We start from the raw sequence: 55,003 nt of genomic DNA, 5'->3' as shown, positions 1-55,003 counted from the left end.
TGGACGATCAACAGCCGACCATGCACGGTCAGCCGGGCATTACGGTGGGACACGAGAACCTCCGAGTGCTGTGGGCCTTAGACAAGCCACACCCCACTCGGGGGTTCTCTTCACGTCAACGGCCTGAGCCTGCAACCAAGGTCATGGCCGGGTACATCTAGGCCGGAGCGCTCAGGCGGCGCCGAGCGCGTCGCGCACCGGCACGAACTTCGCCTGCGACTCGGCCAGCTCGGCCTCGGGGTCGGAGCTCGCCACGATGCCGCAGCCGGCGAAGAGCCGTACGCCGCCGTCCACCACCATCGCCGAGCGCAGCGCGATGCCCCACTCGCCGTCGCCGGAGGCGTCCATCCAGCCGACCGGGCCGGCGTAGCGGTCGCGCGGCATGCCCTCGATCTCGGTGATCAGGCGCGTCGCCGCCGCGGTCGGGGTGCCGCCCACGGCCGCCGACGGGTGCAGCGACTCGGCCAGCTGGAGCGAGGTCGCGGCGTCGTGGACGACGCCGTTGACGTCGGTGGCCAGGTGCATGACGTTGGGCAGGTGGAGCACGAACGGCGCCTCGGGCACGTTCATCGACGAGCAGTGCGGCTCGAGCGCGTCGGCCACCGAGCGCACGGCGTACTCGTGCTCCTCGAGGTCCTTCGACGACCGGGCCAGGGTGGCCGCCAGGGCGAGGTCGCGCTCGTCGTCCCCGGTGCGCCGGATCGTGCCGGCGAGCACCCGGGAGGTCACCAGGCCGCGCTCGCGGCGCACGAGCATCTCCGGGGTCGCGCCGAAGATGCCGTCGACGTGGAAGGTCCAGCACATCTCGTACTGCTCGGCGAGGCGGTGCAGCGGCCAGCGGACGTCGACCGGCTCGTCGGTGGTCGCGATCAGGTCGCGCGCCAGGACGACCTTCTCCAGGTCGCCGTCGGCGATGCGCCGCACCGCGTCGGCCACGACCGACATCCACTCCTCGCCGTTGCGGGCGCCGTCGGAGAACACCAGGCCCACCGGCGGCTGGGGGGCGGGGGCCGGAGCCAGGTCGGGCGCCTCGACGGAGACGGTGGTGAGCCAGGTGCGGTCGCCGCGGCGGCCGACGACCACCTGCGGGATCACCAGCACGGAGTCGCCCGGCTCGTCGGCGAACGCGAAGGCGCCGAAGCACACCAGTCCCGTGCCCGGCTCGGCGACGCTGTCGTCGACGTCGGCGCGCGCGACGGTCTCCGCCCACCACTTGACCGCGTCGCTGAAGCGGGTCGGGCCCGAGGTCTCCAGGCGGGCGGCGACGCCCCACCCGACCAGCCCCTCGCCACGGCGCAGCCAGCTGACCGGCTCGTCGCGCGGCAGCAGGTCGAGGAGGGGGAGGTCCGCCAGGTCCACGGGGACGGTGCGCACGACGAGCGGCGCAGCAGGTCCGGGGAAGGACGCGGGGGTCGTCACGAGGGGGGAGCCTACGCCGCCGCGCAGAGGACGAGGACGACAGATCGGGCAAACGGCGAACAGGAGAGGCGTGGGTCACCTACGTTGCCCGGGTAGCCGTCTCACCTAGGAGCCCGCAGGTGCCTGCCCACGAATCTCCTCTCGCCCGGTTGGAGCGCCACGCGCGCGGCCGCGCGCTGGAGGTCGCCGTGTCGGAGCTGCGGGACGGCGTGTGGACGTCGCTGACCTGGAACGAGCTCTACCGGCGCACCATCGACGGCGCCGCCGGCATGATCGAGGCCGGCGTCGACCCCGGCCAGGTGGTCGTGATCCGCGTGCCCACGGGGATCCGCCAGCTCGAGATCGAGCTGGCCACCCGCGTCGCCGGCGCCGTGCCGCTGCTCCTGCCCGAGCACCTCGACCCCGAGGACGTGCGGCACCTCCTCGACGGCGTCCAGGTGCGCCTGGTCGTGGTCGACGACGAGCGGCGCCTGGCCCTGCTGCGCCGCGCCCCGCTCGACGACGCCCAGCTCTTCGAGTGCGACGACCGCTCGTGGGAGAGGCTGCGCGGCATGGGGCTGGAGCGGCGCAAGCGCCAGCCCGACCTGCTGGCGTGGGTCGCCGGCGTCCGCGTCGACGAGCCGTCCGCGCCCGTGCTGGGCCTGCCCCGGGAGAAGGGCCTGCCGTGGCTCTTCCGGCCCGAGGCCTCCGGCGCGCTGTCGGGCCTGACCGGGGCCGACGTCGTGCTGCTGGTCGGCGAGGCCACCGACCGCTTCACCGCGGTCGCGCGCGACGCCCACCTGACGGCCGGGTGCGCCCTCGCGTGGGTCGAGTCGCCTGCCTGCCTCGAGGCCGCGCTCGCCCACGTCGCGCCCACCCACCTGCTGCTCGGCCACGTCGCCGCCCGGGCCCTGGAGGACCTGCTCGAGACCGCGACCGTCGACGGAGCCCCCTGGCACGCGACGCCGCGCGAGGTGCTCGACGCCGTGTCCGCCCAGGTGGCCGACGCGCGCCTGGGCTCGCGGGCCCGCAAGCTCGCCACCGAGGTGTCCGCACTCGCTCCCTGGTGGGGCGGCCGGCTGCGCGTGCTGGTGCTGGACACCCGCGTCAACCGGACGATCAGCTCGCTGGCGACGACCTCCGGCTTCCGCATCGGTCGCGTCGCGCACCACCCCTCGGTCCGGCTCGACCTCGCGACCGAGCACGCCGTGGTCGCGGCCCCGGCGGCGCCCGAGATGGAGACCGCGTCGACGGCCCTGCCGCGGCGCGGACGCGCGGGCGCGGCCATCGACCCGGCGTTCTCGCTCGCCGGCACGCCCGACCCCTGACCCCGGCCCCTGACCCCGGCCCCTGACCCGGCCCCTGACCCGGCCCAGAGCGGCCGGGCTCAGGAGCGGTAGACGATCACCTTGTCGCCGAGCCTGACCTGGTCGAACAGCCAGGCCACCGTGGCGCGGTCGCGCACGTTGACGCACCCGTGCGAGGCGCCGTTGTAGCCGTTGGCGGCGAAGTCGGGGGAGTAGTGGACGGCCTGGCCGCCGGAGAAGAACATCGCGAACGGCATGGGGGTGTGGTAGAGGCTGGAGACGTGGTCGCGCGACTTGCGGAACACCGCGAACGCCCCCTCGCGCGTGGGCAGCTCGTCGGAGCCGAAGCGCACCTCGACGCTCTTGAGGACCACCCCGTCGACGACCCAGCGCAGCGAGCGTGACGTCTTGTCGACGCACATCGCGCGGCCCGAGAGGCAGCGCGGGTCGAGGGCCGGGCCGGCGGGCACGATGTTGAAGAGCTCGGCCCGCGTCGGCGGCCGGGTCATCGCGGTCAGCCGCGAGAGGGTGCGCCGGTCGACCTCGCCGGTCACCGGGATCCGGCGCTTGGCCTGGAAGCCCTCGACCGCCTCGACGGTGGTGCGGGCGTAGCGGCCGGTCACCGGGCCGTCGTACCAGCGGATCTGCTTGAGCCGGGCCTGCACCTGGCGCACCCGCAGGCCGGTGTCGCCGCGCTGCAGCAGCGGGCGCCCGGGCGTGTAGACGTTGTGCAGCGCCTCGGAGGTGGGCTCGGTCGTGCGGGCCACGATCGCGCTCCACGTGCGCTCGTCGACCACCCCGTCGGCCCTCCAGTCGCGGCGGCGCTGGAAGGTCGCGACGCCGTCGCGCGTCTCGCGGTCGAAGCGGCTGGTCACCACCTCGGAGTGCAGGTCGAGCTGGTGCAGGCGGCTCTGCAGCACGCGCACGCGCCACCCCCGGTCGCCGAGCCGCATCGGGACGAACTCGCGGGCCGGCGAGGTGGACGGCGAGGTGGACGGCGAGATGGACTCCGCCGCGGACGCCGCGGTGGTCGGGCCCACGACGGAGAGGCCGGTGAGGGCGCAGAGCAACGCCAGCGCGAGCGCGAACGAGCGACGGCGTGACATGTGGATCCTCCCCCGGAGCCGGTGACCATCCTGATCATAGGGACGCGCCCCGACACCCCCACATTGCGCCTGCCGGGGGCGGGACGCCTACGCTCGCCGCGTGGCCCGCGCTGACCTGGACAAGCAACCGACCGACGTACGTCGCATGTTCGACACCGTGGCCAAGCGCTACGACCTCACCAACGACCTGATGACGGCCGGGATCCAGCGGTCCTGGCGCCGCTCGATGGTGGCGGCCGTGGCGCCGCAGCGCGGCGACCTCGTGCTCGACCTGGCGGCCGGCACCGGCTGCTCCAGCGAGCCGTTCGCGGCCCACGGGGCCACCGCCGTGCCGTGCGACTTCTCCGTCGGCATGCTGCAGCAGGGCAAGAAGGACCGGCCCACCCTCCCGTTCGTCGCCGGCGACGGCACCCGGCTGCCGTTCCTGGACGACACCTTCGACGCGGTGACGATCTCCTACGGCCTGCGCAACTTCGTCGACCCGGTCGCGGGGCTGAAGGAGATGCTGCGCGTGACCCGGCCCGGCGGCCGGCTCGTGGTGTGCGAGTTCAGCACCCCGACCAACGCGGCGTTCCGGGCCGCCTACCTCGACGGCTTCATGCGGGCCCTGCCGCGCATCGCCGCGCTCACCGCGAGCGCGTCCGACGCCTACGTCTACCTCGCCGAGTCGATCCTCGCCTGGCCCGACCAGGAGGGACTCGCGGCGATGCTCGCCGAGGCCGGCTGGCAGCGTCCGGAGTGGCGCAACCTCACCGGCGGCATCGTCGCGCTGCACCGCGCCACCGCCTGACCCGAGCGCACAATTTACGGCACGCTCCCGTCACCTAAATCCGCAGGTCAGGGGCGGGTTCGGTGGGGTCGACCCCGGGGTGACGCATCCCGTGCCTGAGTCCTAGACTGTGTGGCGCGCCACTCGTGAAGCCATTCACAAGGTCACGTGCCCCCGATGGGTGTGGCGCTGGTTCTCCGGAAGGGAAGCGATGGAGCTCTACACGCCGATCCTGGCGCTGGCACTCATCGCGGCGGGCTTCGCGGTGTTCTCCGTGATCATGAGCGCCGTCGTGGGTCCCAAGCGATACAACCGGGCCAAGCTCGACTCCTACGAGTGCGGCATCGAGCCGACGCCGCAGCCCGTGGGGGGCGGCAGGATCCCGGTCAAGTACTTCATCACCGCGATGCTCTTCATCGTCTTCGACATCGAGATCATCTTCCTCTACCCCTGGGCCGTCCACTTCGACCAGATGGCCCTCTTCGGCCTCGTCGAGATGGTCCTCTTCATTGGCACTGTGTTCGTGGCCTACGCCTACGTGTGGCGCCGCGGCGGACTGGATTGGGACTGACATGGGACTCGAGGAGAAGCTGCCGAGCGGCGTCCTGCTCACGACTGTCGAGGGCGTCGCCGGCTACATGCGCAAGGCGTCGTTCTGGCCGGCCACCTTCGGCCTGGCCTGCTGCGCCATCGAGATGATGACCACCGGCGGACCCAAGTACGACCTCGCCCGCTTCGGCATGGAGGTCTTCCGGGCCAGCCCGCGCCAGGCCGACCTGATGATCGTGGCCGGCCGGGTGAGCCAGAAGATGGCCCCCGTCCTGCGCCAGATCTACGACCAGATGCCCGAGCCCAAGTGGGTGCTCGCGATGGGCGTGTGCGCCTCGTCGGGCGGCATGTTCAACAACTACGCGATCGTGCAGGGCGTCGACCACGTGGTCCCCGTCGACATGTACCTGCCCGGGTGCCCCCCGCGCCCGGAGATGCTGATCGACGCGATCCTCAAGCTGCACGACCAGGTCCAGCACACCAAGCTCGGCGCCAACCGCCGCGAGGAGGTCGCCGCGCTGGAGACCGACGCCCTGCGCGCGCTGCCGACCTCGGAGATGAAGGGGCTGCTGCGATGAGCGAGAAGCCCGACGAGAAGGCGGCCGGCAAGGCCGCCGACGCGTCCGACGACAAGACCGACTCCAACGAGGAGGCGCGTCCGGCCGAGGAGCGCAACCTCGAGAAGGCCAAGTCCGAGACCGGCACCGGCAGCGGGGTCGAGCAGCGCGCGCCCGAGCAGTCGCCGGAGAACGTGCCGGCGCCCACGGGTGAGATGCACGCGGTCGGCGTGCGCCACGGCATGTTCGGCGTCACCGGCACTGGCGACACGTCCGGCTACGGCGGCCTGGTCAGCGCGATCCGGTTCCCCGAGGCGTCCCCGAGGCCCTACGGCGGCTGGTTCGACGAGGTGGCCGACGCGCTCGAGGAGCGCCTCGAGGCCGCCGGCCTCACCTCGGCCATCGAGAGCGTTGTCGTGCACCGCCGCGAGATCACCTTCCACGTGCGGCGCGAGGACCTGCCCTTCGTGGCGCAGATGCTCCGCGACGACGAGGCGCTGCGCTTCGAGTTCTGCTCCGGCGTCAGCGGCGTGCACTACCCCGAGGACACCGGGCGCGAGCTCCACGCCGTCTACCACCTGACGTCGATGACCCACAACCGGTTGATCCGGCTCGAGGTCACCGCGCCGGACAGCGACCCGCACGTGCCGAGCCTGGTGAGCATCTACCCGACGCTCGACTGGCACGAGCGCGAGACCTACGACATGTTCGGGCTGATCTTCGACGGTCACCCCGCTCTGACCCGGGTGCTCATGCCGGACGACTGGCCCGGCCACCCGCAGCGCAAGGACTACCCGCTCGGCGGCATCCCCGTCGAGTACAAGGGCGGGTCCATCCCTCCGCCCGACCAGCGCAGGAGCTACAACTGATGGCTACCGACAACGACATCTACGCCGCCCCGGGCGAGACCAGCCAGGGCCGCGTCTTCACCGTCACCGGCCAGGACTGGGACTCGATCACGCAGAGCATCGGCGACGCAGCCGACGAGCGGGTCGTGGTCAACATGGGTCCCCAGCACCCCTCGACCCACGGCGTGCTCCGCCTCATCCTCGAGCTCGAGGGGGAGACGGTCACCGAGGCCCGCTGCGGCATCGGCTACCTCCACACCGGCATCGAGAAGAACATGGAGTACCGCTCCTGGGTGCAGGGCGTGACGTTCTGCACCCGCATGGACTACCTCTCCCCGTTCTACAACGAGGCGACCTACGTCCTGGGCGTGGAGCGGCTGCTCGACATCGAGGACGAGATCCCGGAGAAGGCGCAGGTCATGCGCGTCCTCCTGATGGAGCTCAACCGCATCTCCTCCCACCTCGTGGCGATCGCCACCGGCGGCATGGAGATCGGCGCCCTGACGGTCATGACCATGGGCTTCCGCGAGCGCGAGCTGGTGCTCGACCTGTTCGAGCTGATCACCGGCCTGCGGATGAACCACGCGTTCATCCGTCCCGGCGGTGTCGCGCAGGACCTGCCGCCCGGTGCCCTCGACGAGATCCGCGACTTCATCGCGCTGATGAAGAAGCGCCTGCCCGAGTACGCCGCGCTCTGCAACGCCAACCCGATCTTCAAGGGCCGCCTGGAGGGTGTCGGGCACCTCGACCTCGCCGGCTGCCTCGCGCTCGGGATCACCGGCCCGGTGCTGCGCTCGACCGGCTACGCCTGGGACCTCCGCAAGACCCAGCCCTACTGCGGCTACGAGGACTACGACTTCGAGGTCCAGACCTGGGACACCGCCGACTCCTACGGCCGCTTCCGCATCCGGCTCAACGAGATGACGGAGTCGCTGAAGATCGTCGAGCAGTGCGCCGACCGCCTCGCCGGCCTCGAGGGCGCGCCCGTGATGGTGGGCGACAAGAAGATCGCGTGGCCCAGCCAGCTCGCCATCGGCAGCGACGGCATGGGCAACAGCCTCGACCACATCCGCCACATCATGGGCGAGTCGATGGAGGCCCTGATCCACCACTTCAAGCTGGTCACCGAGGGCTTCCGGGTCCCGGCCGGACAGGCCTACGTCCCGATCGAGTCGCCCCGCGGCGAGCTGGGCGCCCACGTCGTCTCCGACGGCGGCACGCGGCCCTTCCGCGCCCACTTCCGCGACCCGTCGTTCACCAACCTGCAGGCGACGAGCGTGATGAGCGAGGGCGGCATGGTCGCCGACGTCATCGTGGCCATCGCCTCCATCGACCCCGTGATGGGAGGAGTCGACCGATGAGCGCCGACCACAGCCTGGAGCGCCCTGGCCTCGACGAGAAGACCTGGGCCGAGCTGCGCGAGATCGCGGACCGCTACCCCGAGAAGCGCTCGGGCCTGCTGCCGATGCTGCACCTCGTGCAGTCGGTCGAGGGCCGGGTCACGCCCGAGGGCATCGAGGCCTGCGCCGAGGTGCTCGGCATCAGCGCCGCCGAGGTCAACGGCGTGGCGACCTTCTACACGATGTACAAGCGCAAGCCGGTCGGCGACTACCACGTCGGCGTCTGCACCAACACGCTCTGCGCGGTGATGGGTGGCGACCTGATCTTCGAGCGGCTCAAGGAGCACCTCGACGTCGGCAACGACGAGACCACCGAGGACGGCACCATCACCCTCGAGCACGTCGAGTGCAACGCCGCGTGCGACTACGCCCCGGTGATGATGGTCAACTGGGAGTTCATGGACAACCAGACGCCGGAGTCGGCCGTGCAGGTCGTCGACGACCTGCGTGCCGGCAAGGAGGTCCGCTCCACCCGCGGCCCGCGCCTGTGCACCTGGCGCGAGGCCGAGCGGGTGCTCGCCGGCTTCCCCGACGACCGCGCCGACGAGGGGCCGGCCGCCGGCCCCGCCTCGCTGGCCGGGCTCGCGATCGCCCGTGAGAAGGGCTGGACCGCTCCGGAGGGAGAGAGCAAGTGACGGACACACTGACCCCCGTCCTCACCGCCAACTGGGACGCCGAGCGCGCCTGGACCCTGGCGTCCTACGAGGAGCACGGTGGCTATGCCGCCGTCGACAAGGCGTTCGCCATGTCGCCCGACGACGTGATCAACGCCGTCAAGGAGTCCGGCCTCCGCGGCCGCGGTGGCGCGGGCTTCCCGACCGGCATGAAGTGGGGCTTCATCCCGCAGGACAACCCCCGGCCCAAGTACCTCGTGGTCAACGCCGACGAGTCCGAGCCGGGCACCTGCAAGGACATCCCGCTCATGATGGCCAGCCCGCACACGCTGGTCGAGGGCGTCATCATCAGCTCCTACGCGATCCGCGCCAACACCGCGTTCATCTACGTGCGCGGTGAGGTCCTCCACGTGATCCGCCGCCTCCAGCGCGCGGTGCAGGAGGCCTACCTGGCCGGCCACCTCGGCAACAACATCCACGGCTCGGGCTACGACCTCGACCTCATCGTGCACGCCGGTGCCGGCGCCTACATCTGCGGCGAGGAGACGGCGCTGCTCGAGGGCCTCGAGGGCCGTCGCGGACAGCCGCGGCTGCGCCCGCCGTTCCCGGCCGTCGCCGGCCTCTACGCCAGCCCGACGGTGATCAACAACGTCGAGTCGATCGCGTCCGTGCCGAGCATCATCGGCAACGGCGCCGCCTGGTTCGCCGGGATGGGCACCGAGAAGTCCAACGGCTTCGGCATCTTCAGCCTCTCCGGGCACATCACCAACCCCGGCCAGTACGAGGCGCCGCTCGGCATCACCCTGCGCGAGCTGATCGACCTGGCCGGCGGCATGCGCGAGGGCCACGAGCTGAAGTTCTGGACGCCGGGCGGCTCGAGCACCCCGCTGCTGACGCCCGAGCACCTCGACGTGCCCCTCGACTTCGAGGCCGTCGGTGCGGCGGGCTCCATGCTGGGCACCCGCGCCCTGCAGCTCTTCGACGAGACCACCTGCGTGGTGCGTGCGGTGCTGCGGTGGACCGAGTTCTACAAGCACGAGTCGTGCGGCAAGTGCACCCCGTGCCGCGAGGGCACGTGGTGGCTGACCCAGACGATGGCCAAGCTGGAGAACGGGCAGGGCAGCGAGTCCGACCTCGACCTGCTCCTCGACCAGTGCGACAACATCCTGGGCCGCGCGTTCTGCGCCCTCGGCGACGGTGCCACGAGCCCCATCTCGAGCTCGATCCAGCACTTCCGCGACGAGTACCTCGCGCACCTGACCCACGGCGGCTGCCCGTTCGACCCGGCCGCCTCGACCGCCTTCGCACCGGTGGGAGCACCCGCATGAGCACGACCGACAAGGCGCCGGAGAAGATCGACACCGACCTGGTCACCCTGACCATCGACGGCGTCCAGGTCAGCGTCCCCAAGGACACGCTCGTCATCCGCGCCGCCGAGCAGGTCGGCGTGCAGATCCCGCGCTTCTGCGACCACCCGCTGCTCGACCCGGTCGGCGCGTGCCGCCAGTGCCTGGTCGACATCCCCGACGCCGGCAACGGGCGGGGATTCCCCAAGCCGCAGGCCTCGTGCACGCTGCCGGTGGCCGACGGCATGGTCGTCAACACCCAGGCGACCAGCGAGGTGGCCGACAAGGCGCAGCAGGGGATCATGGAGTTCCTGCTGATCAACCACCCGCTCGACTGCCCGGTGTGCGACAAGGGCGGCGAGTGCCCCCTGCAGAACCAGGCGATGAGCAACGGCCGCGGTGAGAGCCGGTTCTCCGAGCACGGCGGCATCAAGCGCACCTTCCCCAAGCCGATCAACATCTCCGCCCAGGTGCTGCTCGACCGCGAGCGCTGCGTGCTGTGCGCGCGCTGCACCCGCTTCTCCGAGCAGATCGCCGGCGACCCGTTCATCGCCCTCGCGGAGCGCGGCGCGCTCCAGCAGGTCGCGATCTACGAGCGCGAGCCCTTCGAGAGCTACTTCTCCGGCAACGCGATCCAGATCTGCCCGGTCGGCGCGCTCACCTCGGCCGACTACCGCTTCCGCTCGCGCCCGTTCGACCTGGTCTCCACGCCCGGTGTCGCCGAGCACGACGCCTGCGGCTCCGCGATCCGCATCGACCACCGCCGCGGCAAGGTGATGCGCCGCCTGGCCGGCAACGACCCCGAGGTCAACGAGGAGTGGATCAGCGACAAGGACCGCTTCGCCTTCCGCTACACCCAGCTCCCCGACCGGATCACCTACCCACAGGTCCGCGACAACGGCGAGCTGCGGCCCGCCTCGTGGCCCGAGGCGTTCGCGGTCGCCGCGCGCGGCCTGCGTGACGCCGGCGCCGCCGCGGTGCTCACCGGTGGCCGGCTGACCGCCGAGGACGCCTACGCCTACGCCAAGTTCGCGCGGGTCTCGCTCGGCACCAACGACATCGACTTCCGGGCCCGTCCGCACAGCGCGGAGGAGGCCGCCTTCCTGGCCTCCCACGTCGCGCTGACCGGCGACGTCACCTACGCCGACCTCGAGGCCGCACCCGTCGTGGTGCTGCTCGGCCTCGAGCCCGAGGACGAGGCCGCGGCCATCTTCCTGCGGCTGCGCAAGGCGGCCAAGCGCGGGCGTACGCAGGTCGTGTCGGTCGCGCCCTACACCTCGCGCGGCCTCGCCAAGATGAACGGCCGGCTCGTGCCGGCCGCGCCCGGCACCGAGGCCGAGGTGATCGGCTCGCTCAAGGACGCCGAGCACGGCGTCACCAAGGACGCCGTGATCCTCGTCGGCGAGCGGCTGGCCCAGACCCACGGGGCCCTCGCCGCGGCGGCCGACCTCGCCGCCGGCACCGGCGCGCGGATCGCCTGGGTCCCGCGCCGTGCCGGAGACCGCGGAGCGGTCGAGGCGGGCGCCCTGCCCAACCTGCTGCCCGGCGGTCGTCCCGTCGCCGAGGCGTCCGCCCGCGTCGACGTGGGTGCCGCCTGGGGCGTGGAGGCGCTGCCCGCCAAGGCCGGACGCGACGGCAACGCGATCGTGGCGGCCCTGGCCAAGGGCGAGCTCGGCGGCCTCGTCGTCGCGGGCGTCGACCCCGACGACACGGCCGACCCGGCCGCGTTCCGCGCCGCCCTCGACGCGGCCGGCTTCGTGGTCAGCCTCGAGCTCCGCGAGACCGACGTGACCCGCGTCGCCGACGTCGTCCTGCCGGTGGCACCGGTCACCGACAAGGCAGGCACGTTCGTGACGTGGGACGGCCGCGCCCGCGCCTTCGACGCGGTCTTCGCCAACCCCGCCTCCCTCCCCGACCTGCGCGTGCTGTCCGGCATCGCCGACGAGCTCGCCGCGCTCGGCCAGGGTCGCGCCCTCGGCTTCCGCACGGTGGGCGAGGTGCGCGAGGAGATGCAGTCCCTCGGTCCGTGGGACGGCGCCCGCCCGGCGCTGGAGGCCGGCAAGGCTCCGCGTCCGGTCAAGCCGGTCCGCAAGGGCGAGACCGCGTTCTCGCTCGCGACCTGGAAGCAGCTCATCGACCTCGGCTCGCTGCAGGACGGCGAGGAGCACCTGCGTGCCACCGCTCGCAGGCCCGTGGCCCGCGTGAGCCGTGCGTCCTACGAGTCGGTGCTCGGCATGCTCGAGGCCCAGCCCGGCGGCGAGCAGCTCGTCACCGTCACCGGCGACCGCGGCAGCGTGACGCTGCCGGTCGAGGTCGCCGACCTGCCCGACGGCGTGGTCTGGGTCCCGGCCCGGTCCTTCGGCCGTGGCGTCCTCGCCGAGCTCGCCTCGCCCGGCAGCCCGGTCACCCTGAAGGGAGCCTCACGATGACGATGCTCGCTCCGCTCGCGGCGGACCTGCCGGACCCCGGCCTGGCCGCCTTCGGCCAGGACCCGTGGTGGGTGATCGCGCTCAAGGCCGTGTTCATCTTCTTGATCCTGGTGCTGCTGACGCTGTTCAACATCTGGCTCGAGCGCCGGGTCGTGGCCCGGATGCAGCACCGCGTCGGGCCCAACGTCAACGGTCCCTTCGGCCTGCTGCAGTCGCTGGCCGACGGCGTGAAGCTCGCGCTCAAGGAGGACATCATCCCCAAGGCGGCCGACAAGGTCGTCTTCCTGGTGGCCCCGATCATCGCGGTCGTGCCCGCCTTCGTGACCTGGGCGGTGATCCCGCTCGGGCCCGAGGTCAACTTCTTCGGCCACCGGACCCCGCTGCAGCTCACCGACATGCCCGTGGCGGTGCTGTTCATGCTCGCCATCGCCTCGATCGGCATCTACGGCATCGTCCTCGGCGGCTGGTCGTCCGGCTCGACCTACTCCCTGCTGGGCGGCCTGCGCTCGAGCGCGCAGATGATCTCCTACGAGGTCGCGATGGGCCTCGCGCTCGTCGCGGTGTTCCTCTACGCCGGGTCGATGTCGACCTCCGAGATCGTCGCCGCGCAGGACCGGCTCTGGTTCGGCCTGATCCTGCTGCCGTCCTTCGTCATCTACGTCATCTCGATGGTCGGCGAGACCAACCGCGCCCCCTTCGACCTCCCCGAGGCCGAGGGCGAGCTGGTCGGCGGCTTCCACACCGAGTACTCCAGCCTCAAGTTCGCGCTGTTCTTCCTGGCCGAGTACATCAACCTCGCGACCGTGTCGGCCATCGCCACCACGCTCTTCCTCGGTGGCTGGGCCGCACCGTGGGGCATCGAGAACGTGTGGGACGGCGCCAACAGCGGCTACTGGCCCCTGCTGTGGTTCTTCGGCAAGGTCTTCTGCTTCATCTTCCTTTTCGTGTGGCTGCGCGGCTCGCTGCCCCGCATGCGCTACGACCAGTTCATGGCGCTGGGCTGGAAGGTGCTCATCCCGGTCTCGCTGGCCTGGATCGTGGCCGTCGCGACCATCCGCGTCATCTCGCTCGAGGGCAACATCAACCGCACCTACCTCGTGGCCGCGATCGCCGTCCTGCTGGTCCTCACCGTCGCGCTGATGTTCGTCGGCGACAAGCAGTCCGAGGACGAGCCCGTCGAGGCCCGCGAGGAGCCGCACGACGCGTTCGCCGGCGGGTTCCCCGTGCCGCCGATGCCGGCGGGCGGTGCCGTCCGCGGCGGCGCCCAGCCCCTCACGTTCGCCCAGAGCCGCACCACCGTCACCGCCGCAGCGGAGGAGAACCATGAGTGAGTCGTCTCAGTCCGGTCAGGGCTCCAAGGGCATCAAGGAGAGCCTCTGGGACCCGATCGCCGGGTTCGGCGTCACCTTCCGGACGATGTTCAAGAAGGTCGTCACCGAGCAGTACCCGTTCGAGAAGATGCCGACCGCTCCGCGCTTCCACGGCCGCCACCAGCTCAACCGCTGGCCCGACGGCCTGGAGAAGTGCATCGGGTGCGAGCTGTGCGCCTGGGCCTGCCCGGCCGACGCGATCTACGTCGAGGGCGCGTCCAACGTCGACCTGCCCGACGGCTCCGGTCGCTTCAGCCCGGGTGAGCGCTACGGCCGCGTCTACCAGATCAACTACCTGCGCTGCATCCTGTGCGGGCTGTGCATCGAGGCGTGCCCGACCCGCGCGCTGACGATGACCAACGAGTACGAGCTCGCCGACGACAACCGGGCCGACCTCATCTACGAGAAGTCCGACCTGCTGGCCCCGCTCCTGCCGGGCATGGAGGAGCCGCCGCACGCGATGCGACTCGGCGACGACGAGGGCGACTACTACCGGGGGGCCACCCGATGAACCGCCCCACGAAGTTCTCGTCCTCCTCCGCTCCGCTCCTCCGCCCGACAACTCCGAGGGGACCCCGATGACCTTCTGGATCCTCGCCCCGATCATGGTCGCCGCCGCGCTGGGCATCCTGTTCGTCCGCAAGGCCGTGCACGCCGCGCTGCTGCTCGCCGTGGTGATGATCAGCCTGGCGTTCCTCTACGCCGTGCTCGACGCGCCGTTCCTCTTCGCGGTGCAGATCATCGTCTACACCGGCGCGATCTTGATGCTCTTCCTGTTCGTGATGATGCTCATCGGCGTCGACGCGACGGACTCGGTCGTGGAGACGATCCGCGGCCAGCGCACGATGGCGATCGTCCTGGGCCTGCTGTTCGGGATCGTGCTGGTCCTGGGCCTCAGCCAGGTCACCCTCGGCACGGTCGTTGGCCTCGACGAGGCCAACGCCGGTGGCAACGTGCCCGCGATCGCCAACATCCTGTTCTCCCGCTACGTCTTCGCCTTCGAGGCGACCAGCGCGCTGCTGATCACCGCCGCCCTCGGCGCGATGGTGCTCGCCCACCGCGAGCGCCTCACGCCCAAGGCGACGCAGGCCGACCTCGCCGCCCAGCGGCTGCGTGACTTCGCCGAGCACGGCAAGCACCTCGGCCCGCTGCCGTCGCCCGGCGTCTACGCCCGCCACAACGCGGTCGACACCCCGGCGCTGCTGCCCGACGGCACCGCGGCCGAGTCGTCGGTCTCGCGCGTGCTCGCCGCCCGCGGCACGGTGCGCTCGGCTCCGGCGTTCGCCGACGACATCGTCGACGTGCGCCGCCAGATCGGCGATCCCAGCGCGATGCCGGAGACCTCGGGCAAGGCCGGCTCGCCCGCCACGACCGAGGAGGACGTCGTCAAGCACGCCGACAGCCACGGCGCCGGTGACCCCATCGTCGGCACGGACAAGGACACGGACCAGTGACCCAGTACATCGTCCTCTCGGCGATCCTGTTCACCATCGGCTGCGTGGGCGTCCTGACGCGCCGCAACGCCATCGTGGTGTTCATGTGCGTCGAGCTGATGCTCAACGCCTGCAACCTGGCGTTCGTGGCCTTCGCCCGCCAGCACGGCAACCTCGACGGCCAGATCACCGCCTTCTTCGTGATGGTCGTGGCTGCTGCCGAGGTCGTGATCGGGCTCGCGATCATCATGACCATCTTCCGCACCCGACGCTCGGCCTCGGTCGACGACGCCAGCCTGCTGAAGTACTGAGGGAGCACTCGTGAACCTGTTGTCCCACTCGGTCCTCGCCGCAGGACTGCCGATGGCCGAGGGCGCCAACGCGCCGATCGTCGCGCCCGACACCGGTGCCGGCGGCGTCTTCGACCTGCTGTGGCTGGTCATCGCGCTCCCGCTGCTCGGCGCCGTCCTGCTGCTCGGCGTCGCGCCGTTCCTGCCCGCCTCGCTCAAGGCGATCGCCGACAAGCACGGCCACCTCCTCGGCACCGCGATGACCGCGCTGTCGTTCGTGGTCAGCCTCGTGCTGTTCATCGCGCTGCTCGGGCGCGAGGACGACGCCCGCCAGGTCGGCCAGCACCTCTGGACGTGGTTCGAGACCGGCTCGCTGACGGTCGGCATGGACCTGCTCTACGACCCGCTGTCCGCGCTGTTCCTGCTGCTCATCACCGGCGTCGGCGCGCTGATCCACGTCTACGCCATCGGCTACATGGAGCACGACCCGCGCCGCCGCCGCTTCTTCGGCTACCTCAACCTGTTCGTCGCGGCGATGCTCACGCTGATCCTCTCGGCCAACTTCGTGGGCCTGTTCCTGGGCTGGGAGGGCGTCGGCCTGGCGTCCTTCCTGCTCATCGGGTTCTGGCAGCACAAGCCGTCGGCCGCTGCCGCCGCCAAGAAGGCCTTCGTCATCAACCGCGTCGGCGACATCGGTCTGTCCCTGGCAATCGCGCTGATGTTCGCCACCTTCGGCACCACCGACTTCGGTGCCGTCAGCGAGCTCGCCGGCGAGGCCGGCCAGGGCACCCTCAACGCGCTGGGCCTGCTGCTCCTGCTCGCCGCGTGCGGCAAGTCGGCCCAGGTGCCGCTGCAGGCGTGGCTGCTCGACGCGATGGAGGGCCCGACCCCGGTCTCGGCCCTGATCCACGCCGCCACCATGGTCACCGCCGGCGTCTACCTCGTGGTGCGCTCCAACTTCATCTACGACCTCACACCGGTCGCCCAGACCGCCGTGGTCATCGTCGCCACCGTCACGCTCCTGTGGGGCGCGATCCTCGGCTGCGCCAAGGACGACATCAAGAAGGCGCTGGCCGGCTCCACGATGAGCCAGATCGGCTACATGATGCTCGCCGCCGGCCTCGGCCCGGTGGGCTACCCGTTCGCGATCTTCCACCTGCTCACGCACGGCTTCTTCAAGGCCAACATGTTCCTCGGCGCGGGCTCGGTCATGCACGGGATGAACGACGACGTCGACATGCGCCACTACGGCGCGCTCAACAAGGCGATGCCGATCACCTTCGTGACGTTCGCGATGGGCTACCTCGCGATCATCGGGTTCCCCGGGTTCTCGGGCTTCTGGTCCAAGGACAAGATCATCGAGTCGGCGCTGGCCGACAACCTCGTCATCGGTCTGCTCGCGCTGCTCGGCGCCGGCATCACGGCCTTCTACATGACCCGCCTGATGCTGATGACCTTCTTCACCAGCAAGCGCTGGGCGCCCGACGTGCACCCGCACGAGTCGCCCAAGGTGATGACGGTGCCGCTGGTCGTGCTGGCCGCGCTCTCGGTCCTCGGCGGCGTCCTGCTGTTCGGCGACTGGATCGTCACCTGGCTCGAGCCGGTCACCGGGCACGCGGAGCACCACGAGCCCCCGCTGCCGGCCATCGTGATCACGCTGATCATCACCGCCGTCGTCGCGCTCGGCGTGGCCGCGGCCTGGTTCCTGGTGGGCAAGCGCGAGGTCCCGCGCGAGGCGCCGCAGGACGTGTCGTTCGCGACGCGTGCGGCCCGCGCGGACCTCTACGGCGACGCCATCAACGACGCGGTCGTCGTGCGTCCCGGTGCCGAGCTCGTCGGCGGCCTGGCGACGTTCGACCGCGTGGGCGTCGACGGGGTGATCGAGGGTGGCTCGGCGGCCGTCGGCGGCGTGTCCAGGACGCTGCGACGGGTCCAGAACGGGTTCGTCCGCTCCTACGCCCTGTCGGTCCTCGGCGGTGCCCTCCTGGTCGTCCTCGCCCTCCTGGTGGTGAACCTCGGATGAGCACCCTCCAGAGCCCCCCGCCATCCCCGCTCAGCTCCTCCGTCGAACACCCCTGCGAGGACCCCGCATGACTCTCACGATCCTGATCCTGCTGCCGCTCGTCGGCGCGCTCGTCACGGCCTTCGTGCCGCACGCGCTCGCCCGGCTGGTCGGCCTCGGCTTCGCCGCGGCGACCCTGGTCGCTGCCGTCGTCGCCGCGACGCAGTACGACGTGGGCGGCGGCATGCAGCTCACCGAGACCCACACGTGGATCGAGTCGCTCGGCGTCCACTACGCGCTCGGCCTCGACGGACTCGGGCTGCTGATGGTCCTGCTCACGGTCGCGCTCGTGCCGATCGTGCTGCTGGCCGGCTGGAACGAGTCGGACGAGGCGGGCAACAGCGGCGCGAGGTCCTTCTTCGCCTGGACCCTCGCCCTCGAGGCCATGTCGCTGGCGGTCTTCACCGCCACCGACGTGCTGCTGTTCTACGTCGTGTTCGAGGCGACGCTGATCCCGGCCTACTTCCTGATCGGCGGCTTCGGCCGGGCCGGTCGCGGACGCGCCGCGACCAAGTTCCTCATCTACCAGCTCGGCGGCGGGCTCATCATGCTCGCCTCGGTGATCGGGCTCTACGTCGTCTCGGCCGACGCCGGCAACCCGAGCTTCCTGATCAGCGACCTGGCCGCCCTCGACATCGACGAGACCACCCAGCGCTGGCTGTTCGCCGGCTTCTTCATCGCCTTCGCGATCAAGGCGCCGATGTTCCCGGTGCACACCTGGCTCGCCGACACCACCGAGAAGGCGACCACCGGCACCTCCGTGCTGCTGGTCTGCATCCTCGACAAGATCGGCACCTTCGGGATGCTGCGGTTCTGCCTGGGGCTGCTGCCGGAGGCCTCGCAGTGGGCCACGCCGGCCGTCGTGGTCCTGGCGCTGATCTCGATCATCTACGGCGCGCTCGTCGCCATCGGCCAGGACGACGTCCTGCGCCTGATCGGCCTCACCTCGCTGTCGCACTTCGGCTTCATCGTGCTGGGAATCTTCGTCTTCAGCCCGACCGGTGGCTCCGGCGCGATCCTCTACATGGTCAACCACGGCATCGCGACGGCACTGATGTTCCTCGCCGCCGGGTTCCTGATCCGTCGCACCGGCACCGCGTCGATCCGCGAGATGGGCGGGGTGGAGAAGGCCGCCCCTGTGCTGGCCGGCTTCTTCCTCGTCGGCGGCCTCGCCGCGGCCGGCCTCCCCGGCCTGTCGCCGTTCGTCTCCGAGATGCTCGTCATCATCGCCGCGTTCGACTACCACTGGGTGGTCGGTGCGGTCGCGGTGCTCGCCATCGTCCTGGCCGCGTTCTACGCGCTCTGGATGTACCAGCGCACGATGACGGGCCCCGGCCGCGTCGACGCGGCCCCGGTGGCCGACCTCGACCGGCGTGAGACCGGCATCCTCGCCCCGCTGCTGCTCGCACTCGTGCTGTTCGGCTTCTACCCGATGCCGCTGCTCGACGTCATCAACCCGTTCGTCGACGACTCGCTCGCGAGCGTCGGCATCGGCCAGGAGGGTGGTCCCCAGTGACCGAGTTCGTGAAGCCCGTCGTCGACTACTTCGAGCTCTGGCCCCTGCTGGCCGTCTTCGGCGTGGCCTGCCTCGGCGTCGTCGTGGAGGCGTTCCTGCCGCGCGGGGTCCGCTACCCCGCCCAGGTCGTGCTCGCCCTCGGCGGCCTCGTGCTCGCCCTCGTCGGCGTCGTGCTGGTCGCCCAGGACGTCCCGACCTACGACGACGGCGAGGCGCGCGGCGTGCTCGCCATGGGCGGGACCATCGCGGTCGACGGACCGAGCCTCTTCATCTGGGGCCTGGTCCTCGCGCTGGCGATCGCCGGTGTGCTGCTCTTCGCCGAGCGGCACCTCGACGGCGGGGTGTCGGCGTTCGCCGGCCAGGCCGCCGCGGTGCCGGGCACCGACGCCGAGACGGCCTCGATCGCGGCCCACCGCGAGCACACCGAGGTCTACCCGCTGATGATGTTCGCGGTGTTCGGCATGATGCTGTTCCCCGCGGCCAACGACCTGCTGACGATGTTCGTCGGCCTCGAGGTCCTCTCGCTGCCGCTCTACCTGCTGAGCGGCCTGGCACGCAGGCGTCGCCTGCTCAGCCAGGAGGCCGCGCTCAAGTACTTCCTGCTCGGCGCGTTCTCCTCCGGCTTCTTCCTCTACGGCGCGGCGCTGCTCTACGGCTTCGCCGGCTCGCTCGACTTCGCCGCCATCAACGAGGCCGTCCGCAACGACGTCGGCAACCAGAGCCTGCTGCTCATCGGCACCGGCCTGCTCGCGGTGGGCCTGCTGTTCAAGGTCGGTGCCGTGCCGTTCCAGGCGTGGACGCCCGACGTCTACCAGGGCGCGCCGACCCCGGTCACCGCCTTCATGGCGGCCGGCACCAAGGTCGCCGCGTTCGGCGCGCTGATGCGGCTGTTCTACGTCGCCCTGGGCGCCGACCGCTGGTCGTGGCAGCCGATGCTGTGGATCATCGCCGTGCTCTCCATGTTCGTGGGCGCCGCGCTGGCCATCACCCAGAGCGACATCAAGCGACTGCTGGCCTACTCCTCCATCGCGCACACCGGCTTCATCCTCACCGGCGTCGTGGGGCTGCAGGCCACCGACCAGCTGGCCCCGGGCGAGATCACCTCGCTCCAGGCCGTGCTGTTCTACCTCGCGACCTACGGCTTCGCCACGATCGGCGCCTTCGCCGTCGTGAGCCTGGTCCGCGACAGCGGCGGCGAGACCACCGCGATCGACCGTTGGGCCGGCCTGGGCAAGGAGTCCCCGATCGTGGCCGCGGTGTTCGCGTTCTTCCTGCTGGCGATGGCGGGCATCCCGCTCACCTCCGGCTTCGTGGGCAAGCTCGCGGTCTTCTCCGCGGCGCTCGCCGCCGGTGCGTGGCCGGTGGTCATCGCGGCCGTGGTCGCGAGCATCATCGCCGCGTTCCTCTACGTCCGGGTCATCAAGGTCATGTACTTCGACAAGCCCGTCGGCGACGGTCCGAGCGTGGCCTACCCGTCGGTGCTCACCGCGACGACGATCGCCGTCGGGGCCGCGGTGACCCTCGTCCTCGGCGTGCTGCCGGGGCCGGTGCTCGACCTGGCGGCGGTTGCGGGAGAATTCATCAGGTGACCGACACGTCCCTCGCCATGCCCGTCGTCGACGCCGCTCTCGAGCAGCGGCTGGTCGAGCGGATGGCGCGCATCGAGGGGATGCTCGCCGACCACTGCCGCGGGCGTGCCCAGTTCGTCTCGGAGGCGGCGACGCACCTGATGATGGCCGGTGGCAAGCGCTTCCGTCCGCTGCTGGTGCTGCTGGCCGCCGAGGCCGGGCCCGACCCCGACGCCGACGCCGTCTACACGGCCGCGTGCGTGGTCGAGCTGACCCACGTGGCCTCGCTCTACCACGACGACGTGATGGACGAGGCGGCGTTGCGCCGCGGCGCACGCACTGCCAACGCGCGCTGGGACAACAACGTCGCGATCCTCACCGGCGACTTCCTGTTCGGCCGCTCCTCCGAGCTCACCGCCGAGCTCGGCCCGGAGGCGGTGCTCATCCAGGCGCGTACGTTCACCCGCCTCGTCGAGGGCCAGATCATGGAGACCGTGCCGCCGGGGCCGGGGGAGGACCCGCTCGCGCACTACCTCGACGTCGTGGCCGGCAAGACCGGCTCCCTCATCGCCACGTCCGCGCGCTACGGCGCGATGTTCAGCGGGGCGCGTCCGGAGGTCGTGGAGGCGCTCAGCTCCTACGGCGAGATCGTCGGCTCGGCGTTCCAGCTCACCGACGACATCCTCGACATCGCCTCGGAGTCCGACACGTCGGGCAAGACGCCGGGCACCGACCTGCGCGAGGGCGTGCCCACCCTCCCCGTGCTGATGGCCCAGGCCTCGACCGACCCGGCCGACGCCCGCCTGCTCAGCCTGCTCGGCCGCCCGCTCACCGACGACGCCGAGCACGCCGAGGCCCTCGAGCTGATGCGCCGCCACCCGGCGATGCAGCAGGCGCGCGACCACGTCCTCAGCGAGGCCGCCCGGGCGAAGAAGCTCCTCGAGGCCCTCGATCCCGGCCCGGTCCGCACCGCCCTGGAGTCGTTCGCCGACATCGTCGCCACGCGTACGTCCTGACCCGCGGTCGACCCGGCTGATCCTGCCGCGGATGCGCGCGGCCCTATCCTGCGAGCATGTCGCCGGGTGACGTTCGTGGAGTGCTGCTGCCGGTGAGCCTGGTCGTGCTGATCTGGGCGCAGGTGCTGGAGTCCCGTGATCGGGACCGTCGCGAGCGTGAGTCGCGCACGCGCCCTCAGCCGCTGCAGCGCACGCGGCTGTCGCGGGTGCTCCTCGGGCTGGCAGGCGTCGGCCTGGCCGTCTCGACGATCACCATCTTCTTGTGACCGGCCCGCGTGGCGCCGCGGCGTCACGTCCAGGCGAGCGCGGCTCGGACCAGCGAGGCGTTGTCGGGGGCCGGCGTACCGTCGGGAAGGGTCAGGGTGTCCTCGAGCCCGATCCGGGTGTCGAGCCCGAGGTGGCGTGCGTGCTCCAGCACCGGCCACGCGCTCCGGTCCTCGCCGTGGAGCAGGACGGGGACGGCGTTCGCGCCGTCGCCGAGGAGGGCGAGCATGCGATCGGCCAGGTCGCAGCACCGTGCCGTGTCGGGCTCGTCCGGAAGCTCCAGCAGCACGCGCACGCACCGCTCCCGCAACGGCGACGCCAGCCAGGCCCGCAGCGCGTCCTCGGTCCACAGCCCCGCCTCGACCGCGACCCCTCGCTGGAGGAGCGCGTCGGCGATCTGCTCCGCGCCGTCCTCGTGCCAGTTGACGGAGGCGAAGTCAGGAAGCACGGTCCACGAGCGGATGGCGGAGAGGCGGTCCTCGACGGCCGGCGCGGCCCAGGCCCCCGTGGTGATGCCGACCGGCGTGCCGGGCGACGCGGCGCGGATCGCCTCGAGCGTCTCGGCGACCGCGTCCGAGCGGAACGTGTCCCTACCGGACGCGTCCTTCTGGTGCACGTGCACCATCGCCGCGCCCGCTCCTGTCGCTGCGACGACGTCGGCTGCGAGCTGGGCGGGAGTCACCGGGAGCGCGGGGTGCTCGGCAGGCAGGCGGGGACCGTTGAGACAGGCCTTCAGCATGACGGCAGGGTAGCGGCGTGGGCGGCGATCGAGGCACGCCTCGAGCCGATCGAAGCATGCCGCCGCGGCCGTCCCGGGTCACCCGCCGCCGGCACCGCCGTCGCCGCCGGCTCCGCCGTCACCGGCCTGGCTGCCGGTCCTGGTCGCCTTCAGGGGGCCGCGGCGAGCGTTCTCGACCACCAGGCCGATGAGCACGACGAGGAGAACGACGACGAGGTAGATCATCGCGCTCGCCGCCTCGGTCGCGACGGGTCGCGCGGCGTCAGCATCACTGGCATGGGACCCCCAAGGCGTCGAGACACCGCAGTCTGCCACCGCTGCGGCTTCAGCACGAGGGTGCAGGCGCCCCGCAGCGGATCGTCGCCTCGGGCGCCAGTGCGCGCTGGCTGCCGGGCGGGACGCGTGCGTGCCGGTGGCCCCGCTATCGAGTGGGACGCGTGCGTGCCGGTGGCCCCGATATCGAGTGGGACGCGTGCGTGCCGGTGGCCCCGATATCGAGTGGGACGCGTGCGCGCCGGTGGCCCCGCTTCCGGGTGGGACGCGTGCGCGCCGGTGGCCCCGCTACCGGGTGTGGGGCGGGGTCCGGGGACGGCTGGTGGCCCGCGCGCCACCCGTGGCGCCGTTGCCGGTTTATCAAGGGATGCAGACGAACCGGCACTTCCCATGGCGAGCTGACCATGGGAAGTGCTGGTCCGACGACATACCTTGATGAAGCGGGGGCCTGATCGGCGAAGGCGTGGGATTCCGGGTGGCCGGGTGGGCTGGGTGGGCCGGGTGGGACCGGCACAGAGCAGCAAGGTTGTCGGTCTGGGTCGGGTCGGGCTGCGGTCTGCCGTCTGTGGCGGCGTCGTGGTCGAAGGGGATGACGTGGTCGATGTCGCAGCCGCGGGCGGGGCGGGTGCAATTACTCATCACAACTCTTCAAGACAGGTGTTGCGTCACCACCTAGAACTCACCTGCGGTCCCGGAGGGCGATCTGGTCGCGGAGCTTGTCGGGGATCTCGTAGGCGTCGGTGTGGAGCTGGGTGTTGAGGTCGATGACCGGCTTGATGGTGACCTTGGTGCGCGAGTCGGTGCACCGGCCGCGGAGGTGGTCGAGCAGCACGAGCCGTTGCCCCGCCTCCGCCCGAGCAGGGCCGCTAGGACAGTCTCGTCCCCGCTGGGACACCCGGATCCGGGTGGTTGAGCGGGGTCGTGACCGCTTGAGGACGCCCGGTCGGCCCGATGCGCCCGGCGACGGCGGCGACCTGCGCCACCCGCTCGTGGCCAGCGCCCCGAGCATGCGCTCGATTCCACCGTCGACACCGACAACCACCTGCGCGCGCTTGATCCGTCGATACACCGAGCTCGCTCCTGGGAAGCGCAGGCCCTCGGTCAGGCGGCGCTGGCCTGCGCGACGAGGCGCAGCTGACGGCGACGGTGGTTGAGCGCCTCGACGGTGAAGATCGCGAGGGCCACCCACACGAGCCCGAAGCCGATCCAGCGACTGGCGGGCATGTCCTCGTGGAAGACGAGGATGCCCAGGGCGAACTGGAGGATGGGGGCGAGGTACTGCAGCAGCCCCAGCGACACCATCGAGACCCGGTTGGCCGCCGCCCCGAACAGCATGAGGGGGATGGCGGTGATCACTCCGGTGGTGGTGAAGAGCAGCGCGTGCCCGACCCCGTGGCCGCCGAAGCCGGACTGGCCGGCCGCCACGAGCCAGACGAGGTACCCCGCCGCGAACGGCGCGATGACCAGGGTCTCCAGCGTGATGCTCTCCACGGCGCCGGCGCCTGCCGTCTTCTTGAGCAGGCCGTAGGTGGCGAAGGAGAACGCGAGCAGCAGGGCCACCCAGGGTGGCTGGCCGTAGTCGACGGTGAGCACGACGACGGCGAGGAGGGCGAGCGCCATGGCGATCCACTGCAGCCGCCGGAGGTGCTCGCCGAGGAGCAGCACGCCCATCAGCACGGTGACGAGCGGGTTGATGAAGTAGCCCAGGGAGGTCTCGACGACGCGGTCGTTGTTGACGCCCCAGATGTAGCCGCCCCAGTTGACGGTGATGATGAGCGCCGCGCAGACGAGGAGCAGCAGCCGGCGCCGGTCGCGCAGCAGCGCCCGGAAGTGCCCGACGCGTTGCGACAGCACGAGGATGACGACCATCGTCAGCACCGACCACACGATGCGGTGGGCGAGGATCTCGATGGCACCGGCCGGCTGGAGCAGCGTCCAGTAGAGGGGAAAGGTGCCCCAGAGCGTGTAGGCGAGCGCGCCGAAGATCAGTCCGCGACGGCTATCTGGCACTCCGGGAGTCTAGGGGGACACCGTCACCTACGATGGGCGCCGTCGGGGTCCGGGGGACCTCGACGATCAGACAGTCACACCACTCGAGGGGGAACTCACCATGCGGATCGTCCGCACCGTCCTGGCGGCGCTGATCGCCGCCCTGCTCGTCGCCGGCGTGCTCAGCACGGGCGCGAACGCCGGGTCGCAGCCCAAGCGGATCATCGAGGAGGTCCCGCCGCGCACCAAGCAGGTCTCCTACAACGCCTTCAAGCTCAAGGGCACGGTGAGCGAGCCGCAGGCCGACGGCACCGTGCTGCCCTACGCCAACCAGAAGGTGAAGATCCTCAAGAAGAAGTGCGGCTCCTGCAAGTGGAAGACCGTGAAGAAGGTCAAGACCAACGACAAGGGCGTCTTCAAGACCCGCATCTACGCCCCGGAGCGGGGCCGCTGGAAGTGGCGCTCCAAGGTCGACCACTCCAACGGCTTCGGCAACACCAAGGGCAAGGTCTGGACGCTCTACTTCGACTGAGCGCCGCTCACCAGCCGACCACCACCCGGACGATCAGATGATCGTCCAGGTGTCGCCACCGCCGATCAGCCCCGCCAGACGAGCGGAGCGGTCGGCGGTGTCGTCGTTGGTGGCCTCCTCGACGGCGGCGGTGACCTGCGCGCGGGCCTGGTCGTCGTAGGTCGGGCGCTGCACCTGGCGGAAGATCCCGATCGGCGCCTGGTGGAGGTAGTCGGCGGCGGTCAGCCGGCTGATGGCGAACGCCGTCGACGGGTCGGGGCTGTGGGCGTCGTGCACGAGCACGGCGTCCTCGCCGACGTCGGCGACCAGGGCGACCTTGACGCCACCGGTCTCGGGGTCGCGTACGACGCCCTTGGCTCCGCGGCCGTCCTCGAGCGGGGCGCCGAAGCGGATCGGCTCCCCGTGCACGAGCGGGATGATCGCGTCGGCCTTGGTGTCGGGCGACTTGATGGCGTCGAACGCGCCGTCGTTGAAGATCGGGCAGTTCTGGTAGATCTCGACCAGCGACGTGCCGCGGTGGGCTGCGGCCGCGGCCAGCACCGAGGTGAGGTGCTTGCGGTCGGAGTCGATCGTGCGTGCCACGAACGTCGCCTCGGCGCCGAGTGCCAGCGACACCGGGTTGAACGGGTGGTCGACCGAGCCCATCGGCGTCGACTTGGTGACCTTGCCGGCCTCCGAGGTGGGGGAGTACTGGCCCTTGGTGAGGCCGTAGATCCGGTTGTTGAACAGCAGGATCGTCATGTTGACGTTGCGGCGCAGGGCGTGGATCAGGTGGTTGCCGCCGATCGACAGCGCGTCGCCGTCACCGGTGACGACCCACACCGACAGGTCCTCGCGCGCGGTGGCGATGCCGGTCGCGATCGACGGCGCCCGGCCGTGGATCGAGTGCATGCCGTAGGTGTCGAGGTAGTAGGGGAAGCGCGACGAGCAGCCGATGCCGGAGACGAAGACGATGTTCTCGCGGCGCAGGCCGAGGTCGGGCAGGAACGACTGGACGGCCTTGAGCACGGCGTAGTCGCCGCAGCCGGGGCACCAGCGCACCTCCTGGTCGGAGGTGAAGTCCTTGCCGGTCTGCGGGGCCTCGCTCGCCGGCACCGACTCGGTGCCGGAGCGGAAGGCGGGCAGGCCCAGGTCGGTCTGGCTGGTCATCGGATGTGCTCCTTCTGGGTCGGCTCGCCCCACACGCCGAGGTCGATCTCGATGCCCTCGGCCTGGCCGACGAGCTCGCCGATGGCGTGGGCGAGCTCGGTGGCCTTGAGCGGCAGGCCGCGGACGTGGTTGTAGCCGACCGCGTCGACGAGGTACTTCGCGCGCAGCAGCAGCGAGAGCTGGCCGAGGTTCATCTCGGGCACCAGCACCTTGTCGTAGCCCTTGAGGACCTCGCCGAGGTTGCTGGGGAAGGGGTTGAGGTGGCGCAGGTGGACCTGCGCGACGTGGTAGCCGGCCTTGCGGACGCGGCGTACGCCGGCGCCGATGGGGCCGTAGGTCGAGCCCCACCCGAGGACGAGCACCTTGGCCTCGCCCGAGGGGTCGTCGACCTCGACGAGCGGGATGGAGTCGGCGATCCGGTCGACCTTGGCCTGGCGGGTGCGGACCATGAAGTCGTGGTTGGCCGGGTCGTAGGAGATGTTGCCGTGCCCGTCGCCCTTCTCGAGGCCGCCGATGCGGTGCTCGAGCCCGGGGGTGCCGGGGATCGCCCACGGGCGGGCCAGGGTGGCCTCGTCGCGCAGGTAGGGCCAGAACTCGGAGGTGACCGTGTCGTCGTCGTTGGTGACCGTGTAGTTCTTCTCGGTCGCGAAGTCGGGGTCGATCACGGGCAGCTCGTCGACGGCCGGGACCCGCCACGGCTCGGAGCCGTTGGCGAGGTAGCCGTCGGAGAGCAGCAGCACCGGGGTGCGGTAGGTGACGGCGATCCGGGTGGCCTCGACGGCCGCGGCGAAGCAGTCGCCGGGTGACTGGGGGGCCACGATCGGCACCGGGGCCTCGCCGTTGCGCCCGAACATCGCCTGCAGCAGGTCGGCCTGCTCGGTCTTGGTCGGCAGGCCGGTCGAGGGCCCGCCGCGCTGGACGTCGACGACGACGAGCGGCAGCTCGGTCATCACGGCGAGGCCGATGGCCTCCGACTTCAGCGCGACACCGGGGCCGGAGGTGGACGTCACGCCCAGGTGGCCGGCGTACGACGCACCGATGGCCGCGCCGACGCCGGCGATCTCGTCCTCGGCCTGGAAGGTCGTGACGCCGAACGACTTGTGCTTGCTCAGCTCGTGGAGGATGTCGGAGGCCGGCGTGATCGGGTAGGTGCCGAGGAACAGCGGGAGCCCGGACTGCACGCCGCCCGCGACCAGGCCGTAGGCCAGCGCGAGGTTGCCGGTGATGTTGCGGTAGGTGCCGGGCGGCATGGTGGCCGGCTTGATCTCGTACTGCACGGCGAAGGTCTCGGTGGTCTCACCGAAGTTCCACCCGGCCTTGAACGCCGCGAGGTTGGCGTCGCGGATGGCGGGCACCTTGGCGAAGCGCTTGGTCAGGAACGCCGTCGTCGGGTCGGTGGGGCGTCCGTACATCCACGACAGCAGGCCGAGGGCGAACATGTTCTTGGCGCGCGAGGCGTCCTTGCGCGAGAGGCCGAAGTCCTTGACCGCCTCGACCGTCATCCCGGTGAGGTCGACGGGGTGCACGGCGTAGGCGTCGAGGCTGTCGCCGTCGAGCGGGTTGGCGGTGTAGCCGGCCTTGGTGAGGTTGCGCGCGGTGAAGTCGTGCGTGTCGACGATGATCGTCGCGCCCTTGTGGAGGTCGCCGAGGTTGGCGCGCAGCGCGGCCGGGTTCATCGCGACCAGCACGTCGGGCGCATCGCCGGCGGTGAGGATGTCGTGGTCGGCGAAGTGCACCTGGAACGACGAGACGCCCGGCAGGGTGCCCTGGGGTGCCCGGATCTCGGCCGGGAAGTTGGGCAGCGTCACCAGGTCGTTGCCGAAGGCGGCGGTCTCCTGCGTGAACCGGTCGCCGGTCAGCTGCATGCCGTCACCGGAGTCGCCTGCGAACCGGATGATGACGCGGTCGAGCTGCTTGACCTGCTTGTCGGTGTGGGTCACCTCTTGCCCTGCTTCCTACGTGTCGCGAGAGTCCTCTCCCAACTGCCCACAGTAGTCGCGGCCCGGTCGACATCCGGCCCCTCCCCACGTGATGGACGCCTCGTTCCCAGTGCCCGCCGACGAGAGCGGACGACCGCGGGACTCGCCCGATCCGTGAGCAATGTCAGTCACGTCAATAAAGTCATGTATGTTTCTCGACATTGCACACCCGATCGAGAAAGTCGAGCATCCCCCATGCAGATCCGTTCACGTACCGCTCTCGCGGCCGCAGTCGTCGGGGCCACCCTCTCCGCGCTGGCCCTGTCCGCCTGCGCCCCCGGTGGCGCCAGCAGCTCCGACGAGGATGCCGCCGAGACCATCCACATCGTCGGGTTCGCGGTCCCCGAGGCCGCCAACAAGGCCATCGCCGAGGAGTTCGCCAAGACGCCTGACGGCGAGGGCGTGAAGTTCCAGACCTCCTACGGTCCTTCGGGGGACCAGAGCCGCGCGGTCGCCGCCGGTCTCAAGGCCGACTACGTCCACATGTCGGTGCCCACCGACGTCACCCGCCTGGTCGACGAGGGCCTCGTGGCCGACGACTGGGACGCGGGCGACAACAAGGGCGTCGTGTCCACCTCGGTCGTCGTCTTCGGCGTCCGCGACGGCAACCCCAAGAACATCAAGACGTGGGCCGACCTGGTCAAGCCGGGCGTCGAGATCGTGACCGCGAACCCCGCCTCGTCGGGCGCCGCGCGCTGGAACGCCCTCGCCGCCTACGGCCAGGTCATCAGCGACGGCGGCACCGACAAGGAGGCCACTGACTACGTCAACAAGTTCTTCAAGAACGTCGTCTCGCTCCCCGGCAGCGGTCGCGACGCCACCACGGCGTTCCTCGGCGGCACCGGCGACGTGCTCATGGCCTACGAGAACGAGGCCATCCTCGCCGCGCAGAACGACGAGGCCTTCGAGTACATCATCCCGGAGACCACGCTGAAGATCGAGAACGCCGGGGCCATCCTCGAGGACGCCTCCGAGCCGTCGCAGGCATGGCTCGACTTCGTCCTCTCCGACGAGGGCCAGAGGCAGTTCGCCCTGACCGGGTTCCGCCCGCTCCGCGACGACGTCGACTACGGCGGCACCGTCGAGGGTGCGACGGACCCGTCCAACCCGTTCCCCGAGGTGCCCACCCTGCTGACGGTCGACGAGGACTTCGGTGGCTGGGACGAGGTGTCGACGAAGTTCTTCGACGAGGAGAACGGCATCATCTTCGAGGCCATCCTCAACGCCGGCCTCTCGCTCGAGTGACACCCCGGTCACCCCATCACCTCCACCATGACCTCTCCTGAGATCGCAGCGGTCCGACCGGCGAGGGCTCCTCGCCGGTCGGGTCCGCGCTCCACGCTCACGCGGTCGTCGGGTCTCGGGCTCGGCATCGCCATGATCTGGTTCAGCGCGCTGGTCCTGATCCCCCTGGCGGCGGTCGTCGTCACCGCCGTCGACGGCGGCTGGGACGTCTTCTGGGCGACCATCACCAACGGCCAGACCGCCGCCGCCATCAAGCTCACCGTCTTCACCGCGCTCGGCGTCACGGCCGTCAACGTCGTGATGGGCCCGCTCATCGCCTGGGTGCTCGTCCGCGACCGGTTCTGGGGCAAGTCGGTGCTCGAGGTGATGATCGACATCCCCTTCGCGCTGCCGACCATCGTCGCCGGCCTGGTGCTGCTCTCGCTCTACGGCACCGACAGCCCACTCGGCATCGACATCGCCAACCAGCGTCCGGCCGTCTTCCTCGCGTTCTTGTTCGTCACGCTGCCGTTCGTCGTGCGGATGGTGCAGCCGGTGCTCGAGGAGCTCGACCTCGACGTCGAGGAGGCTGCCGCCTCGCTCGGCGCGAGCCGGTTCACCACGTTCCGCCGCATCATCCTGCCCAGCCTGACGCCGGCCATCACCGCCGGCGCCGCCCTGTCCTTCGCCCGCGGCGTCAGCGAGTACGGCTCGCTGGTGCTGCTGTCGGGCAACCTCCCGTTCAAGACCGAGGTCACCTCCGTGCGCATCCTCAGCAGCATCGAGAACGACAACGTCCCGGCGGCCGCGGCCGTCGCCACGGTGCTGCTGGCGATCTCGCTCGCGGTGATCGTGCTCCTGGACCTGATCCAGAGGCGGGTGGCCGCACGTGGCTGACACCCTCGTCCACGACCTCGATGCGGCGGTGCCGCCCGTCGAGGAGCGCCGCCGTCCCCCGCGCGTGCGCAGGACCCCGACGACCTACGTGCTGCGGCTCATCGTCACCGCCTACCTGTTCCTCCTGGTCGCCTGGCCGGTGTCGCTGGTCGTGACCCACACCTTCGCGAACGGGTGGGAGTCGATCGCCTCGCTGCTCTCCGACCCCGACATGGTGGTGGCGCTCCAGCTGAGCGCGTACGTCGCCGTGTGGTCGGTCGTGATCAACACGCTCTTCGGCGTGGGGATCTCGCTGCTGCTCGTGCGCCAGGAGTTCCCCGGCAAGCGACTGCTCAACTCGCTGCTCGACATCCCCCTGTCGGTGTCACCGATCGTCGTGGGCCTCGCGCTGGTGCTGGTCTACGGCAGCCGCAACGGCTGGCTCGGGCCGACGCTCGCCGACTGGGGCTTCCAGGTCATCTTCTCGACGCCCGGCATCATCATGGCGACGACCTTCGTCGCGCTGCCGCTGATGATCCGCGAGCTCGTCCCCGTGCTCGAGGAGATCGGCACCGACCAGGAGCAGGCCGCCGAGAGCCTGGGGGCCAACTCCCTCCAGCGGTTCTGGCGGATCACGCTGCCGTCCATCAAGTGGGGCATCGTCTACGGCGTCGTGCTGACCCTGGCCCGCTCGCTCGGCGAGTTCGGCGCGGTCAAGGTCGTCTCCGGCAACGTCCTCGGGCAGACCCGCACGGCCACCCTCGCGGTCGAGGAGAAGTACCTCAACTTCGACCAGCAGGGCGCCTACGCGACCGCCTTCCTGCTCGCGATGGTGTCGGTGGCCTGCATCGTCGTCGTCGCGATCATCCGTCCCAAGAACCGTCACTGACCGACCCGGCGACCACCTCCCGGCCATCCCCGAGCCACCAGACCCGAGCCCCAGAAAGGCATCACCCATGAGCATCGAAGTGTCAGGGCTGAACAAGAAGTTCGGCGACTTCGTCGCGCTCGACGACGTCAGCGTCACCATCCCGACCGGCCAGCTCACGGCGCTCCTCGGCCCCAGCGGCGGCGGCAAGTCGACGCTGCTGCGCATCATCGCCGGCCTGGAGAAGGCCGACACCGGCACGGTCAGGATCGAGGGCGTCGAGGCGACCCACCTGCCCGCGCAGAAGCGCAACGTCGGCTTCGTCTTCCAGCACTACGCGGTCTTCAAGCACATGACCGTGGCCAAGAACGTCGCCTTCGGCCTCGAGATCCGCAAGCGGCCCAAGGACGAGATCGAGCACCGGGTGCGCGAGCTGCTCGACCTGGTGCACCTCTCGCAGTTCTCCCACCGCCTCCCCTCGCAGCTCTCCGGCGGGCAGCGCCAGCGCATGGCCCTGGCCCGCGCGCTCGCTGTGGAGCCCTCGGTGCTGCTGCTCGACGAGCCGTTCGGCGCGCTCGACGCCAAGGTCCGCAAGGAGCTGCGCGACTGGCTGCGCCGCCTCCACGACGACGTGCACGTCACGACCGTCTTCGTCACCCACGACCAGGAGGAGGCGCTCGAGGTCGCCGACGAGATCGTGGTGATCAACGAGGGGCGCGTCGAGCAGGTCGGCACCCCCGACCAGCTCTACGACGAGCCGGCCAACGACTTCGTGATGTCGTTCCTCGGCGAGGTCACCCACCTCGGCGGCCTCTCGCTCCGACCCCACGACATCGAGCTGGAGCGCAACCCGTCCCTGGCCGGCAGCGTGGAGGGGACGATCCACCGCCTGGTCCGCATCGGCTTCGAGGTGCGGCTGACCGTGCTCACCGTCGACGGCGACGAGGTGTCGGTCGTCGTGACCCGCGCCCACGCCCGCGCCCACGGCCTCGAGGAGGGGAGCACCGTCTGGCTCACCCCTGCGGCGGGCGCGACCGTGGTGCCGAGGATGGTGGCGGCCGTCTGAGCGTGCGCCGCGACGTCCGGAAAGGCGCGTGCGCGCGCAGGGGCGGCTAGCGTGCGCGTGTGGACCTCACGACGACCTCGGGCGAGCTGTGGTCGGCCGTCGAGACTTTCGACGCCGAGGCGGCGGAGCTCGCGATCGCCCGGCTGCTCCGGGACGTGCCGCTCTCGGGCGCGGTGACCGGCGTCGTGCTCCCGTTCCTCCAGGAGGTCGGCGACCGGTGGGAGGCGGGCACCCTGTCGGTGGCCCACGAGCACTTCGTCAGCGACATGCTGCGGCGAACGCTCACCGCGCTCGCCGCCGCGCCCCCGACGCCGGTGCTCCAGGACGCCTCCGCGACCGCGCCGGTCGTCCTGCTCGCCTGCCCGCCCGGCGAGCGTCACGACATGGTGCTGCTGTGCGTGGCGCTGATGCTGCGCGAGCGGGGCGTACGGGCCAGGTTCCTCGGGGCCGACACGCCCGTGCCCGCCCTCCGCGCCGCAGCCCGCGCCGCGGGTGCCGACGCGATCGTCCTCGCGGCACGGCGCCCGACGATGTTCACCGCCCAGGCGTCCGCGCTGCGCAGGCTCGCCGCCGACCACCCCGTCTACGCCGCCGGTCGCGGGGCGGACGAGCAGACCCTCGGCGAGATCGGCGCGCGCCCCCTCCCCGCGGATCCGGTGCGCGCGGTCGTGGTGCTCGTCGGCGAGCTGGCCGAGATCAGCGGTAGTTGGTGAACTGCACCGCGAAGTCGTAGTCCTGCGCCTTCACCAGCTGCTGGACGGCCTGGAGGTCGTCGCGCTTCTTCGACGAGACGCGCAGCTCCTCGCCCTGCACCTGCGCCTTGACGCCCTTGGGGCCCTCGTCGCGGATCAGCTTGGAGATCTTCTTGGCGTCCTCGGAGGTGATGCCCTCCTTGAGCGCGATGTCGATCTTGGAGACCTGCCCCGACTGGCGCGGCTCGGAGGCGTCGAGGATCTTCAGGCTCTGGTTGCGCTTGATCAGCTTGTCCTGGAAGACGCTGAGCACGGCACTGGCCCGCTCGTCGGCGGAGGCGGTGATCTCGATGGCCTTCTCGCCCTTCCACTCGATGGAGGCTCCGGTGCCCTTGAAGTCGAACCGGGTGGCGATCTCGCGGGCCGCCTGGCTGAGCGCGTTGTCGACCTCCTGGCGGTCCAGCTTGCTCACGATGTCGAAGCTCGAGTCGGCCATTGAGTGCCTCCTTGGGGGGCTCGCGCCGGGTGCCCCGGCGATTCGTTGTCATGTCCGTGCCTTGCTATTGTTCCGCACGCCCCGGCAGGTTGCCCGAGCGGCCAAAGGGAGCTGACTGTAAATCAGCCGGCATTGCCTACAGAGGTTCGAATCCTCTACCTGCCACCGGAACGGTCCGATCCGGTCGCGAGACCCCCGCACCACGTGCGGGGGTCTCGTGCGTTCCGGGCCGCCCGCTGCTTGACTGCCCGGATGAGCACCCCGCCCGACGACGCCTGGCTCGACGCCGAGTGTCGCCGCCTCCTGGCCTTCGGCCGCCGCGCCGTGCACCCCGGCGGGGGAGCCACGTGGCTCGACGATGCCGGGGCGCCCGACCTCGAGCGGCCGGTGCACACCTGGATCACCGCCCGCACCGTCCACGTCCAGGGCCTCGGCACGCTGCTCGGCGTCGAGGGCGCGGACGCCGTGGCGTCCGGTGCCCTCGCCGGGCTGAACGGCGTGCTGCGCGACACCGACCACGGTGGCTGGCACGCCGCGGTCGGCCCCGACCGCACGCCCGACGGCACGGGCAAGTCCTGCTACGCCCATGCGTTCGTGATGCTCGCCGCGTCGACCGCCGTCGTCGCGGGGTTGCCCGGGGCGGAGCGGCTGCTCGACGAGGCGACCGGCGTCTTCGAGGAGCGCTTCTGGGACGACGACCTGGGCCGCGTGGTCGACGAGTGGGACCGCGCGTGGACCACCGCCGCGCCCTACCGCGGCCTCAACTCCACGATGCACTCGGTCGAGGCGATGCTCGCGGTCGGCGACGTCACCGGTGACGACGTGTGGCACCGGCGGGCGGCCCGGCTGGCCGGCCTCGTGCTCGACCTGGCGCCGGCGTACGACGGCCGGCTCCCCGAGCACTTCGGCCCCGACTGGTCGGTGGACCTCGAGCTCAACCGCGAGCGGCCCGACGACCCGTTCAAGCCCTACGGCGCGACCGTGGGGCACGGCCTCGAGTGGTCGCGGCTGCTGCTCCACCTCGAGGCCACCCTGGGCGCCTCGGCGCCGGCGGCCCTGCTCGACACGTCGCGGCTGCTCTTCGACCGGGCGGTCGCCGACGGCTGGCACGCCGACGGCGGGCCCGGCTTCGTCTACACCACCGACTGGGACGGGCGCCCGGTGGTGCGCGAGCGGATGCACTGGGTGGCGGCCGAGGCCGTGGCGGCCGCCGCGGCGCTGCACCGGCGCACGGGGGAGGACGCCTACGCGCGGCGGTACGCCGAGTGGTGGGACTACGTCGTCGAGCACGTCCGCGACGTCGATCGGGGCTCGTGGCACCACGAGCTCGACGCCGCCAACCGTCCCCAGGCCAGCGTCTGGCCCGGCAAGCCCGACCTCTACCACGCGGTCCAGGCGACGCTCCTGCCCCGGCTGCCGCTCGCGCCCAGCCTCGCCAGCGCCCTCGCCAGCGCCTCGCGGCGGCATCGGGCCCCACGGGCGAGGCAGGACCGGGCGCCCGGGCATGATGGGTGCATGACCGAGGTCCAGCCCCGCATCCTGGTCGTCGGCGAGGCACTCGTCGACGTGGTGCCCGGTCCCGACGGGACGACCCGCGACCACCCCGGCGGCAGCCCCGCCAACGTGGCGCTCGCCCTCGGCCGGCTCGGGCGCGACGTACGCCTGGTGACGCTGCTGGGCGACGACGCGCGCGGCGCGGCGGTGCGGGCCTGGCTGGAGGCCGGCGGCGTCGAGGTCCTCGCGGCGCCCACCGGCTCGGGCCGCACGTCGAGCGCGGCGGTCACCCTGGACGACTCCGGCGCCGCGACCTACGACTTCGACCTCGACTGGGACCTCCGCGCGGTGCCCGACGTGCCCTGCGACGTGCTGCACGTCGGGTCGATCGCGACCGTCCTCGCGCCGGGTGCCGACACCGTGCTGGAGGCGTTCCGCGCGCGGCGCGGCCAAGCCCTGCTCTCGCTCGACCCCAACGCCCGCCCCGCGATCACCCCCGACCGCGCAGGGCCTGCGGCCCGGGTCGAGGAGCTCGTCGCCCTCGCCGACGTGGTCAAGGTGAGCGACGAGGACCTCGCGTGGCTCCAGCCTGGCGACGGTCCGGTCGCGACCGCCACCCGTTGGGCGGCGGCCGGCCCGGGGCTCGTCGTGGTCACCCGCGGCGGCGCCGGCGCGGTCGCCGTGCGCCCCGACGGGACGACGCTCGAGGTGCCCGGCGTGCCCGTCGCGGTGGCCGACACGGTCGGAGCCGGCGACACCTTCAGCGGGGTGCTGCTCGACGCGCTGGTCGCCCTCGGGGTGCACGGGCCCGGAGCCGGCGACGCGCTGCGCGCCCTGACCGACCGCGACCTCCTCGACGTCGTCACCACCGCGGCCGTCGGCGCCGCCATCAACGTCTCCCGGCCCGGTGCCGACCCGCCGACGCGGGCGGAGCTGTCCGCCGCGATGGGCACCGACCGCGGAGCCGGGCGGGCGTGAGCGCGGAGCAGATCCACGACATCGGGAGACGACGGGCCTGGGTGATCTGGCTGGTCGCGCTCGCCGTCTACGTGCTGGCGGTGTTCCACCGCAGCTCGCTCGGTGTCGCGGGGATCATCGCGGCCGACCGGTTCGACATCACCGCCACCAGCCTGGCCACCTTCACGGTGCTGCAGCTCGTGGTCTACGCCGGGATGCAGGTGCCGGTGGGGGTCTTCCTCGACCGCTACGGCTCGCGCACGATGCTGCTGGCCGGGCTCGCGCTGATGACGGCCGGCCAGCTCGCGTTCGCGTTCTCGACCTCGTTCGCCGGGGCGGTGGCCGCGCGCGCGGTCGTGGGCGCGGGCGACGCGATGGTCTTCGTGAGCGTGATCCGCCTGGTCACGATCTGGTTCCTGGTGCGGCAGGCGCCGATGGTCACCCAGGTCACCGGCCTGACCGGGCAGCTGGGCGCGATCGCGGCCGCCGGCCCGCTGTCCTTTTTGCTCGACGAGCTCGGCTGGACCCGCACGTTCGCGCTCACCTCCAGCGTCGGCGTGGTGCTGCTGGTCGCGGTGCTCGCGCTCGTCAAGGACTCGCCCTACCGGCGCAACGAGGTCGTCGTCATCAAGCTGCGAGCGCTGGCGCAGTCGGTCCGCACGGTCTGGGGCAACCCCGGCACCCGGCTGGGGATGTGGTCGCACTTCACCTCGCAGTTCTCCGCCACCGTCTTCACGCTGCTGTGGGGCTTCCCGTTCCTGGTGCAGGGACTCGGCTGGACCTCGCGCGCCGCGAGCACCCTGCTGATGGCGATGACCGCGTGGGCGGTCGTCAGCGGCCTGGTGCTCGCCCGGCTGGTGGGCCGGCTGCCCTACTACCGCTCGTGGATCGTGGTCGGCGTCGTGCTGGCGATGGTGGTCCCGTGGACGGCCGTGCTGCTGTGGCCGGGGGCGGCGCCGACGTGGCTGGTGGTCGTGATGGCCTTCGCCACCGCGAGCGGTGGACCGGCGGCGATGGTGGGCTTCGACCTCGCCCGCTCGTTCACCCCGGCGCACGAGACCGGGCGCGCCAACGGGCTGGTCAACATCGGCGGCTTCACGGCCTCGCTGCTGACGATGGCCCTCATCGGTCTGGTGCTCGACCTGTCGGCCTCGGGCGGGATGGGCTCGTACACGCTCGGCGACTTCAAGCTGGCGATGGCCGTGCAGTACGCGTTCTGGACCCTGGGCGTCGTGCAGACGCTGCGCTACCGCCGGCGCGGGCTCGACCACCTCGCGCGGGTGCACCCCGGCTCGGTCGAGCAGCTGCGGGCCGGCAAGCCGTTCGTGCACCCCGGCATCGGCACCGAGGGCGTCTAGCGCGGCTGGTCGCTCAGCCGATCTCGCCGTCCCCGTCGGAGTCGAGGTCGCCGGTCGGGTCCTCGGCCGTCGGGTCCTCGAGGAAGTCGCCGCCCACGGGGTGGCCCTGCCACGACACCAGCTCCCAGCCGGTGCGGGGGTCGCCGTCGAGCACGATCAGCGCGGTGTTGTGCAGCGGCTGGTGGGCCGGCGGGGCCTGCGGGCTGGGCGCCATCCGGCTCGAGGCCCAGGTGCGCAGCGCGGCACCGTGGCTGACGACGAGCGCGGCCTCGTGGCCCGCCTCGGCGATGGTGCGCACCGCCGCGTCGTAGCGGGCCAGGAACTCCTCGCCCGTCTCGCCGCCGGGCATCCGGTGGCCGAGGTCGCCCTCGAGCCACGCCGCGACGGCACCGATGTAGCCGGCGACGGCGTCGTGGTCGTTGCGCATCTCGAAGTCGCCCGCGGAGACCTCCTCCAGTCCGTCGAGCTGCACCGGGTCGAGGCCGCGCTCCTGCGCGGTGGGCGCGGCGGTCTGGTGGGTGCGCACCCGGCTGGAGACGTAGATCGCGTCGAGCCGCTCATCGGCGAGGGCCTTCGCGGCCGCCACGGCCTGGGCACGGCCGAGGTCGGTGAGGTCGAGCCCGGGGTGGGCGGTGTCGAGCTCGCCGGAGACGTTGGCGTGCGTCTGGCCGTGGCGCATGAGCAGGAGTCGCAAGGTCGAGGGTCCTCGGGAGGCTAGGAGTTGAACGGGGACGTCTTGCTGGAGGCGAGCTCGCGCGCCTGCTCCACGGGCACGTCCTCGAGCGCGGCCTCGATGTCGGAGCCGATGTGGCTCACCTCGGTGCCGCGCTCGATCAGCACCTGGGTGTGCACGAGGCGGTCGTCGTAGGCGTGCACCATCGTGAAGCCCTGGCCGGTGTCGACGCCCGAGACGAAGCGGTCGACGGGTGCCGGGTCGAGGGTGTAGCAGCTGGCGGCCGTCACCGAGACCGGCACCCCGGCGAACGTCGACCACGTGGGCAGGTGCAGGTGGCCGGCGAGGATGCCGCGCACGTCGGTGCCGGTGATCACGTCGGCGAGCGCCTGCTGGTCGTGCAGCTCGATCAGCTCGGCGGCGCGGACCATCGGCAGGGGCAGCGGCGGGTGGTGCATCGCCAGCAGCGTCCCGTGCTCGGCCGGGGTGGCGAGCACGTCGGAGAGCCACGCCAGCTGCTCGGGCAGCAGCTCGCCGTGGTGGTGGCCGGGCACGCTGGTGTCGAGGGCGACGATGCGCAGCCCGTCGACGTCGTGCACCCGGTCCTGGCACCCGGCGTCGTCGGAGTCGAACATGGCCTTGGCGAAGGGCGCGCGCTCGTCGTGGTTGCCCATCGTCCACACCACCGTCGCGCCGATCCCGGCCGCGAAGGGCTCCACGATCGAGCGGAGGGTGGCGTACGCGTCGGGCTCGGCGCGGTCGGCGAGGTCGCCGGTGAACACCAGCGCCCGGGGCGCGGGCCGCACCGCCGCGAGCCGGTCGAGCGCGCGGCGCAGGTTGGCGGCGTTGTCGATGACGCCGTAGTGGAGGGCGCCGCCGCCGATCAGGTGCGGGTCGCTCAGGTGCGCGACGACGTGCCGCGGGGCGGCGTACTGACCGAGCTGCTTCACACCGAGCAGCCTAGGTCCGGGCCGGGAGGATGCGCCCGGTCACCTCGCTGAGGGTGATCCGCCCGCCCCCCGTGCCCGGCGCGGTGTAGCGCAGGGTCACCTCGTCGCCGTCCTCGAGGAAGGTGCGCTCGCGTCCGCCGGCGGTGAACGGCTCGGTGCCGCCCCAGCTCAGCTCGAGCAGCGACCCGCGTTGGCCGGGCTCGGCGCCCGAGACCGTGCCCGACCCCCACAGGTCGCCGGTGCGCACGGTGGCGCCGTTGACCGTGGTGTGGGCGAGCATCTGGGCCGGCGACCAGTACATCGTGCGGTAGGGCGGACGCGAGACCACCTCGCCGTCGAGCACCACCTCCACCTCGATGTCGAGGCCCGCGCGGCCCTCGACGCGGAGGTAGTCGAGCACCTCCGGGTCGTCCTGGCCGGGCAGGTCGGTCCAGGCGGCGTCGAGCGCCGCGAGCGGGGTCACCCACGCGCTGATCGAGGTCGCGAACGACTTGCCGAGGAACGGCCCGAGCGGGACGTACTCCCACGCCTGGATGTCGCGCGCCGACCAGTCGTTGAGGCCGACGACGCCGAAGGTGTGCCGCGCGAAGTCGGCCGTGGCGACCCGGTCGCCCAGCGCTGACGGCACCCCGACGACGAAGCCGAGCTCGGCCTCGATGTCGAGGCGACGGGACGGGCCGAAGCTCGGCCGCTCCTCCGCCGGCGCCTTGCGCTGCCCGTGCGGGCGTACGACGTCGGTGCCCGAGACCACGACCGTTCCCGAGCGGCCGTGGTAGCCGACGGGGAGGTGCTTCCAGTTGGGCAGCAGCGGCTCCTGGTCGGGACGGAAGATCCGGCCGACGTTGGAGGCGTGGTGCTCGGAGGCGTAGAAGTCGACGTAGTCGCCGACCGTGAACGGCAGCAGCATCGTCACCGAGTCGACCGGCGCCAGGGCCGGCTCGACGAGGTCGCGCTCCGTCTGGTCGGTCAGCAGGCCGGTCACCCACGCGCGGGTCGACTCCCAGACTGCGGGACCGGCCGCCATGAACGGGTTGAGCGTGGGCTGGTCGAACAGCTCGTGGGTGTCGACCATGTCGGCGGCCGCCACCACGCTGAGGTCGAGCACCTGGTCGCCGATGCGCACCGCGACCCGCGGGCGCTCGCCGGAGCGCGCGAAGACGCCGTAGGGGAGGTGGTCGACGTCGAACCCGGAGCCGGCGGCTCCCTCGACCCAGCTGTTGCGGCTCATCCGTTGTCCTCCACCAGTCCGAGGGCGATCAGGTCGTCGAGCGGCTCGGTGACCGAGCACGAGCCGAACGAGGTGAACCAGCGCCGGGCCGACGCCACCCCGCCCCCGGCGAGCGCCGCGGTGAGCGCGGCGCCGTCGCGCTCCTCCAGGACGGCCGTCGCGTCCTCGACGGTGCCGCCGTCCCACAGCGTCCTCGTCGCCGCCATCAGGTTGAGGAAGCCGTGCGCGCCGCCGCCCTCCGGGTCGTGGCGCACCGCCCGGTGCAGCCCGGCGGTGGCCTTGAACGGGGTCTCGCGGTCGAGCGCCGCGTCGAGCCATCCGGCGACGGTCGCGGACCCGGGGACGAGGTCGTGGTCGACGTTGCCCAGGCGGAGCTTGAGGCGGTGCCCGCAGGCAGCGACCTCGTCGGCGGCGGCCAGCCAACCGGCGGTCACCGGCCCGGGCAGCTCGACGAAGAGCGGGACGTCGTCGGCCCCGGCGGCACGCAACGCGGCGTCGATGCGGCGCACGTTGCCCACCGGGTCGTCGACGTCGCGCACGGCGATCTCCACGGCTGCGACGTGCAGCCCGAGGCGGGCGGCCGCGCCGAGCGGGCCGGCGAGCTGGCCGGCGCCCCCGGTCACCACGACCGACAGCGGGCCGCCGAAGCCGCGGACGAGCGGCAGGTCGGTGTCGCGGAGCACGAGGCTGCCGACCAGGTCGGCCCACCACTCCTCGCGGCGCGCGGTGTGGGCCGTGGTCGCCTCGTGGAGCGGCACGTCGCCGGGCGGGAAGATCGCGGCGTCGTCGACGAGGCCGCGCCACTCCTCGGGCCAGGCAGCTCTGCGGGCGGGATCGGGGGATGCAGGAGGGGGGACCACGGGGCTACTCTAGCCACCAGATAACGGACGCAAACGTCCGGTAATCGGATGAACGGAGCGCACTGATGGCCCACTACCGAGCACTCGGTCGGCTGCCCCGCCAGCGGCACACCCAGCTGCGCGACGACGACGGCCACCTCTTCCGCGAGGAGCTGATGGGCGAGGAGGGGTTCTCCTCCGACTCCTCGCTGCTCTACCGCCGGGGCGTGCCGAGCGCGATCACCGACAGCCGGGTGTGGGACCTCGCCGACCAGTCGCGCACCCCCAACCACCCGCTCAAGCCGCGGCACCTCCGGCTGCACGACCTGCAGACCGGGTCCTGCCCGGTCGAGGGCCGGCGGCTGGTGCTGGGCAACAACGACGTCCGGATCGCCTACGTGCTGACGGGCACCGACCCGTCCCCGCTCTACCGCAACGCCATCGGCGACGAGTGCGTCTACGTCGAGTCCGGCAGCGGCACCGTCGAGACCGTCTTCGGGGTCGTGCCCTACCGCACCGGCGACTACGTCGTCATCCCGCGCGCGACCGACCACCGGTGGGTGCCGGGCGAGCCGTCGCGGCTCTACGCGGTGGAGGCCAACAGCCACATCCACCCGCCCAAGCGCTACCTGTCGCGCTTCGGCCAGCTGCTCGAGCACGCGCCCTACTGCGAGCGCGACCTCCACGGCCCGGCCGAGACCTTCGAGGTCGAGGGCACGGACGTCGAGGTGCTGGTCAAGCACCGCACCAGCGCCGGCATCGTCGGCACCCGGCTGACCTACGCCACGCACCCCTTCGACGTGGTGGGCTGGGACGGGTGCCTCTACCCCTACACGTTCAACGTCGAGGACTACATGCCGATCACCGGCAAGGTCCACCAGCCGCCGCCGGTGCACCAGGTCTTCGAGGGCTGGAACTTCGTGATCTGCAACTTCCTGCCCCGCAAGGTCGACTACCACGACCTCGCGATCCCGGTGCCCTACTACCACTCCAACGTCGACTCCGACGAGGTGATGTTCTACGTCGGCGGCGACTACGAGGCCCGCAAGGGCTCGGGCATCGGCATCGGCTCGATCAGCCTGCACCCCGGCGGCCACGCGCACGGCCCGCAGCCCAGCGCGATCGAGGCCTCGCTGGGGGTGCAGTACTTCGAGGAGTCGGCCGTCATGGTCGACACCTTCGCCCCGCTCGAGCTCGGCGAGGGCGGCCTCGCCGTCGAGGACCCGGCCTACGCCTGGACCTGGGCGGGCCGCGGGCCCAGTCCCTCGGGCGGTGCGGCCGGGGACGACGGCGGACCGGCGGTCTACAGCAACACGTGACGCGTCGCGCGAGGGCCCACTCCTTCGGGTGATCGTTAGCGTGGCGGGCATGACGACCGCTGCTCGAGCGACCTCCGGCGACACCGACCTCCCGCCCTGCGTCTTCGTCCTCTTCGGTGCCCGCGGCGACCTCGCGTCGCGCAAGCTGTTCCCTGGCCTCTACCGCCTCGCGGCGGCCGGCCGCCTGCCCCGGGAGTACGCCGTGATCGGCAGCGGGCGCCACTCGCCCGGCTCGGACGACGAGTTCCGCGACGAGGTGCTGGAGGGGCTGCGCGACACGGTCGACGACCTCGACGACGACCTGGTGCGCGTCCTCCTCGACCGCCTCTCGTTCCAGGTCTCCGACGCCGACCTCGCCGCGCGCGTGCGCGAGGTGGAGGAGGGGCTCGGCGACGACGTGCTGCGCCTGGTCTACCTCTCGGTCCCGCCCGCGGCGATGGGCGGCATGGTCGCGATGCTGGGACGCGAGGGGCTGGCCGAGGGCGCCCGGCTGGTGATCGAGAAGCCCTTCGGCCTCGACCTGGCGTCGTTCGAGGAGCTGGACCGCGACGTGCACGACGTCTTCGACGAGGACCAGGTCTTCCGCATCGACCACTTCCTCGGCAAGGAGGCGGTGCAGAACCTGCTCGCGCTGCGCTTCGCCAACGCCCTCTTCGAGCCGGCGTGGAGCCGCGAGAGCATCGCCTCGGTGCAGGTCGACGTGCCCGAGACCTTGGCGATGGAGGGCCGCGGCTCGTTCTACGAGTCCACCGGCGCGCTGCGCGACATGGTCTCCACGCACCTGTTCCAGATCCTCGGCGCGGTCGCCCTGGAGGACCCGGGGGAGTGGTCGGCCGCCGCCGTCCGACGCGCCCGCGCCGCGGTGCTCGCCGACGTACGACCGCTCGACCCGGGGCGGGTCGTGCTCGGGCAGTACGACGGCTACCGCGACGAGGACGACGTCGCGGACGACTCCGACGTCGAGACCTTCGTGGCGCTGGAAGTCTGGGTCGACAACGACCGCTGGCGCGGCGTCCCGTTCTTCCTGCGCACCGGCAAGGCGATGGCCGAGACGGCCCGCACGGTGACGCTCCGCTTCCGAGCGCCCGACTCGACGGTGTTCGGCGACGGACTTGCCCCCGACGAGCTCGTCCTCGAGCTCTCCGACGAGGCGCAGGTCCACGTCGACCTGCTCGGCAAGCGCCCCGGCCCCGAGATGGAGCTCGCCCCGGCGACCATGCGTCTCGACCTGGGGGAGGAGCTCCCGAACGACGAGCCGCTCGAGGCCTACGAGCGGCTGCTCCTCGACGTGCTCCACGGCGACCACACCCTCTTCTCGCACGCCGACGAGACCCGGCGGCTGTGGCAGGTGTGCCAGCCGGTGCTCGACGACCGGCCGGCGCCCCTGCCGTACGAGCAGGGCTCCTGGGGGCCGGACGCGGCGCTCGCCCTCCCCGAGGACGGCTGGCGCCTGGGCCGTGACGCCGATGGGCAGTGATGCCCGGGGTCCCGGCGGACCGGCCGCGCCCATCGCCGACCACGGCCTGATCGGCGACCTCCGCACGGCGGCCCTCGTCGCGACCGACGGCACCATCGACTGGTTCTGCCCGGGCCGGTTCGACGCGCCGAGCGTCTTCGCCTCGCTGCTCGACCCCGACGGCGGGTCGTGGCGGCTGGCGCCCGACGACCCCGATGCGCGCAGCCAGCAGTACTACCACCCGGAGACCAACATCCTCGTCACCCGCTTCATGACCGAGGACGGAGTGGTGGAGGTCCAGGACTTCATGCCGGTGCTGCGCGCCCACGACCCCGACCACCGGCAGCGGCTGGTGCGCCGCGTGGTCGGGCTGCGCGGCTCGGTCGAGCTCACCATGGAGATGACGCCCCGCCCCGACTACGCCCGCACGGACCCCGACCTGGACGTCGAGGACGGCGTGGTGCGCTTCGCCGACGGCGACGTCCACCTGGCGCTGTCGAGCACCGTCGACCTCGACGTCGAGGCGCGTGCCGCGTCGGCCGGGGTGGCGCTCGCGACCGGCGAGTCCGCGCTGTTCGTGCTCGAGGTGCTGGCCCCCGACGAGCCCGCCCGCGGCTGCACGCCCGCCGACGTGTCGGAGCTCTTCGAGGCCACCGCCGCCTACTGGCGCGAGTGGCTCTCGCAGGCGACCTACACCGGGCGGTGGCGCGAGTGGGTGGATCGCTCGGCGCTCACCCTCAAGCTGCTGTGCCACGAGCCCACGGGCGGGATCATCGCCGCGCCGACCACCAGCCTCCCGGAGAGCATCGGCGGCTCGCGCAACTGGGACTACCGCTACGTGTGGATCCGCGACGCCGCGTTCAGCGTCTACGCCCTCCTGCGCCTCGGCTTCACCGAGGAGGCGGGGGCGTTCGTGCGCTTCCTCTCCGAGCGGCTCGGGGAGGCCGCCGACGACGGCGTCGACGAGGAGCTCGGACCGCTGCGGGTGGTCTACGACCTCGACGGCGACCTGCCCCACGAGCGCGAGCTCGACCACCTCGCCGGCTACCGCGACTCCCGGCCGGTGCGCGTCGGCAACGCCGCGGTCGACCAGCTGCAGCTCGACGTCTACGGCGAGCTGATCGACTCGGTCTACCTCTTCGACAAGCACGGGCGCGGCATCAGCCACGACGCCTGGGGCGACCTGCGCCGGATCGTCTCGTGGCTGATGGACAACTGGGCGCGCCCCGACGCGGGGATGTGGGAGATCAGGTCGCAGCCGCGCACCCACACCAGCTCGCTGGTGATGAGCTGGGTCGCCGTCGAGCGGATGATGCGCGTGGCCCGCCGCCGCGGCCTGCCCGGCGACCTCACCCGCCTGGCCGCGACGCGCGACGAGATCTACGAGCGCGTGATGACCGAGTGCTGGAACGACGACATCGGCGCGTTCACCGCCTTCGCCGGCAGCGACGTGCTCGACGCGGGCGCGCTGCTGATGCCGATGGTGAAGATGCTGGCACCCGACGACCCGCGCTTCCTCTCCACGCTGTCGGCCATCGAGGAGCGGCTGGTCTCCGACAGCCTGGTGCTGCGCTACGAGCCCGAGGCCTTCGGTGACGGCGTCTCCGCCGCCGACGGCACCCTCGACGGGGAGGGCACGTTCTCGCTGTGCTCCTTCTGGTACGTCGAGGCGCTGACCCGCGCCGGTCGCCTCGCCGAGGCCCGCCTGGCGCTGGAGAAGATGTTCACCTACGCCAACCACCTCGGCCAGTACGCCGAGCAGGTCGCGCTCAACGGCGAGCAGCTGGGCAACTTCCCGCAGGGCTTCACCCACCTCAGCCTGATCAGCGCCGTGATCAACCTCGACCGCAGCCTCGACGGCTGAGTGCGGGGCTCAGGAGGTCCAGGCGCGCCACAGGGCGGCGTACTCCCCGTCGAGCTCGATCAGCTCGTCGTGGCTGCCGAGCTCGACGATGCGCCCGTCGAGGACCACCGCGATGCGGTCGGCGTCGTGGGCGGTGTGCAGGCGGTGCGCGATCGCCACGACCGTACGGCCCTCGAGGAGGCTGTTCATCGACCCCTCGAGCGTGCGCGCGGTGCGCGGGTCGATGAGCGACGTGGCCTCGTCGAGCACGAGGGTGTGCGGGTCGGCGATGATCAGCCGGGCCAGGGCGACCTGCTGCGCCTGGGCCGGGGTCAGCGCGAAGCGCCCGGAGCCGATCATCGTGTCGAGGCCCTCCGGCAGCCGCTCGACCCACGACAGGCCACCGACGGCGGCCAGCGCCCGGCGCACGTCGTCGTCGGAGGAGTCCTCGCGCGCCAGCACGACGTTGTCGCGCACGGAGCCGATGAAGACGTGGTGCTCCTGGGTGACGAGCGCGACCTCCGTGCGCAGCACCTCGAGCGGCAGGTCGACCAGGTCGACCCCGCCCACCCGCGCCGAGCCGGTGCGGGGGCGGTTGATCCCCGACAGCAGCCGTCCGAGGGTCGACTTGCCCGACCCGCTGGGGCCGACGACCGCCAGGCGTTCGCCCGTGCGCAGGCGCAGGTCGACGCCGTGGAGCACGTCGTGGCCCTCGCGGTAGGCGAAGCGGAGGTCCGACCCGACGAGCTCGGCGCCCTCGGGCAGCTTGTCGCCGGGCTCGCGGTCGGGCGGCACCTCGGCGATGCCGAGCAGCCGGCTCGTCGACGCCGCGCCCACCTGGAGGCGGTCGACCTCGCCGATGACCGCGTCGAGCGGCTCGGCCAGCGCGACGACGTAGAGCAGCGCGGCGGTGATCTGCCCGAGGTCGACCCAGCCGCGGCTGTAGCCGTAGGCGCCGACGACCAGCGTGACGACCTGCGGCACCTGGAATGCGGCGTTGAGGGCCGCGAACAGCACGTTGCGCAGCGTCATGCCGTAGCGCTCGGCCTGCCCCGACACCGCGATGTCGTCGGAGCCCGCCGCCACGCGAGCCCGCGAGAGCCCCAGTGCCTCGACGGTCCGCGACCCCTCGACGGTCTCGGTGAGCGTGGTGTTGATGCGCGAATAGGTGGCGCCCTCGGTGATGTACGCCTTGGGCGCGCGACGCAGGTAGGTGCGCACGGCGGGGGTGCAGAGCGCGAAGACCACCAGCGCGGGCACCGCCAGCAGCAGCGAGTTGAGCAGCATCGCCACGATCGAGAGCACGACCGTCATCAGCGAGATCAGCAGGCGCGGCACGCCCCACTGCACCGAGCGGGCCATCGTGCCGACGTCGCGGGTGACGCGGGTGACCAGGTCGCCGGTGCTGGCTCCCTCGACGCGGCCCACTGGCAGGCGCAGGATCGTGCGGACGACGTGCTCGCGGGCCGAGGCGAGCAGGTCCTGGCCGAAGTAGGTCGACGTGCGCTGCGCGCCGAAGGTGAGCAGCGCCTGGAGGACGACGACGCCGACGACCGCCAGGGCGATCGTGTCGAGGCCGCTCGCGCCCGTGCCCTGGGTGTCCACCCGGTTGACGAGGGAGCCGAGCAGGCGCGGCACGACGAGGGCGGAGCCCGCGGCCAGGGCGTTGAGCACGACCAGCAGCACGAAGGTCCGCTTGCGGCTGCGCACCAGGTCGACGAGGAACGCCAGCACCGCGCGGTTGCCCGACACCGGCCAGCCGCGCACCGGGTTGCGCGAGGCGTCGTAGACGTCCTCGGCCCGCTGGCGCCGCAGGTCGTGGCGCTGCCACAGGGCGCGGTTGCGCTCACGCAGGCCGGCGTGCTCGGGCGGCAGCAGCTCGTCGGGGATCGCGGGCGGGTCGTCGGCCCGGTCGCGCCAGGTCTCGGCCGAGGTGGCGAGCAGGTCGGTGCTCATCGGACCGTCTCCTCGCTGTCCATCTCGCTGTCCATCGCGTCGTCCATCTCGCGGGCCACCACGCGCCGGTAGCCGTCGTGGTCGGCCAGCAGGTCGGCGTGGCGGCCCTCGGCGACGACGGTGCCGTCGTGCAGCAGCACGACGCGGTCGGCGTGGTGCAGCCACAGGGGCGAGACCGTGGTGACCACCGTCGTGCGGCCGCGCCGGGTCTCCGCGACCCGCTCGGCGATGCGTGCCTCGGTGTGGGCGTCGACGGCGGAGGTCGGCTCCACCAGCACCAGGATCGGCGCGTCGGTCGCGATCGCTCGCGCCAGCACCACCCGCTGGCGCTGCCCGCCGGACAGGCCACGGCCGCGCTCGTCGAGCTGGCCCTGCCAGCCCTCGGGGAGTGCGTCGTAGACGTCCTCGGCGTTGGCGACGCGCAGCGCGTGCTCGGCCTGCTCCCGGGTGAGCCGGGCGTGGGGGTCGACGGCGTCCTGGAGGGTGCCGGCGAAGAGCTGGCTGGACGTGTCGCTGACCAGCACCTGGCGGCGTACGTCGTCGAGCGTGGCCCGGGACAGGTCGACGCCGCCGAGGGTGACGCCCCACTCGCGGGTCGCCCGCTCCTCGTCGCGCGCCGCGATCCGGGCCCGCTCGCGCGCTCGCTCGGCCCGCGAGCGCCGCGCGGCGCGGCCCTTGGTGCCGTCGTCCTCCACGGCGGGGACGGGCTCGGTGTCGGCGGGCAGGTAGCGGCCAAGCCGGTCGGCGAGCGCCGCGCTCTGCTCGGGCACCGCACTCACGACGACCGTCAGGACGCCCGGCTCCACCGTCAGACCGCTCGCCGCGTCGTGGAGCGTGGCGCTGCCGTCGAGCGCGACCGGCTCGGCCGGCTCGCGCCACGGGGGCCGCTGGTCGAAGATCGCGGTGGCCTTGCGTGCGCTGACCAGGGACCGCACGCCCTTCTGGGCGAACTCGAAGAAGGTCCGGATGGGCCCGACCATGAAGAGGCCGTAGCCGAGGAAGGTGATGAGCTCGCCGACGCTCAGCTCGCCGGCCTGGACCTGCCGGGTGCCGAGCCACACCAGCGCGACGAGGAAGATGCCCGAGAGCAGGACGCCCACGGCCTCGACGACGGCCTGCCAGATGCCGGCGGCGACGCCGGCCTGCCGGGCCGACTGCGACTGGCGGTCGTAGTTGGCCCCGAAGGTCTGCTCTCCGCCGATGCCGCGGAGGATCCGCAGGCCGGCCACGATGTCGGTGGCCAGCGAGGTCAGGTCGGAGGTGCGGGAGCGCTCGAGCTGCTGGCGGCGGTGCAGCGGGCGCAGCAGTGGGAGCGCCGCGCCGACGAGGAGGGGCGCCGCCACCAGGGTGAGCAGGCCCAGCTCCCACGACATCGTGAGCACGATGAACGCGACGGTGAGGTAGGACGCGAGCTGGCCCAGGGTGCGCGCCACGATCTCGGTGAGCGCACCGAACTCGTCGGAGTCGCTCGACGCGACGCTCAGCACCTCGCCGGTCGGCGCCCGCCGGGGCAGCACGTGCCCCATCTGGGCCACCTTGCGGGTGACCATCTCGAGCGTCCCGTAGAGCGCGACGAGCCAGCTGCGCACGACCAGGGTGTGGGAGACGATGCCGAAGACGCCGCCCACCACGACGACGGCGAGCAGCAGGCCCGCCCAGCCGAGGAGCGCCGCCTCCGAGCCGCCGACGATGCCCTGGTCGACCGCGCGGCCGAAGATCCACGGCCCGAGCGTCATCGGCAGGAACCACAGCGCGTAGCACAGCGACGAGAGCGCGATCAGCGCCTTCTGCTGGCCCAGGACCCATCGCAGGAACGCCAGCGGTGACCGGGTCTCGGGGTCCGGCGTGGGTGCGTCGTCGGAGCCGGTGTAGAACGTCGCGATCCGGGGTGGGTGGTCCTGCATGTCGTGCTGACCCTAGGCGCCGGAGGGGCTCGGCGACGAACCCTTAAACAGTGACGGTGCCCACGCGTGCGGCGGCCTCACGCGGCGCCGTACGCCGGGTAGTCGGTGTAGCCCTCGGCGTCGCCGCCGTAGAACGTCTCGGGACGCGGAGGGTTGAGCGGCAGCCCCTCGGAGAGCCGGCGCGGCAGGTCGGGGTTGGCGATGAAGGAACGCCCGAACGCGGCGGCGTCGATGAGGCCCGCGCCGACGAGCCGCTCGGCCTTGGCGAGGTCGTAGCTGCCGGCGCCGACGATCGGGCCGGGGTGCGCCGCCCGCAGGGCGCGGCGGTAGTCGTCGTCGAGCGCGGGGCCGCCCGTCCAGTCCGGCTCGGACAGGTGGAGGAACGCCAGGCCGCGGCGGCCGAGCTCGGCCGCGACGTGGAGGCCCGCCTCGGCACCCTCGGGGTCCTCGGTGCCGTTGAACGAGCCGATCGGCGAGATCCGGACGCCGACCCGGTCCGCGGACCAGGCGTCGGCGACGGCGTCGGTCACCTCGAGCAGGAGCCGGGCGCGGCGGGCCAGCGGACCGCCGTACGCGTCGGTGCGCCGGTTGCTGTCGGCGGCGACGAACTGGTGCAGCAGGTAGCCGTGCGCGGCGTGGATCTCGACGAGGTCGAAGCCCGCCTCGCGGGCGTGGCGCGTCGCCCGGCGGTAGTCCTCGACCAGCCGGGGGATCTCCTCGAGGCGCAGCGGGCGGGGGACCGGGCAGGCCACGCGGGTGGGGCGACCGTCCGCGCCGCGCACGGTGGTGCGGTTGCGGTAGGGCCCGTCGCTCGCCGAGACCGGCAGGTCGCCGTCGTGGAACGACTCGTGCGAGACCCGGCCGACGTGCCACAGCTGGGCGGCGATGAGCCCGCCGGCCTCGTGCACCGCGTCGGTGACCCGGCGCGAGCCCGCGACCTGCTCGGCGTTGTGGATGCCGGGGGTGTCCATGTAGCCCTTGCCCTCCGGGCTGATCTGCGTGCCCTCCGAGATCAGCAGGCCGCCTCCCGCGCGCTGGACGTAGTAGTCGCGCATCAGGTCGTTGGGCACGTCGCCGGGCACCGTCGCACGCATCCGGGTCAGCGGTGCCATCAGGACGCGGTTGTCGGCGCGGACGGCACCGAGCGACAGGGGCTCGAAGAGGGAGGGCACGACTGGCGGCAACGGGCACCACGGCCCTCCTATTCCGCCGGACGGAGCCCGGCCGGGCCCGCTCGCGCTCCGGACGCGGGCCGAGTCCGGAGACCGGCTGCGCGGGGTTCACCCCTACGGGTACCGTGGCGCACGATGACCGATGTCGAGGTGCTCGCACCGCGTGAGGTCCCGCTGGGAGGTCCCCGGGCCATGCGCGTACGTCGCACGCTGCCGCAGCGCCAGCGTTCGCTGATCGGCGCCTGGTGCTTCGTCGACCACTACGGTCCCGACGAGGTCGACGAGACCGGCGGGATGGTGCTCCCGGCCCACCCGCACACCGGCCTGCAGACCGCGAGCTGGCTCTTCGACGGCGAGCTGGAGCACCGCGACTCCGTCGGCAGCCGGGCCACCGTGCGACCCGGCGAGCTCAACCTGATGACCGCCGGCCGCGGGATCAGCCACACGGAGGTGTCGACCCCCGGCACGACCACGCTCCACGGCGCCCAGCTGTGGATCGCGCTGCCCGACGGCAGCCGCCACGTCGAGCCCCGCTTCGAGCACTTCGCGCCCCAGCCCGTCCGCGGGCCCGGCTGGGAGGCTCGGGTGTTCATCGGCTCGCTCCTCGGCGCGAGCTCGCCGGTGGAGGTGCACACCCCGCTCCTCGGCGCCGAGGTCATGCTCGCCCCCGGCAGGTCGTTGGAGATCGAGGTCGACCCCTCCTTCGAGCACGGCGTGCTGCTCGACGTGGGCTCGATCGACGTCGACGGCCAGGAGCTGGCCCCGAGCGACCTGGGGCACGTCCCGGCCGGGCGCTCCAGCATCACCCTCACCGCCTCCGACGAGGCGCGCCTGCTCCTCCTCGGCGGCCCGCCGTTCGGCGAGTCGATCGTCATGTGGTGGAACTTCATCGGCCGCACCCACGACGAGGTCGCCGGCTACCGCCAGGAGTGGCAGGACCAGGTCGTCGTCGGCGACGGCGTGGTGGCCGACGGTCGCGACGTGGCCCCGGGCCGGTTCGGCGTGGTCGACCTCGACCTGCAGCCCATCCCCGCGCCGCCGCTGCCCAACGTCAGGCTCAAGCAACGCGGCTGAGCCCGGCTGGGGCCCGGTTGTCCCCGGCGTGCGCGAGGATGCCCGCATGGAGAGCGGAGTCGGTCCCGTGGTCGGCGCCGACGGGGTCCCGCGCTGCCCCTGGGGTGCCGGCGACCCGGTCAACCGCGACTACCACGACACCGAGTGGGGCCTGCGCGTCGACGGCGAGGCCGCACACCTCGAGCGGCTCACCCTCGAGGCGTTCCAGTCGGGCCTGTCGTGGCGCACCATCCTCGACAAGCGCGAGCGCTTCCGCGCCGCGTTCGCCGGCTTCGACGCCGACACCGTCGCGGCCTTCGACGAGCGCGACGTGGAGCGGCTGATGGCCGACGCCGGCATCGTGCGCAACCGTCGCAAGGTCGAGGCGGCCGTCACCAACGCCCGCGCCACCGTCGCCCTGCGCGAGCACGGCGGGCTGGAGGCGTTCATCTGGTCCTTCCGGCCCGAGCCCGGCCCGGCGCCCCGCACCACCGCCGACGTCCCCACCACCTCGCCCGAGTCGGTCGCGCTGTCCGCGGCGCTGAAGAAGGCCGGCTTCGCCTTCGTCGGGCCGACGACGATGTACGCCCTGATGGAGGCGATCGGGCTCGTCGACGACCACCTCGCCGGGTGCCACCGGCGGGGGTGTGCCGGCTGACCGGCGGCGCGCGGGTTGCGTCATGCGAAGGCGTGGTGGTGGGTGCGGGTTCGGATGACGTCCGGGCGGCGCGCGGGGGAGCCGAGAGCCTGTCGCCCGCGGGGCGCGCTGGCTAGTCTCACGCGCATGACAGCAGCCGGACGCGTGCACGCGTTCACCCCCGACGACGCCCTCGCCGACCTCGACGCGACCGGCCTGGTCGAGGCGCTGCGCGCCGGCTCGGTCTCGGTGCCCGAGGTGGTCGAGGCCGCCATCGCCCGCACCGAGCAGGTCGACGCCGCGCTCGGCGCCGTGGCGTACGCCGCCTACGACCGGGCGCGCGAGGAGGCACGCCACCCCCGCGGCGGCTGGTTCGCGGGCGTGCCCACCTTCGTCAAGGACAACGCCGACGTGGCCGGCATGCCGACCCAGCACGGGTCCGACGCGTTCACCGCCCAGCCGCAGGCCGTGGACGGCGACTTCGCCCGGATGTACCTTGCGACCGGGCTGATCCCGCTCGGCAAGACCCAGCTCTCGGAGTTCGGGTTCTCCGGCGCCGCCGACCACGTGCGGCTCGGCCCGGTGCGCTCGCCGTGGGGCACCGACCACTACGCCGGCGCCTCGTCCGCCGGCTCCGCCGCCCTCGTCGCGGCCGGGGCGGTGCCGATCGCGCACGCCAACGACGGGGGCGGGTCGATCCGGATCCCGGCCGCGGTCAACGGGCTGGTCGGCCTCAAGCCCACCCGCGGCCGCCTGGCCCAGGACCGGATGATGCGCGCGATGCCGGTGCGGATCGTCTCCGACGGCGTGCTGACCCGCAGCGTCCGCGACACCGCCGCGTTCTACCGCGAGGCCGAGAAGGTCTGGCGCAACCCGCTCCTCCCGCCCGTGGGCGACGTCACCCGTCCCAGCCGCGCCCGGCTGCGGGTCGCCGTCGTCACCGAGGGCATCGGGCGCTCGTGCAGCCCCGAGGTCCGCGAGCTGACCCTCCGCACGGCCGAGCTGCTCGAGCAGCTCGGCCACCACGTCGAGGAGGTCGACAACCCGGTGCCGGCGAGCTTCCCCGACCACTTCGTGCGCTTCTGGGCGATGCTGGCGCTGGTCATCGTGCGACGGGGCACGAAGGACTTCGGGCCCACCTGGGACCCGTCCCGGCTCGACAACCTCACCCTCGGCCTGGCCCGCCACGCCGCCCGCAACCTGCACAAGCAGCCGTTCTCGATCGCGGTGCTGCGCGGCTCGCAACGCCTCGCCGCCCGGCACCGGGCGTCGTACGACATCACCCTGACGCCGACCCTGGCCACCGAGACGCCCCGGGTCGGGCACCTGCGACCCGACCAGGACTACGAGGAGATCATGGCCCGGCTGATGGACTGGGTGGCCTTCACGCCGCTGCAGAACGCCACCGGCGAGCCGGCGATCTCGCTCCCCCTCGCCACGACCGCCGCCGGGCTCCCGCAGGGGATGATGCTGGGCGCCGGAGCCGGGCGGGAGGCACGCCTGCTCGCGCTGTCCTACGAGCTCGAGGAGGCCGTCGGCTGGCCCCGGATCCAGGCCGCCTGACACCCCGCCCGACACCCCTCCCGAAGGGGGTCCGGACAGGCCCGGGAAGGCTCCGCGGGAGCCGATTTCTCATCGTGGCGGGGCGTGTGTATCGTTCTCCGTCGTTGCCCCTTTAGCTCAGTCGGCAGAGCGTCTCCATGGTAAGGAGAAGGTCTACGGTTCGATTCCGTAAAGGGGCTCTGGGTCGGACCTCCCTCGGGAGACCGGCCTCCGCGGCGGGGTAGCTCAGGTGGTTAGAGCACACGGCTCATAATCGTGGTGTCGCGGGTTCGAGTCCCGCCCCCGCTACCACCAGTGTCCTGCAGCTCCGCCCCGCACCACCCGCAACCCAAGGATCTCCCATGGCCAGCAAGTCTTCTGACGTTCGCCCCAAGATCACGCTCGCGTGCACCGAGTGCAAGGAGCGCAACTACATCACGAAGAAGAACCGTCGCAACGACCCCGACCGCATCGAGCTCAAGAAGTTCTGCCCGCGCTGCCGGCAGCACACCGCTCACCGCGAGACCCGCTGAGGCCGTTCGCCGACGAGCGTCTCCCGTCGCACCCCGACCCGTCCGAGCACTCGGACGGGTCGCTGTGCGTCCGGGCCCGGACGACGCGCCGGCGGGGTGTCCTAGGCTCGGGCCATGCCTGTCGACCCCTCGCTGGTGGGGCGTGAGTTCCCCGCGCCGGCACCCCTGACCGTGACCTCCGAGAGGGTCGCCGCGTTCGCCGCCGCCGTCGGCCACCCCGGCGGGGCCGGTGAGCAGGTGCCGCCGACCTTCCCGATCGTGCTCGCCTTCGACGCCATGCAGGCCTTCCTCGACGCCGAGCGCATCGACCTGCACCGCATCGTCCACGGCGAGCAGCGCTTCGCCTACGTACGCCCCCTCGCGG

The 55,003-nt window shown here is 72.1% G+C and carries 49 protein-coding genes, 3 tRNA genes and 1 pseudogene (1 of these 53 only partly in view); 37 read left to right on the top strand and 16 right to left on the bottom strand.

Annotation, left to right across the window (positions count from 1 at the left end):
• Positions 1-171: 171 nt before the first annotated feature.
• Positions 172-1,419 carry an isochorismate synthase gene (locus tag AC4H2S_RS14475; RefSeq protein WP_491497667.1) on the bottom strand — a complete coding sequence of 416 codons (1,248 nt, stop codon included), beginning with the start codon at positions 1,417-1,419 and terminating at the stop codon, positions 172-174.
• Between the two features lie 119 nt (positions 1,420-1,538).
• Between AC4H2S_RS14475 and AC4H2S_RS14470 the strand changes: the two genes are divergently transcribed.
• Positions 1,539-2,726, top strand: a complete 1,188-nt coding sequence (locus AC4H2S_RS14470) for an AMP-binding protein (protein ID WP_491497666.1) — start codon at positions 1,539-1,541, stop codon at positions 2,724-2,726.
• A 59-nt stretch (positions 2,727-2,785) separates the two neighbouring features.
• Here the strand turns inward: AC4H2S_RS14470 and AC4H2S_RS14465 are convergent, their stop codons facing one another.
• Positions 2,786-3,811 carry a L,D-transpeptidase family protein gene (locus tag AC4H2S_RS14465; RefSeq protein WP_491497665.1) on the bottom strand — a complete coding sequence of 342 codons (1,026 nt, stop codon included), beginning with the start codon at positions 3,809-3,811 and terminating at the stop codon, positions 2,786-2,788.
• Positions 3,812-3,911: 100 nt separating this feature from the next.
• On the opposite strand from AC4H2S_RS14465, the gene AC4H2S_RS14460 reads away from it, so the two are divergent.
• The 17 genes and pseudogenes from AC4H2S_RS14460 to AC4H2S_RS14380 all read left to right on the top strand — a co-directional run bounded on the left by AC4H2S_RS14460 (position 3,912) and on the right by AC4H2S_RS14380 (position 21,844).
• Positions 3,912-4,601, top strand: coding sequence for a demethylmenaquinone methyltransferase (locus tag AC4H2S_RS14460; RefSeq protein ID WP_491497664.1), 690 nt, complete (start codon positions 3,912-3,914; stop codon positions 4,599-4,601).
• Positions 4,602-4,791: 190 nt separating this feature from the next.
• On the top strand, positions 4,792-5,151 hold the full coding sequence (locus AC4H2S_RS14455) for an NADH-quinone oxidoreductase subunit A (protein WP_186340169.1): 360 nt from the start codon (positions 4,792-4,794) through the stop codon (positions 5,149-5,151).
• A 1-nt stretch (position 5,152) separates the two neighbouring features.
• Positions 5,153-5,707 (top strand): NuoB/complex I 20 kDa subunit family protein, encoded by a 555-nt coding sequence (locus AC4H2S_RS14450; protein ID WP_186340170.1) that lies wholly within the window; start codon positions 5,153-5,155, stop codon positions 5,705-5,707.
• On the top strand, positions 5,704-6,555 hold the full coding sequence (locus AC4H2S_RS14445; protein ID WP_491497663.1) for an NADH-quinone oxidoreductase subunit C: 852 nt from the start codon (positions 5,704-5,706) through the stop codon (positions 6,553-6,555). Before AC4H2S_RS14450 ends, AC4H2S_RS14445 begins: the two co-directional genes overlap by 4 nt.
• The gene (locus AC4H2S_RS14440; protein ID WP_491497662.1) at positions 6,555-7,895 is read left to right on the top strand and encodes an NADH-quinone oxidoreductase subunit D; all 1,341 of its coding nucleotides are present in this window, start codon (positions 6,555-6,557) and stop codon (positions 7,893-7,895) included. The genes AC4H2S_RS14445 and AC4H2S_RS14440 overlap by 1 nt, the downstream gene beginning before the upstream one ends.
• Positions 7,892-8,569, top strand: a complete 678-nt coding sequence (nuoE, locus tag AC4H2S_RS14435) for an NADH-quinone oxidoreductase subunit NuoE (RefSeq protein WP_491497661.1) — start codon at positions 7,892-7,894, stop codon at positions 8,567-8,569. Before AC4H2S_RS14440 ends, nuoE begins: the two co-directional genes overlap by 4 nt.
• The gene (gene nuoF / locus AC4H2S_RS14430) at positions 8,566-9,876 is read left to right on the top strand and encodes an NADH-quinone oxidoreductase subunit NuoF (RefSeq protein ID WP_491497660.1); all 1,311 of its coding nucleotides are present in this window, start codon (positions 8,566-8,568) and stop codon (positions 9,874-9,876) included. Before nuoE ends, nuoF begins: the two co-directional genes overlap by 4 nt.
• Complete coding sequence (locus AC4H2S_RS14425; RefSeq protein ID WP_491497659.1) at positions 9,873-12,323, top strand: NADH-quinone oxidoreductase subunit G; 2,451 nt, start codon at positions 9,873-9,875, stop codon at positions 12,321-12,323. Before nuoF ends, AC4H2S_RS14425 begins: the two co-directional genes overlap by 4 nt.
• 2 nt (positions 12,324-12,325) lie before the next feature.
• Positions 12,326-13,654 (top strand): NADH-quinone oxidoreductase subunit NuoH, encoded by a 1,329-nt coding sequence (gene nuoH / locus AC4H2S_RS14420; protein ID WP_491497671.1) that lies wholly within the window; start codon positions 12,326-12,328, stop codon positions 13,652-13,654.
• The gene (gene nuoI, locus AC4H2S_RS14415; RefSeq protein WP_491497658.1) at positions 13,647-14,204 is read left to right on the top strand and encodes an NADH-quinone oxidoreductase subunit NuoI; all 558 of its coding nucleotides are present in this window, start codon (positions 13,647-13,649) and stop codon (positions 14,202-14,204) included. The genes nuoH and nuoI overlap by 8 nt, the downstream gene beginning before the upstream one ends.
• A gap of 61 nt (positions 14,205-14,265) precedes the next feature.
• Positions 14,266-15,147: pseudogene (locus AC4H2S_RS14410) on the top strand (NADH-quinone oxidoreductase subunit J); the annotation flags it as partial.
• Complete coding sequence (gene nuoK, locus AC4H2S_RS14405) at positions 15,144-15,437, top strand: NADH-quinone oxidoreductase subunit NuoK (RefSeq protein ID WP_129456153.1); 294 nt, start codon at positions 15,144-15,146, stop codon at positions 15,435-15,437. The pseudogene AC4H2S_RS14410 and the gene nuoK, both read left to right, overlap by 4 nt.
• A 52-nt stretch (positions 15,438-15,489) precedes the next feature.
• The gene (nuoL, locus tag AC4H2S_RS14400) at positions 15,490-17,439 is read left to right on the top strand and encodes an NADH-quinone oxidoreductase subunit L (RefSeq protein WP_491497670.1); all 1,950 of its coding nucleotides are present in this window, start codon (positions 15,490-15,492) and stop codon (positions 17,437-17,439) included.
• Between the two features lie 67 nt (positions 17,440-17,506).
• Positions 17,507-18,994: an NADH-quinone oxidoreductase subunit M gene (locus AC4H2S_RS14395; protein ID WP_491497657.1), complete on the top strand. Its 1,488-nt coding sequence runs from the start codon at positions 17,507-17,509 to the stop codon at positions 18,992-18,994.
• Positions 18,991-20,583, top strand: a complete 1,593-nt coding sequence (nuoN, locus tag AC4H2S_RS14390) for an NADH-quinone oxidoreductase subunit NuoN (RefSeq protein WP_491497656.1) — start codon at positions 18,991-18,993, stop codon at positions 20,581-20,583. The genes AC4H2S_RS14395 and nuoN overlap by 4 nt, the downstream gene beginning before the upstream one ends.
• A gap of 17 nt (positions 20,584-20,600) precedes the next feature.
• Positions 20,601-21,578: a polyprenyl synthetase family protein gene (locus AC4H2S_RS14385; RefSeq protein ID WP_491497669.1), complete on the top strand. Its 978-nt coding sequence runs from the start codon at positions 20,601-20,603 to the stop codon at positions 21,576-21,578.
• A gap of 56 nt (positions 21,579-21,634) precedes the next feature.
• Positions 21,635-21,844 carry a hypothetical protein gene (locus tag AC4H2S_RS14380; protein WP_491497655.1) on the top strand — a complete coding sequence of 70 codons (210 nt, stop codon included), beginning with the start codon at positions 21,635-21,637 and terminating at the stop codon, positions 21,842-21,844.
• Positions 21,845-21,867: 23 nt separating this feature from the next.
• Here AC4H2S_RS14380 and AC4H2S_RS14375 read toward each other — a convergent pair whose 3' ends face one another.
• The 4 genes from AC4H2S_RS14375 to rarD all read right to left on the bottom strand — a co-directional run bounded on the left by AC4H2S_RS14375 (position 21,868) and on the right by rarD (position 24,864).
• Positions 21,868-22,581, bottom strand: coding sequence for a 3-keto-5-aminohexanoate cleavage protein (locus tag AC4H2S_RS14375; RefSeq protein WP_491497654.1), 714 nt, complete (start codon positions 22,579-22,581; stop codon positions 21,868-21,870).
• A gap of 78 nt (positions 22,582-22,659) precedes the next feature.
• Positions 22,660-22,806, bottom strand: coding sequence for a hypothetical protein (locus tag AC4H2S_RS14370; RefSeq protein ID WP_491497653.1), 147 nt, complete (start codon positions 22,804-22,806; stop codon positions 22,660-22,662).
• Positions 22,807-23,533: 727 nt separating this feature from the next.
• The gene (locus AC4H2S_RS14365; protein WP_491497652.1) at positions 23,534-23,686 is read right to left on the bottom strand and encodes a hypothetical protein; all 153 of its coding nucleotides are present in this window, start codon (positions 23,684-23,686) and stop codon (positions 23,534-23,536) included.
• Positions 23,687-23,955: 269 nt separating this feature from the next.
• Positions 23,956-24,864 carry an EamA family transporter RarD gene (gene rarD, locus AC4H2S_RS14360; protein ID WP_491497651.1) on the bottom strand — a complete coding sequence of 303 codons (909 nt, stop codon included), beginning with the start codon at positions 24,862-24,864 and terminating at the stop codon, positions 23,956-23,958.
• A gap of 100 nt (positions 24,865-24,964) precedes the next feature.
• Here rarD and AC4H2S_RS14355 point away from each other — a divergent pair, with 100 nt between their 5' ends.
• Positions 24,965-25,375 carry a hypothetical protein gene (locus AC4H2S_RS14355; protein WP_491497650.1) on the top strand — a complete coding sequence of 137 codons (411 nt, stop codon included), beginning with the start codon at positions 24,965-24,967 and terminating at the stop codon, positions 25,373-25,375.
• A gap of 33 nt (positions 25,376-25,408) precedes the next feature.
• Here the strand turns inward: AC4H2S_RS14355 and AC4H2S_RS14350 are convergent, their stop codons facing one another.
• A complete protein-coding gene (locus AC4H2S_RS14350; protein ID WP_491497649.1) occupies positions 25,409-26,524 on the bottom strand; it encodes a 2-oxoacid:ferredoxin oxidoreductase subunit beta in 1,116 nt (371 codons plus the stop codon).
• A complete protein-coding gene (locus AC4H2S_RS14345; protein ID WP_491497648.1) occupies positions 26,521-28,464 on the bottom strand; it encodes a 2-oxoacid:acceptor oxidoreductase subunit alpha in 1,944 nt (647 codons plus the stop codon). Before AC4H2S_RS14345 ends, AC4H2S_RS14350 begins: the two co-directional genes overlap by 4 nt.
• A 234-nt stretch (positions 28,465-28,698) precedes the next feature.
• Between AC4H2S_RS14345 and AC4H2S_RS14340 the strand changes: the two genes are divergently transcribed.
• The 5 genes from AC4H2S_RS14340 to AC4H2S_RS14320 all read left to right on the top strand — a co-directional run bounded on the left by AC4H2S_RS14340 (position 28,699) and on the right by AC4H2S_RS14320 (position 33,250).
• A complete protein-coding gene (locus tag AC4H2S_RS14340) occupies positions 28,699-29,748 on the top strand; it encodes a sulfate ABC transporter substrate-binding protein (RefSeq protein WP_491497647.1) in 1,050 nt (349 codons plus the stop codon).
• A 27-nt stretch (positions 29,749-29,775) separates the two neighbouring features.
• Entirely contained in the window at positions 29,776-30,624 is an 849-nt protein-coding gene (gene cysT, locus AC4H2S_RS14335) for a sulfate ABC transporter permease subunit CysT (RefSeq protein ID WP_186340187.1), read from the top strand.
• Positions 30,617-31,492: a sulfate ABC transporter permease gene (locus AC4H2S_RS14330; protein WP_491497646.1), complete on the top strand. Its 876-nt coding sequence runs from the start codon at positions 30,617-30,619 to the stop codon at positions 31,490-31,492. Before cysT ends, AC4H2S_RS14330 begins: the two co-directional genes overlap by 8 nt.
• 67 nt (positions 31,493-31,559) lie before the next feature.
• The gene (locus AC4H2S_RS14325) at positions 31,560-32,537 is read left to right on the top strand and encodes a sulfate/molybdate ABC transporter ATP-binding protein (RefSeq protein WP_491497645.1); all 978 of its coding nucleotides are present in this window, start codon (positions 31,560-31,562) and stop codon (positions 32,535-32,537) included.
• Positions 32,538-32,596: 59 nt separating this feature from the next.
• Positions 32,597-33,250: a cobalamin B12-binding domain-containing protein gene (locus AC4H2S_RS14320; RefSeq protein WP_491497644.1), complete on the top strand. Its 654-nt coding sequence runs from the start codon at positions 32,597-32,599 to the stop codon at positions 33,248-33,250.
• Here the strand turns inward: AC4H2S_RS14320 and AC4H2S_RS14315 are convergent.
• Positions 33,234-33,725, bottom strand: a complete 492-nt coding sequence (locus tag AC4H2S_RS14315; RefSeq protein WP_491497643.1) for a YajQ family cyclic di-GMP-binding protein — start codon at positions 33,723-33,725, stop codon at positions 33,234-33,236. The genes AC4H2S_RS14320 and AC4H2S_RS14315 overlap by 17 nt on opposite strands.
• Before the next feature lie 83 nt (positions 33,726-33,808).
• Here AC4H2S_RS14315 and AC4H2S_RS14310 point away from each other — a divergent pair.
• The 3 genes from AC4H2S_RS14310 to AC4H2S_RS14300 all read left to right on the top strand — a co-directional run bounded on the left by AC4H2S_RS14310 (position 33,809) and on the right by AC4H2S_RS14300 (position 37,534).
• Positions 33,809-33,890, top strand: a tRNA-Tyr gene (locus AC4H2S_RS14310).
• A gap of 87 nt (positions 33,891-33,977) precedes the next feature.
• Positions 33,978-36,197: a PfkB family carbohydrate kinase gene (locus AC4H2S_RS14305; RefSeq protein ID WP_491497642.1), complete on the top strand. Its 2,220-nt coding sequence runs from the start codon at positions 33,978-33,980 to the stop codon at positions 36,195-36,197.
• Positions 36,194-37,534 (top strand): MFS transporter, encoded by a 1,341-nt coding sequence (locus AC4H2S_RS14300; protein WP_491497641.1) that lies wholly within the window; start codon positions 36,194-36,196, stop codon positions 37,532-37,534. The genes AC4H2S_RS14305 and AC4H2S_RS14300 overlap by 4 nt, the downstream gene beginning before the upstream one ends.
• Positions 37,535-37,547: 13 nt before the next feature.
• Here AC4H2S_RS14300 and AC4H2S_RS14295 read toward each other — a convergent pair whose 3' ends face one another.
• Genes AC4H2S_RS14295 through AC4H2S_RS14280 form a run of 4 tightly spaced genes read right to left on the bottom strand, consistent with a single transcriptional unit; the run spans position 37,548 to position 41,245 of the window.
• The gene (locus tag AC4H2S_RS14295; RefSeq protein ID WP_491497640.1) at positions 37,548-38,228 is read right to left on the bottom strand and encodes a histidine phosphatase family protein; all 681 of its coding nucleotides are present in this window, start codon (positions 38,226-38,228) and stop codon (positions 37,548-37,550) included.
• A gap of 20 nt (positions 38,229-38,248) precedes the next feature.
• Positions 38,249-39,157, bottom strand: a complete 909-nt coding sequence (locus tag AC4H2S_RS14290; protein WP_491497639.1) for a phosphodiesterase — start codon at positions 39,155-39,157, stop codon at positions 38,249-38,251.
• 10 nt (positions 39,158-39,167) lie between these two features.
• Positions 39,168-40,385 carry a fumarylacetoacetase gene (fahA, locus tag AC4H2S_RS14285; protein ID WP_491497638.1) on the bottom strand — a complete coding sequence of 406 codons (1,218 nt, stop codon included), beginning with the start codon at positions 40,383-40,385 and terminating at the stop codon, positions 39,168-39,170.
• Positions 40,382-41,245 (bottom strand): hypothetical protein, encoded by an 864-nt coding sequence (locus AC4H2S_RS14280; protein WP_491497637.1) that lies wholly within the window; start codon positions 41,243-41,245, stop codon positions 40,382-40,384. Before AC4H2S_RS14280 ends, fahA begins: the two co-directional genes overlap by 4 nt.
• Before the next feature lie 65 nt (positions 41,246-41,310).
• Here AC4H2S_RS14280 and AC4H2S_RS14275 point away from each other — a divergent pair, with 65 nt between their 5' ends.
• From AC4H2S_RS14275 to AC4H2S_RS14265, 3 genes are read left to right on the top strand one after another with little or no spacing between them, the layout of a single operon-like run.
• A complete protein-coding gene (locus AC4H2S_RS14275) occupies positions 41,311-42,543 on the top strand; it encodes a homogentisate 1,2-dioxygenase (RefSeq protein WP_491497636.1) in 1,233 nt (410 codons plus the stop codon).
• Between the two features lie 49 nt (positions 42,544-42,592).
• Positions 42,593-44,020: a glucose-6-phosphate dehydrogenase gene (gene zwf, locus AC4H2S_RS14270; RefSeq protein WP_491497635.1), complete on the top strand. Its 1,428-nt coding sequence runs from the start codon at positions 42,593-42,595 to the stop codon at positions 44,018-44,020.
• Positions 44,010-45,863 carry a glycoside hydrolase family 15 protein gene (locus tag AC4H2S_RS14265; protein ID WP_491497634.1) on the top strand — a complete coding sequence of 618 codons (1,854 nt, stop codon included), beginning with the start codon at positions 44,010-44,012 and terminating at the stop codon, positions 45,861-45,863. The genes zwf and AC4H2S_RS14265 overlap by 11 nt, the downstream gene beginning before the upstream one ends.
• A gap of 9 nt (positions 45,864-45,872) precedes the next feature.
• Here the strand turns inward: AC4H2S_RS14265 and AC4H2S_RS14260 are convergent, their stop codons facing one another.
• The 3 genes from AC4H2S_RS14260 to nemA all read right to left on the bottom strand — a co-directional run bounded on the left by AC4H2S_RS14260 (position 45,873) and on the right by nemA (position 50,874).
• On the bottom strand, positions 45,873-47,798 hold the full coding sequence (locus AC4H2S_RS14260) for an ABC transporter ATP-binding protein (protein WP_491497633.1): 1,926 nt from the start codon (positions 47,796-47,798) through the stop codon (positions 45,873-45,875).
• Complete coding sequence (locus AC4H2S_RS14255; protein WP_491497632.1) at positions 47,795-49,702, bottom strand: ABC transporter ATP-binding protein; 1,908 nt, start codon at positions 49,700-49,702, stop codon at positions 47,795-47,797. The genes AC4H2S_RS14260 and AC4H2S_RS14255 overlap by 4 nt, the downstream gene beginning before the upstream one ends.
• Positions 49,703-49,779: 77 nt before the next feature.
• Positions 49,780-50,874 (bottom strand): N-ethylmaleimide reductase, encoded by a 1,095-nt coding sequence (nemA, locus tag AC4H2S_RS14250; RefSeq protein ID WP_491497631.1) that lies wholly within the window; start codon positions 50,872-50,874, stop codon positions 49,780-49,782.
• A gap of 135 nt (positions 50,875-51,009) precedes the next feature.
• On the opposite strand from nemA, the gene AC4H2S_RS14245 reads away from it, so the two are divergent.
• The 7 genes from AC4H2S_RS14245 to AC4H2S_RS14215 form a co-directional block, all read left to right on the top strand.
• Positions 51,010-51,948 (top strand): pirin family protein, encoded by a 939-nt coding sequence (locus AC4H2S_RS14245; protein WP_491497630.1) that lies wholly within the window; start codon positions 51,010-51,012, stop codon positions 51,946-51,948.
• Positions 51,949-51,994: 46 nt separating this feature from the next.
• Positions 51,995-52,585 carry a DNA-3-methyladenine glycosylase I gene (locus tag AC4H2S_RS14240; RefSeq protein WP_491497629.1) on the top strand — a complete coding sequence of 197 codons (591 nt, stop codon included), beginning with the start codon at positions 51,995-51,997 and terminating at the stop codon, positions 52,583-52,585.
• A 126-nt stretch (positions 52,586-52,711) separates the two neighbouring features.
• Positions 52,712-54,127, top strand: coding sequence for an amidase (locus AC4H2S_RS14235; RefSeq protein WP_491497628.1), 1,416 nt, complete (start codon positions 52,712-52,714; stop codon positions 54,125-54,127).
• A 106-nt stretch (positions 54,128-54,233) separates the two neighbouring features.
• A tRNA-Thr gene (locus tag AC4H2S_RS14230) sits at positions 54,234-54,306 on the top strand.
• A gap of 35 nt (positions 54,307-54,341) precedes the next feature.
• Positions 54,342-54,418 (top strand) — tRNA-Met (locus tag AC4H2S_RS14225).
• A 50-nt stretch (positions 54,419-54,468) separates the two neighbouring features.
• Positions 54,469-54,639, top strand: a complete 171-nt coding sequence (gene rpmG / locus AC4H2S_RS14220; RefSeq protein WP_186340208.1) for a 50S ribosomal protein L33 — start codon at positions 54,469-54,471, stop codon at positions 54,637-54,639.
• A gap of 114 nt (positions 54,640-54,753) precedes the next feature.
• Positions 54,754-55,003, top strand: partial view of an FAS1-like dehydratase domain-containing protein gene (locus AC4H2S_RS14215; RefSeq protein WP_491497627.1) — the 5' portion only. 164 nt of this gene lie beyond the right edge of the window; 250 of the gene's 414 nt are visible here — the first part of the coding sequence; the start codon lies at positions 54,754-54,756; its stop codon lies beyond the right edge, outside the window.

The sequence above is a fragment of the Nocardioides sp. Z13_37 genome, assembly GCF_058355585.1.
Note: the sequence above shows the minus strand (reverse complement) of the source record. Positions and strands in the feature narration are given on the sequence as shown.

Bases quoted from the DNA above. Each gene is read 5' to 3' on its own strand.
- AC4H2S_RS14255 (WP_491497632.1), bottom strand. From the start codon at position 49,702: ATGCAGGACCACCCACCCCGGATCGCGACGTTCTACACCGGCTCCGAC.
- fahA (WP_491497638.1), bottom strand. From the start codon at position 40,385: ATGAGCCGCAACAGCTGGGTCGAGGGAGCCGCCGGCTCCGGGTTCGAC.
- AC4H2S_RS14440 (WP_491497662.1), top strand. From the start codon at position 6,555: ATGGCTACCGACAACGACATCTACGCCGCCCCGGGCGAGACCAGCCAG.
- AC4H2S_RS14370 (WP_491497653.1), bottom strand. From the start codon at position 22,806: ATGATCTACCTCGTCGTCGTTCTCCTCGTCGTGCTCATCGGCCTGGTG.
- AC4H2S_RS14305 (WP_491497642.1), top strand. From the start codon at position 33,978: ATGAGCACCCCGCCCGACGACGCCTGGCTCGACGCCGAGTGTCGCCGC.
- nuoH (WP_491497671.1), top strand. From the start codon at position 12,326: ATGCTCGCTCCGCTCGCGGCGGACCTGCCGGACCCCGGCCTGGCCGCC.
- AC4H2S_RS14245 (WP_491497630.1), top strand. From the start codon at position 51,010: ATGACCGATGTCGAGGTGCTCGCACCGCGTGAGGTCCCGCTGGGAGGT.
- AC4H2S_RS14425 (WP_491497659.1), top strand. From the start codon at position 9,873: ATGAGCACGACCGACAAGGCGCCGGAGAAGATCGACACCGACCTGGTC.
- AC4H2S_RS14450 (WP_186340170.1), top strand. From the start codon at position 5,153: ATGGGACTCGAGGAGAAGCTGCCGAGCGGCGTCCTGCTCACGACTGTC.
- AC4H2S_RS14385 (WP_491497669.1), top strand. From the start codon at position 20,601: ATGCCCGTCGTCGACGCCGCTCTCGAGCAGCGGCTGGTCGAGCGGATG.
- AC4H2S_RS14350 (WP_491497649.1), bottom strand. From the start codon at position 26,524: ATGACCAGCCAGACCGACCTGGGCCTGCCCGCCTTCCGCTCCGGCACC.
- AC4H2S_RS14355 (WP_491497650.1), top strand. From the start codon at position 24,965: ATGCGGATCGTCCGCACCGTCCTGGCGGCGCTGATCGCCGCCCTGCTC.
- cysT (WP_186340187.1), top strand. From the start codon at position 29,776: ATGACCTCTCCTGAGATCGCAGCGGTCCGACCGGCGAGGGCTCCTCGC.
- nuoL (WP_491497670.1), top strand. From the start codon at position 15,490: ATGGCCGAGGGCGCCAACGCGCCGATCGTCGCGCCCGACACCGGTGCC.
- AC4H2S_RS14445 (WP_491497663.1), top strand. From the start codon at position 5,704: ATGAGCGAGAAGCCCGACGAGAAGGCGGCCGGCAAGGCCGCCGACGCG.
- AC4H2S_RS14455 (WP_186340169.1), top strand. From the start codon at position 4,792: ATGGAGCTCTACACGCCGATCCTGGCGCTGGCACTCATCGCGGCGGGC.
- AC4H2S_RS14375 (WP_491497654.1), bottom strand. From the start codon at position 22,581: ATGCTGAAGGCCTGTCTCAACGGTCCCCGCCTGCCTGCCGAGCACCCC.
- AC4H2S_RS14395 (WP_491497657.1), top strand. From the start codon at position 17,507: ATGACTCTCACGATCCTGATCCTGCTGCCGCTCGTCGGCGCGCTCGTC.
- AC4H2S_RS14235 (WP_491497628.1), top strand. From the start codon at position 52,712: ATGACAGCAGCCGGACGCGTGCACGCGTTCACCCCCGACGACGCCCTC.
- AC4H2S_RS14380 (WP_491497655.1), top strand. From the start codon at position 21,635: ATGTCGCCGGGTGACGTTCGTGGAGTGCTGCTGCCGGTGAGCCTGGTC.
- AC4H2S_RS14275 (WP_491497636.1), top strand. From the start codon at position 41,311: ATGGCCCACTACCGAGCACTCGGTCGGCTGCCCCGCCAGCGGCACACC.
- AC4H2S_RS14325 (WP_491497645.1), top strand. From the start codon at position 31,560: ATGAGCATCGAAGTGTCAGGGCTGAACAAGAAGTTCGGCGACTTCGTC.
- nuoE (WP_491497661.1), top strand. From the start codon at position 7,892: ATGAGCGCCGACCACAGCCTGGAGCGCCCTGGCCTCGACGAGAAGACC.
- AC4H2S_RS14340 (WP_491497647.1), top strand. From the start codon at position 28,699: ATGCAGATCCGTTCACGTACCGCTCTCGCGGCCGCAGTCGTCGGGGCC.
- AC4H2S_RS14260 (WP_491497633.1), bottom strand. From the start codon at position 47,798: ATGAGCACCGACCTGCTCGCCACCTCGGCCGAGACCTGGCGCGACCGG.
- nuoI (WP_491497658.1), top strand. From the start codon at position 13,647: ATGAGTGAGTCGTCTCAGTCCGGTCAGGGCTCCAAGGGCATCAAGGAG.
- AC4H2S_RS14265 (WP_491497634.1), top strand. From the start codon at position 44,010: ATGGGCAGTGATGCCCGGGGTCCCGGCGGACCGGCCGCGCCCATCGCC.
- rpmG (WP_186340208.1), top strand. From the start codon at position 54,469: ATGGCCAGCAAGTCTTCTGACGTTCGCCCCAAGATCACGCTCGCGTGC.
- AC4H2S_RS14465 (WP_491497665.1), bottom strand. From the start codon at position 3,811: ATGTCACGCCGTCGCTCGTTCGCGCTCGCGCTGGCGTTGCTCTGCGCC.
- AC4H2S_RS14240 (WP_491497629.1), top strand. From the start codon at position 51,995: ATGGAGAGCGGAGTCGGTCCCGTGGTCGGCGCCGACGGGGTCCCGCGC.
- zwf (WP_491497635.1), top strand. From the start codon at position 42,593: ATGACGACCGCTGCTCGAGCGACCTCCGGCGACACCGACCTCCCGCCC.
- AC4H2S_RS14315 (WP_491497643.1), bottom strand. From the start codon at position 33,725: ATGGCCGACTCGAGCTTCGACATCGTGAGCAAGCTGGACCGCCAGGAG.